Raw genomic sequence first — 57,671 nt, forward strand, 5'->3', positions numbered from 1 at the left:
GCGGCGCATCAGGTCGCGGACGTCGCGGTTCACCGATGCGACCGAGCCGATCTGCTCGGCGTTCAGGACCGTTGCCGGGCCCTGGCTGACGTTGCGCGCGCGGGGCAGCGACGACGCGGTGATGACGATGTCCGCACCACCAGATTCGGCGGCGGCCAGCTCGATCGGCAGTTCATAGGTCTGCGCGACGGTGGTCTGGATGTCGGTGATCGACGTTTCGGGATAGCCCGCCGCGGTGACCGTGACGGTGAACGGACCACCCACGCGCAGGCCGCCGGCATTGAAGCTGCCCGAGGCGTCGGTCGTCTGCGTCGAGCGCGAACCCGACGGCACGTTCAGGATCACCACCGTCGCGCCGGCTACGGGCGCGCCATTGGCTGTAACAGTGCCGCGGATCGAGGAGGTCGTCTCCTGCGCGGACGCGGCCATCGGCGCGATCAGCGCAATCGCCGCCGCACCCAGGAAAAGGTTGTTACGCATTTGAAATGTCCCCTTTGAGCTTATGCTCGAGATCCGCGACTTGATCGTTCGGTCAGCCGCGCCCCTGCGCTCCAAATATTTCGGTTCCATGACATTGGCGAGTCGCGTGTTGCGCCGGACGCACTCCGTCATATTGCGTTGCAAAAAAGCCACGGCCCGGCATCGATTGGTCCACGACGGAACCAATCTCGATCAAGTGCGTGGCACGCTGCGCGTTCAGCTCGCCGCGACGATCGCCGCCCATTCCGCCTCGGTGATCACGCGAATCCCCAGGTCGGTCGCCTTCTTCAGCTTCGACCCCGCGCCGGGGCCGGCGATGACGAGGTCGGTCTTGGCCGAAACCGACGCCGCGACGCGAGCGCCGAGCAGCTCGGCCTGCGCCTTGGCCTCATCGCGGCTGAGCGTCTCGAGGCTGCCGGTGAAGACCAGCGTCTGGCCGCTAACGTCCGAATCGCGGGTTTCATGGACGACGTCCGCGGGCGTCACCTCGCGCAGCAGGTCGAACACGACCGCGCGATTGTGCGGTTCGGCGCAGAAGCCGATCAGCGCGTTGGCGACTTCGGGGCCGACGCCCGCGGTCTCGATCACCCCGACCAGCAGCTTGTCGCGGCGCAGGACATATTTGCGCTCGGGCTCGCCGATCACCGGCGTGATGCTGTGGTACAGGAACACCGCGCGGCGCAGCATGCTGCCGAGCGCCTTTGCCGAGCGATAGCGGCGAGCGAGGTCGCGTGCGGTGATCTCGCCGACATGGCGGATGCCGAGCGAGAAGAGGAACCGGTCGAGCGCGATCTGGCGGCGCGCGTCGATCGCGGCGATCAGCTTGGCCGCCCAGACGCGGCCGTCCTTCTTGCGCGCGACCAGCTGCTCCTCGGTCAGGCGGAAGATGTCGGCGGGCGACTCGATCAGCCCGTCGCGGAAGAACGCCTCGACCAGGGTCTGGCCGAGCCCGCCAATGTCGAAGGCGTGGCGCGAGGTGAAATGGATGAGCCGCTCGACGCGCTGCGCGGGGCAGATCAGCCCGCCGGTGCAGCGATAGACGACCTCGCCCTCCTCGCGCTCGGCGGCCGACCCGCACTCGGGACAGAGCCGGTCGAAGACATAGGCGGGGCGATCCTCGGCGGCGGTCAGGCTCTCGACGATCTGCGGGATGACGTCGCCCGCGCGCTGGACGAGGACGCGGTCGCCGACGCGGACGCCGAGCCGCTCGATCTCGTCGAAATTGTGGAGCGTCGCGTTGGTGACGACGACGCCGCCGACGGTGACGGGATCAAGCCGCGCGACCGGGGTCAGCGCGCCGGTGCGCCCGACCTGGATGTCGATCGCGTTGAGCGTGGTCTGCGCGCGCTCGGCAGGGAATTTGTGTGCGATCGCCCAGCGTGGCGCGCGCGCGACCTGGCCGAGTCGCGCCTGCCAGTCGAGCCGGTCGACCTTGTACACGACACCGTCGATATCGAAGGGGAGCTCGGCCCGGCCGGCCTCGATCGCGCGGTAGATTCCGAGCGCGCCCTGTTCGTCCTCGACGCGCGCGAAGGCGTCGGCGACCGCGAAGCCCCAGGCGCGGAACTGGTCGACGATCGCGGACTGCGTCTCCGCGGGGACGGTGCTCGCCTCGCCCCAGCCATGCGCGAGGAAACGCAGCGTGCGCTCGGCGGTGATGCTCGCGTCCTTCTGGCGGAGCGAGCCAGCGGCGGCATTGCGCGGGTTGGCGAACTGGCGCGCCTCCTTGCTGGCCTGCTCGGCTTCCGCGAGCAGGCGGGCGTTGAGCGCGGCAAAGTCGGCCTTCGCCATATACACCTCGCCGCGGATCTCGAAGACCGCAGGGTAGGGGGGCTCGCCCGCCAGTTGCTGCGGAATGTCGGCGATCGTGCGGACATTGGCGGTGACGTCCTCGCCGACCTGGCCGTCGCCGCGGGTGAGCGCCTGGACCAGCCGGCCGTCCTCGTAGCGCAGCGAGCAGGACAGGCCATCGATCTTGGGCTCCGCGGTGAGCGCAACGGGGGCGTCGTCGGCGAGCTTGAGGAAGCGGCGGACCCGGCCGACAAACTCCTCGACCTCCTCGTCCGAAAACGCGTTGTCGAGGCTCATCATCGGTTTGGCATGCGCGACCTTCGAAAGATGCCCGGCGGGTGCGGCGCCGACACTGCGGCTCGGCGAATCGGCGCGGACGCTGGCGGGGAAGGCGGCCTCGATCGCGCTGTTGCGGCGAACCAGCGCGTCATAGTCCGCGTCGCTGATCTCGGGCGCGTCGTCGGTGTGATAGCGCGCATTGTGATAGGCGATGCGCTCGGCGAGCGTCGTCAGCTCGGCGGCGGCCTCCGCTTCGGTGGCGGGAAGGGCGGACGTGGGCAGCGCGGTCATGATCGCGGGGTTAGGCAGCTGCCCCGCGCGCGGCAAGAGTGTCAGGCGGTTTCGAGCAGTCGTTCGGCCTGCGCGCGCGCCTCGTCGGTGATCGTCGCGCCCGAGAGCATCCGGGCGATCTCCTCGCGACGTTCGGCCTCGTCGAGCGCGCGGACGCCGGTGCGCGTGACGGTGCCGTCATTGCTCTTGGCGATCAGCAGATGCTTGGCGCCGCGCGCCGCGACCTGCGGGCTGTGCGTGACGACGAGCAGCTGCGTGCTCTGCGCGAGCCGTGCGAGTCGCTCGCCGATCGCGCTGGCGACCGCACCGCCGACGCCGCGGTCGATCTCGTCGAACACCATCGTCGTCGCGCCGCCTTCCTCCGCGAGCGCGACCTTCAAGGCGAGGATGAAACGCGACAATTCGCCGCCGCTGGCGATCTTGGTGAGGCCGGCGAAGGGCGCGCCGGGGTTGGTCGAGATCTCGAATTCGACACGGTCCTTGCCTGCGCCCGACCAGCCGTCCTCTCCGAGCGGGGCGCAGATGGTGCGGAAGCGGGCGGCGTCGAGCTTGAGCGGCGCAAGTTCGCCCGCGACCGCGGTGTCGAGTCGCAGCGCAGCCTTGGCACGGCGGGCCGAGAGCGCGTCCGCAGCCTTGTCGTAGGCGGCACGCGCCTTGGCGAGCGTCGCCTCGAGCACCGCGATCCCGCCTTCGCCCGCGTCGAGTCGTTCGAGCCGGGCGCGCATCTCGTCGGTCAGCGCGGCGAGGTCGTCGGGCTGGACGCGGTGTTTACGTGCCATCGCGCGAAGTTCGAACAGCCGCGCCTCGTCGTCCTCGAGGCTGCGCGGGTCATAGGCGAGGTCGATCCGCGCATCGCGCATCCGTTCCTCGGCGACCGATCCCTCGATCACCGCGCGGTCGACCGCGGCAAGCGCGTCGGCGAGCGCGACATGATCGCCCGAAATCCGTTCGAGCACGCGCGCGGCTTGGCGCAGCTTGGCAAGCCCGCCGTCCGAGCCTTCGAGATAGTCGTCGATCGCCGACAGGTCGTCCGCGATCTTCTCCGCGCGCTGCATCGAGCGGCGGGTGTCGGCGAGCGTCTCCTCTTCCCCGGGTTCGGCGCCGAGCGCGGTCAGTTCGGCGACGGTGTGTTCGAGCCAGTCGCGGTCGCGGGCGGCGCTTTCGATATCGGCGCGGGCAGTGGCGAGCGCGTCCTCGGCCTCGCGCAGTGCGGTCCAGGCGCGGGTCGTCGCGGCGGGTTCGGTACGGCCGAAAATGTCGAGCAGCGCGCGGTGGCCGCGCGGGTTGAGCAGGCCGCGCTCGTCATGCTGGCCGTGAATCTCTACAAGCGTCGGCGCCATTTCGCGCAGCAGGCCAGCGGAGGCCGGCTGGTCGTTGACGAAGCCGCGGCTGCCGCCATCGGCCTTGACGATGCGGCGGATGATGAGCGGTTCGCCCGCCTCGATCGTCAGCCCGTTCTCGTCGAGCAGCGCCATCAGCGGCGTGCCGGGGGCGGGCGGATCGAAGGTCGCGGTGACCACCGCCTGCGCAGCACCATGCCGGACCAGTCCGCTGTCGCCACGGCCGCCGAGCGCGAGCCCGAGCGCATCGAGCAGGATCGACTTGCCCGCACCGGTCTCGCCGGTCAGCACGCCGAGCCCCGGGCCGAAGCCGAGGTCGAGCGCCTCGATCAATACCACGTCGCGGATGGAGAGTTCTGTCAGCATCGGTTCGTCCCTTAGACGATCCGGATGCGAAAATGATCCCCCAATGTTCTGGTTCGTCAGCGGGGCTAGGGGCCGTTCGTCATTTCGAAGCGCGCGACGCCAATCGTCATCCTGACGAACGTCAGGACCCAGGGTAACGAGCGTGCCGTTAATGGCTCTGGGTCCTGACTTTCGTCAGGATGACGTTGCTCGGGGGACGGGGCCGAGCCTCTAGGGCCTCAGTTGCCTGGCGTGGTGCGCGTGGTGCCGGCGGGGCCGACCGGGCCCGACCCGCCTGCCGCAGCGGAACCAGAGCCGCCATTGCCGGGCGAGCCCGGGATTGCCGGGGTCTCGCCGAGGCCAGCGGCGGGGAGCGCGCCGGGGGTGCCGGCGGGGACGATCTGCGCGCCCGTCGCGATCGGCGCCAGCGGCTTGACCGGATGCTCCTGCATGAGCTTGTACGCGCGTTGATACCAGGGCGTGCCCGGATAGTTGCGACCCAGCACCGCCGCGGCCTTCTCGGCCTCGATCGGGACGCCAAGCGCGAGATAGGTCTCGGTCAGACGCATCAGCGCCTCGGGGGTGTGCGTGGTCTGCTGATACTGGTCGATCACGGTGCGGAACCGCCCGTTCGCCGCGAGCCATTGGCCGCGCGTCTCGTAGAAGCGACCGATCTCCATCTCCTTGCCGCCAAGGTGATCGTTGACGAGATCGATCTTCAGCCGCGCATCCGACGCATAGCGCGTGTTCGGATACCGCCGCGTCAGCTCGCCCAATGCGTCGAGCGCCTGGCGCGTGATCTTCTGGTCGCGCGTGACGTCGGTGATCTGCTCGTAATAGCCCAGCGCGATCAGGTAATAGGCATAGGGCGCGTCGCGGTTGCCCGGGTGGACCGCGATGAACCGCTGCGCCGACTGGATCGACTTGGTATAATCGGTGTCGAGATAATAGCTGAACGCGCTCATGATCTGCGCGCGGCGGGCCCAGATCGAATAGGGATGCTGGCGCTCGACCTCGTCGAACAGCTGCGCCGATTCCTTGTAGCGCCCCTGGTCGAGCCGCTTCTTCGCCAGCGAGTAGAGCGTGCCCACGTCGCGCGCGACATACGGGATGTCGGTGGAGGTGCGCGAACTCGCGCACCCGGCCATGGGGAGCGCTATGGCGGCGAGGAGCGCGATCGAGAGCGCGCGAGACTGGGGGATACGCATGGACGTCGTCCTTAGCGTAACCGGGGGCACGCGAACAATCCCCCCTAGCGAGGGGGTTTGGAGGCGTCTGAAGCAGCGGCCTTCGGGGCGGTCTATTCAGCCACAATTCACCAGTCGACGGGCGCGATACGCCTGGCGCGATGCCGCGTCGACGACGGGACATTCCCGGCGTCTCGCCAGTTGGGCCCCGGGGCGCTATGTCGCGCCAGTCCGCCAGCCTTGAGAAGGAACGTTTGATGCCCGCCACCCTGCTTCACACCCATCGTGTCGAGAAGCCCTGGGGACGCCACACGCTGTGGCCCGGCTTTGACGATCCCGCCCCCGGTGCACCGGCGATCGGCGAGGTCTGGTTCCAGGAACCCGGCGACACGACCCCCGATCTGCTGATCAAATATCTGTTCACCAGCGAGAAGTTGTCGGTGCAGGTCCATCCCGACGACGACCAGGCGCACGCGCGCGGTCTGCCGCGGGGCAAGGACGAATGCTGGACGGTGCTGGCCGCCGAACCCGATTCGACGATCGCCGTCGGTACCAAGGCGCCGATGTCGCGCGACGACCTGCGCGCGGCCGCGATCGACGGCACGATCGAGGACAAGCTTTACTGGAAGCCGGTCAAGGCGGGCGATTTCATGTACTGCGCCTCCGACACGATCCACGCGATCGGCGGCGGCCTGACGGTGATCGAGGTTCAGCAGAACTCGGAAACTACCTATCGCCTCTACGATTATGGCAGCGACCGCGAACTGCACCTCGACGACGGCATCGCGGTCTCGGATCCGGTGCCTTATCAGCCGATCGTATCACCGGGCGTCGTCTCCGAAGGTCGGACGATCCAGGTCGAAGGCCCCAAATTCGTGCTCGAGCGCTGGACCGGTGGCGAGCATGCGGTGACCCTGCCCGAGGGGCGGACCGCCTGGCTGATCCCGATCACCGGATCGGGCAGCGTCGCGGGCGTCGCGTTCAAGGCGGGCGAATGCGTCACCGTGACCGGGTCCGAGCGGATCGAGGCCAGCGACGACGCCGACCTGCTGTTCGCCTATGCGGGCGACACGCGGATCTGATCGGGCGCTGCGGCGGGGGGCGGTGCGCCTCCCGCCGCCCCATCGATGCGACCGGCCAGATATACGTCGATCCGTGCCGCGGCGTCGGCGGGTACGTGCAGCCCGAGCTTGCTGCGGCGATAGAGGATATCGTCGGCTGACCGCGCCCATTCCTGATCGACGAGATAGTCGATTTCCGTCGCATGAAGCCCCGCGCCGAAATCCTCGCCAAGCTCGGCGGTCGTCCGCGCCGCACCGAGGATCCGGTCCACCCGCGTACCGTAGGCGCGGGCGAGTCGGCGCAACAGTTCAGTCGGCTGGTCGGGGTACGCCCGGATCAGCGCTTCGAGATACCGATCGAAATCGCTCTCGGGCAGATCGCCACCGGGCAGCGCGACCGTCGCGGTCCAGCTTTTCGCCAGATCCGCGTCGCGATCGGGGAAGAAGGGGGCAAGCTGAGTCATCGCGTGCTCGGCGAGCTTGCGATAGGTCGTGATCTTGCCGCCGAAGATGCTCAGCATCGCCGCGCGATCCTCCGCGGCATCGAGATCGAGCACATAGTCGCGGGTCACCGCCGACGCACTGGCCGAGTGATCGTCATAGAGCGGGCGGATCCCCGAATAGCTCCAGACGATGTCAGCGGGGGTGATGCCACGCTGGAAATACCGGTCGATCGTGTCGCACAGATAGGCGGTCTCGGCGGCGTCGATCGTCGCGGGGCCGGGGGCGCCCTGCCAGGCCTCGTCGGTGGTGCCGATCAGCGTGAAGCGACCTTCATAGGGAATTGCGAAGACGACGCGCTTGTCCGGGTTCTGCAACAGTAGAGCGTGATCGCCCGCATAGAGGCGCGGCACGACGATATGGCTGCCCTTGATCAGCCGAACGCCGCGGTCGCGGCGCGAATCGGGGACCTTGCCCAGCACATCGGCGACCCAGGGTCCCGCCGCGTTGACGAGCACGCGGGCGGTGACGGTCCGCTCGCCCTGCGCATCGGCGATCGTCGCGGACCAGCCGCCGTCCCGTCGGGCTGCCGCGACCAGCCGGGTACGCGTCAGGATCGTCGCGCCGCGCTCTGCCGCGTCGCGCGCGTTGAGCACGACCAGCCGGCTGTCCTCCACCCAGCAATCCGAATAGACGAAGGCGCGCGTCGCGCCGGGTTTCAGCCCGTCGCCCAGCGGATCGCGGTCGAGATGCACGGTCCGCGTCGCGGGCAGGATCCTGCGGCCGCCGAGATGGTCGTAGAGGAACAGCCCGAGCCGGACCATCCAGGCGGGGCGCGGCGAATGCGTTTGCGGCAGGACGAACTGCAGCGGCCAGATGATGTGCGGCGCGATCGCCAGCAGCCGCTCGCGTTCGATCAGCGCCTCGCGCACCAGCCGGAGCTCGCCATATTCGAGATAGCGCAGCCCGCCATGGATCAGCTTGGTGCTGGCCGACGAGGTATGGCTGGCCAGATCGTCCTGCTCGACCAGCAGGACCGACAGTCCGCGCCCGGCGGCATCGCGCGCGATCCCGGTGCCGTTGATGCCGCCACCGACGATCAACAGGTCGACGTCGAATTTCGCGGGCGTTTTCATCATCGTGTTCCGTCTACCACCGCGGGCCGACTGGTGGCTAGCCTCGACGCGGGGCGGTGGGGCGGCCTAGAGCGGTGGCAAAGGAGAGCCGCATGGGCCAAGCCACGCACGTCCTCGCGATCGATCAGGGTACGACATCGACGCGCAGCATCCTGTTCGATGCGACGGCCAGACCGGTCGCGACGGCGCAGCGCGAATTCGCGCAGCATTATCCGCGACTCGGCTGGGTCGAGCATGACCCCGAGGACATCTGGCGCGACACGCTGGCGACCGCGCGCGAGGCGATAGCACGCGGCGGCGTGCCCGCGCGCGACATCGCGGCGATCGGCATAACCAACCAGCGCGAAACCGTCGTCGTCTGGGATCGCGCGACGGGCACGCCGATCTACCCCGCGATCGTCTGGCAGGACCGCCGCACCGCGGATGTGTGTCAGAGCCTGAAGGCCGAGGGCGCGGAACAGATGGTCCGCGACAAGACCGGCTTGCTGCTCGATCCCTATTTCTCCGCAACCAAGATCGCGTGGATCCTCGACACCGTGCCGGGTGCGCGTGCGGGCGCGGACAAGGGGGAGCTCGCCTTCGGCACGATCGACTGTTTCCTGCTGTGGCGGCTCACCGGCGGCGTGGTGCATGCGACCGACGTGACCAATGCCGGGCGCACGCTCCTCTATGACATTCGCCGACAGGACTGGGACGATGCGCTGTGCCGGCTGCTGCGCGTGCCACCGGCGATGCTGCCCGAGGTGCACGACAACAGCCATGTGTTCGGCACGACCGCGCCGGGGTTGTTCGACGTCCCGATCCCGATCGCGGGGATGGCGGGGGATCAGCAGGCGGCGTTGTTCGGCCAGGCCTGTTTCGCGCGCGGCATGGTCAAGTCGACCTATGGAACGGGATGTTTCATGCTGCTCAACACCGGCGACACGGCGATCGCGTCCGACCACCGGTTGCTGACCACGCCCGCCTATCGGCTGAACGGGCAGATGACCTATGCGCTGGAGGGATCGATCTTCGTCGCCGGGGCCGCGGTCAAATGGCTGCGCGACGGGCTCGGCGTGATCACCAGCGCGCACCAGACGCACGACATGGCGACCGAGGTTCCCGACAGCCACGGCGTCTACATGGTTCCCGCCTTTGTCGGGTTGGGCGCGCCGCACTGGGATCCCGACGCGCGCGGGCTCATTACCGGGCTGACGCTGGGCGCGACGGGAGCGCATCTCGCACGCGCCGCTCTCGAGGCGGTCGGGTATCAGACGCTCGACCTGGCGCAGGCGATGGTCGCGGATGGTGGCGCGGCGCCCGCAACGCTCAGGATCGACGGCGGCATGGCGGCGAACGACTGGCTGTGTCAGTTTCTCGCGGACATGCTCGAGACACCGGTTGAACGGCCGACGCATCTCGAGACGACCGCGCTGGGCGCGGCGTTCCATGCGGGGCTGGCGACCGGCGTCTGGCCCGATCTCGATGCGTTGTCGCAGACGTGGCGGCGGGGGGCGTGTTTCGAGCCGCGCATGGGAGCGAGCGACCGCGCCGCGCTGATCGCCGGCTGGCACTCCGCGTTACGCAAGGCGCTCAGTACGGCCTGACGATCGGCCGGGCTGGCTCAGGATGCGACGCGCAGGCCCGTCACGCGCTGGACCAGGACTTCGATCTGGCCGCGGTGGAAGCCTGCGGCGAGGAACCGCTCGATCTCGGCGACCGGCAGCGCGAAGCCGTGGCGCCACGCATGGACCGCGAGCCGACGCAGCGCCTCGAGCCGCGGGTCGGCCAGCGGCGATCGCTCGGACAGGCCGAAGATCGTCCGCAGTGCGCGGTCCAGCCGTCCCGGCACCGCCAGGCTGCGCAGGCCGTCTTGCTTGGCAAGCATGATGACGTGCCATTCCAGCTGCGTGAACCCGGCCCGGCCTTCGGTCTGTGCGGCGCTGATCGTCGGCCGGCTGGCAACGGGGGCGGCGAACAGGTTGTCGAGGTCGAGATAGGCCATGGTCGGGTCTCTTCGGATGGACAAAGGGGCACGCGGCGAGGGTGCCGCGTGGGAAACAGGTCGAATTGTGGTGCAGCGCTTCGGGACCGCAGCAAAATCATCGGTAGGTGAAGACCGGAGCAGGATCCCTGGACCCCGATCGTCTTCGATACCGCTCGGTATAGTAAGCGCGGGCGGGCGTCAATCGCCTTTTGTACCGACGGGTAGGGTTTCGACAGGGCCTGAAAACCGTAACGTCACCCGCCGCGGGTGCGGCGGGTGACGTCAGTCGTGCAGTCTGGATAGGCGGGCAGCTGGTAAGCCGGCCCGCCGGTCGGCTCAGCCCTCGTTGGCGCGCTTCGCCAGTTCCTTGTTCACGCCAAGCGCGATCAGCGTGCAGACCGCACCCGAGAACAGATAGGCACCGCTGGCCGCGAGGCCGAGCCTACTCGACAGGAGCAGTGCGGCGAGCGGGGCGAAGCCCGCACCGAACAGCCAGGCCAGATCGGTCGTCAGCGCCGACCCGGTATAGCGGTGCGTCTTGCCGAGGCTGGTCGCGAGCGAGCCCGAGGACTGGCCGAACGACAGGCCGAACAGCGCGAAGCCGACGATCATGAACACCCACTCACCGGTTGCGCCGCCATCGAGCAGCATCGGCGCGCCGATTGCGAACAGCGCGATTAGCACCGCGGTGCTGCCGAGCAGCGTGCGGCGACCGATGCGATCGGCGAGCAGCCCGGAAACGAGCGTCGCGCACAGGCCGATCGCTGCGCCGATCACCTCGATCGTCAGGAACCGGCCCGGCGTCTCGCGGGTGAACAGCACGATCCACGACAGCGGGAACACCGTCACCATGTGGAACAGCGCGAAGCTGGCGAGCGGGGCGAAGGCGCCGAGCACGATGGTGCGGCCTTCCGCGCGAATCGTGTCGAGCACGGGCGCCGGCTGCAGCGCACGTGATTCGAACAGCGTCGTGAACTCAGGGGTAACGACGAGGCGGAGACGGGCGAAGAGCGCGACGACGTTGATCGCGAAGGCCACGAAGAACGGATAGCGCCAGCCCCAGTCGATGAAGTCGGCGGCAGGCAGCGTCGCGACGAAGAAAGCGAACAGGCCGCTGGCCACCAGCAGGCCGAACGGCGCGCCAAGCTGTGGCAGCATCGCGTACCAGCCGCGGCGACCCTCGGGCGCGTTGAGCGAGAGCAGCGAGGCGAGACCGTCCCAGGCGCCCGCCAGCGCAATGCCCTGCGCGATACGCAGGATCGACAGCAGCACGACCGACCAGTTGCCGACCTGCGCATAGCCGGGGAGGAAGCCCATCGCCACAGTCGCCGTGCCGAGCAGGAACAGCGCGATCGTCAGCTTGGCGCTGCGGCCATAGAGCCGGTCGACCGCGATGAAGATCACCGACCCGAGCGGGCGTGCGATGAAGGCGAGCGCGAAGACCGCGAACGAGTAGATCGTCCCCTGCAGCCGGTCTACATAGGGGAAGACCAGCGTCGGGAAGACGATTACCGAGGCGATCGCATAGACGAAAAAGTCGAAAAATTCGGACGTGCGTCCGATGACGACGCCGATCGCGATCTCGCCCGGCGACACCTTTTTCCCGTGATCGTGAAGATCGCGGGCATCGTCTTCGAAAGACGTCGATGCGGCGTGTGCACTCATTCTCAAACTCGCTTCCGTGAGGCGGCTCGCCGCCCAATGGCCTTTTCGGACGGCGCACCGATCATACGCCTTTTCGTCGACTGCGGGCAGGGCCTTTCGGAGTCACACCGAGAGACCTATCTCTGTCGCATCATGAGCGCCATGCCTTTGCTGCAGTGCGGCGCCCATTGGACAAATTGTCCACTATGGAATGATCTAACAGCGGCGTAGGGGCGAGTACATGACCGCCGAGCTATCGAATTCCAGGCCCCGATCCTGGCTCTTACGCGCAGCAGCCCTGCTGCCCGCGCTGTTGATCAGTGGATGCAACTGGGTCGTGATGTCGCCATCTGGCGATATTGCGGTGCAGCAGCGTGACCTGGTCCTCATCTCCACCGGGCTGATGCTCATCATCATCGTCCCGGTGATCGCGCTGACGCTGTTCTTCGCCTATCATTACCGGCAGGCGAACAAGAGCGCCAAGTACGAGCCGACCTGGGATCACTCGGTCGGGCTTGAGCTGCTGATCTGGGGCGTGCCGCTGCTGATCATCATCGCGCTCGGCGCACTGACCTGGACCAGCACGCATCTGCTCGATCCCTATCGTCCGCTCGGCCGCATCTCGGCACAGAGTGGCGATATCGGCGAGAACACGCCGGTGGGGCAGCTCGCGGGCAACCAGCAGACGATCACGGGCGGCAAGCCGCTCGACGTCCAGGTGGTCGCGCTCGACTGGAAATGGCTGTTCATCTATCCCGAATACGGCATCGCGACGGTCAACGAACTGGCCGCGCCGGTCGATCGCCCGCTGCGGTTCAAGATGACCTCGTCCTCGGTCATGAACGCCTTCTACATCCCCGCGCTCGCCGGCATGATCTACACCATGCCCGGGATGGAGACGACGCTGCACGCGGTGATCAACAAGCCCGGCAATTACGAAGGCTTCTCGTCCAACTATAGCGGCGCAGGCTTTTCGGGCATGCGCTTCCGCTTCCACGGCGTGTCCGACGCGGGCTTCGATGCCTGGGTCGCGAAGGTCCGCAACGGCGGCGGCGGTCTGAACCGTGCGAATTACATGCAGCTCGAAAAGCCGAGCGAGAAGGTCCCGGTCCGCTATTTCGGCGGTGTCGAGAGTTCGCTGTTCAAGGCGATCGTCGAGCAGTGCGTGAAGCCCGGCAAGCCATGCATGTCGGACATGATGGGCAAGAACCCGCATGACGGCATGGCGATGCCCGGCGTCAATGGCGGCAGCGGGCCGCAGGATGCCGGCCCCCGACCCGAGGGCGGCTTGATGAAGGACGGCGACGAAAAGGGGAGCGGGAAACACTGGTCTGCGCCAGCCGACATAAAACGCGACGGCGCCAACGCCGCGCCCGGCTCGCCTGCCAACCGCAATCACACCATGCTGACCCCCTCAACCATGCCGGGCTCGCGCCCCGTCGCGAACGGCTAGAGAAAAGCTCATGTCAGACTCCATATTGAAGACGATCTTCGGCCGACTGACGCTGGAATCGCTGCCGCTGCATGAACCGATCGTCGTTGCGACGTTCGGCATGGTGGCGATCGGCGGTGCCGCGCTGCTGGCCGCGCTCACCTATTTCAAGGTTTGGGGCTATCTGTGGAACCAGTGGTTCACCAGCGTCGACCACAAGAAGATCGGGATCATGTACATGATCCTCGCGATCGTCATGCTGCTGCGCGGCTTCTCCGATGCGATCATGATGCGCCTGCAGCAGGCGATGGCGTTCGGGGGTAGCGAAGGCTATCTCAACGCGCATCACTATGACCAGGTCTTCACCGCACACGGCGTGATCATGATCTTCTTCGTGGCGATGCCGATGGTCACGGGTCTGATGAACTATGTCGTCCCGCTCCAGATCGGTGCGCGCGACGTGTCGTTCCCGTTCCTCAACAATTTCAGCTTCTGGATGACCGCGGCGGGTGCCGTGATCGTCATGATGTCGCTGTTCATCGGCGAGTTCGCGCGGACCGGGTGGCTCGCGATGCCGCCGCTGTCGGGGATTGCCTATTCGCCCGATGTCGGGGTCGATTATTATATCTGGGCGCTCCAGATCGCGGGCATCGGAACCTTGTTGTCCGGCGTCAATCTGGTCGCGACCATCGTCAAGATGCGTGCGCCCGGCATGGGCATGATGAAGATGCCGATCTTCACCTGGACCGCACTGTGCACCAACATCTTGATCGTCGCCGCCTTCCCGGTGCTGACCGCGGTGCTCGCGATGCTGTCGCTCGACCGGTACATCGGTACCGCGTTCTTCACGAACGACGCGGGCGGCAACCCGATGATGTACGTCAACCTGATCTGGATCTGGGGTCATCCCGAGGTCTACATCCTGGTCCTGCCGGCATTCGGCATCTTCTCGGAGGTCACCTCGACCTTCTCGGGCAAGCGCCTCTTTGGCTACAGCTCGATGGTCTATGCGACGCTCGTCATCACGATCCTGTCGTATCTCGTCTGGCTGCACCACTTCTTCACCATGGGGTCGGGGGCGAGCGTCAACTCGTTCTTCGGCATCACCACGATGATCATCTCGATCCCGACCGGGGCCAAGATCTTCAACTGGCTGTTCACCATGTACAAGGGGCGGATCCGGTTCGAACTGCCGATGATGTGGACGATCGCCTTCATGGTGACCTTCACGATCGGCGGCATGACCGGCGTCCTGCTCGCGGTGCCGCCTGCCGACTTCGTGCTGCACAACTCGCTGTTCCTGGTCGCGCATTTCCATAACGTAATCATCGGCGGCACGCTGTTCGGCATGTTCGCAGGGATCAACTACTGGTTCCCGAAGGCGTTCGGCTTCAAGCTGGACGAGAAGTGGGGCAAGGTCTCGTTCTGGTGCTGGGTGTCGGGCTTCTACTTCGCCTTCATGCCGCTCTATGTGCTCGGCCTGATGGGCGTGACCCGCCGCATGCGCTATTTCGACGATCCGAACCTGCAGATCTGGTTCGTCATCGCCGCCTTCGGTGCAGCACTGGTCGCGGTCGGCATCGCCGCCTTCCTGATCCAGATCTTCGTCAGCATCCGCAACCGAGAGGCGCTCGCCGATCACACCGGCGACCCCTGGGGTGGCCGGACGCTCGAATGGGCAACCTCGTCGCCGCCGCCCGACTATAACTTCGCATTCACGCCCGTCGTCCATGACCTGGATGCCTGGTACGACATGAAGGACCGCAAGCATCAGCGGCCGGTCAGCGGCTTCCGCGCGATCCACATGCCGAGCAACACCGGTACCGGCGTCGTGTTGGGCGTGCTCAGCATCGCCTTCGGCTTCGCGATGATCTGGTACATGTGGTGGCTGGCGGGTCTGACGCTGGTCGGGATCTTCGCCACGACGATCTTCCACACCTTCAACTACAAGCGCGACTTCTACATCCCGGTCGAGGACGTGATCGCCAGCGAGGACGCGCGCACCCGCATGCTCGCGACCCAGGGAGCCTGACGCGATGTCTTCGGTATCATTGAAGAAGGACGGTCTGGACGAGAAGGGTGAGCCCCTCTCGTTCTACCAGCTCGAAGAGCATCACCATCCCGAGGGCAGCAGCACGATGCTGGGCTTCTGGATGTACCTGATGAGCGATTGCCTCATCTTCGCGGTGCTGTTCGCGGCTTACGGCGTGCTCGGCACCAGCTATGCAGGCGGACCGACGCCCAAGGAGATCTTCGAGCTGCCGCTCGTCGCGGTGAACACTGCGATGCTGCTGTTCTCGTCGATCACCTATGGTTTCGCGATGCTGTCGATGGAGGAAGGACGTCAGCGCATCATGCAGATGTGGCTGGCCTTTACCGGGCTGTTCGGCCTCGCCTTCCTGTCGATCGAAATGTACGAGTTCGCCACCCTCATCCATGAGGGCGCGGGTCCGACCCGCAGCGCGTTCCTGTCGTCCTTCTTCACGCTGGTCGGCACGCACGGCCTGCACGTGACGATGGGCTTCATCTGGCTCGTCACGCTGATGGTGCAGGTGCAGAAGCACGGCCTGATTGCCGCGAACAAGCGCCGCCTGATGTGCCTCAGCATGTTCTGGCACTTCCTCGACGTCATCTGGATCGGCGTCTTCACCTTCGTCTATCTGATGGGTTCGCTGCGATGACCGACCGCCCCGCCACCGCGCACGACGCGCATGCCGACCATGCCCATGACGATCATGGGCATGGCGACGATCACGCATCGCACGGGACGCGCAAGAGCTACCTGAAGGGGTTCTTCCTCTCGGTCATCCTGACCGCGATCCCGTTCTGGGCCGTGATGACCGGTGCGTTCAAGGATCCGTCGACCGCCGCGCTGGTGATCATGCTGTTCGCGGTGATCCAGATCGTCGTCCACATGATCTACTTCCTGCACATGAACGGGAAGTCCGAGAATGGCTGGACGATGATGGCGCTGATCTTCACGATCATCCTCGTCGTGATCACGCTCAGCGGCTCGATCTGGGTCATGTATCACCTCAACACCAACATGATGCCGATGCAGGCCGCGGTAGATATGTGATGACAGGGCATGCCCGGCCGCGGCCGGCGATCTGGGTGGCGGGCTTCATCGCGCTGCTGCTGTTCGCCGGGTTCTGCGCGTTGGGTGTGTGGCAGGTCGAGCGTCGTGTCTGGAAGCTCGACCTGATCCGGCAGGTGGCCGCGCGGTCGCAGGCCGCACCGGTCGCGCCACCTGGCCCGGCGTACTGGCCGGCGATCACGGCGAGCAGCGATGCGTATCGCCGGATCCGGGTGAGCGGCGTCTTCGCGCATGACCGCACGACGCTGGTCCGCGCCGCGACCGCGCTCGGCAGCGGATACTGGGTGATGACGCCGCTGCGGACCGCACAGGGCTTCGATGTCCTGGTCAACCGCGGCTATGTCTCGCCCGAACAGCGCAGCGCCTATGCGCGGCCGACCGGCCCGGTCGCCGTGACGGGTTATCTGCGGATCACCGAACCCGGCGGCGGCTTCCTGCGCAAGAATGATCCCGCGACCGACAACTGGTATTCGCGCGACGTCGCTGCGATCGCGAGCACGCGCGGCCTTGGCCGCACGGCGCCCTATTTCATCGACGCGGACAAGGTCGGGGACGGCGCACCGGTCGGCGGCCAGACCGTCATCGCGTTTCCGAACAATCATCTCGTCTACATGCTGACATGGTTCGGCCTCGCCGCGATGACGGTGATCGGCTTCGTCGTATTCGTGCGCCACGATCGTCGTCGTGATAAGCGCTGACCGGCGACGTCGCGCGTTGAGTGCGTTGCAGGAGAGATGGACCGCGTGACGGCGCACGACACGATGAGATTGGCGATGGACTCCTCGCGGTGGCAGGCCTGGGTCAGCCGTGCGCGCGCGGATACCGATGCCGCGGGCAATGCAAACATGCGGCAGCTGGTCACGCTGCGCTGGATCGCGGTGGCGGGACAGCTGGTCACCGTGTTGACGGTCCGCTTCCTGCTGGGGATCGACCTGCCGCTGGTGCCGATGTTGATGGCGATGGCGGCGTCGGTCGCGCTCAACCTGGCGAGCATGCGGCTCTATGGCTGGCAGCGCGGGGCGAATGCGCAGCTGCTGCTCGCGATGCTGCTCGACGTCGGGTTGCTGACCGTCCAGCTCTACCTCAGTGGCGGCGCGACCAACCCATTCATCGCGCTGTATCTGTTGCAGGTCGTGCTGGGCGCGGTGCTGCTCGATCGCTGGTCGAGCTGGGCGATCGTCGGGGTGACGGGCGGGTGTTTCGCGCTGCTGACGATCCGGTATCGTCCGCTTGCCCTGCCAACCGATTATGCGGGCGAGTATTTCGCGCTCTACACGGTCGGGTCGCTGCTCAATTTCCTGCTCGTCGCGACGCTGCTGGTACTCTTCATGACACGGATCACGGGCAATCTGCGCGCCCGCGACGAGCATCTGGCGGATCTGCGCCAGCAGGCGGCGGAGGAGGATCATATCGTCCGCATGGGCCTGCTCGCCTCGGGCGCCGCGCACGAACTCGGCACGCCGCTCGCGTCGCTGGCGGTCATCCTCAACGACTGGAAGCGGATGCCCGCGCTCGCCACCGATGCGGGGATGCTCGAGGAGATCGGCGAGATGCAGGCCGAGGTCCAGCGGTGCAAGACGATCGTCACCAACATCCTCCTGGCGGCGGGCGAGGCGCGCGGCGAGGCACCCGAGGTCGTGCCGCTGCATGTCTTCCTCGACGCGATCGTCGAGGACTGGCGCGCGCTGCACGCCGGTGTCGAGTTCGACTATACCAGCCGGCTCGGCGATGATCCGCTGATCGTATCGGATCCTGCGCTCAAGCAGGTGATCGCCAACGTGCTCGACAATGCCGCCGAAGCATCGCCCGCCTGGGTCGGGTTTTCGGGTGAGCGGTCGGGCGATCATCTGGCGCTGATCGTCCGCGATCACGGACCGGGATTCACCCGCGACAAGCTGGCGAGCTTCGGCAAGCCCTATCAGTCGAGCAAGCGCGATCCCGGCCATGGCCTGGGCCTGTTCCTCGCGGTCAACGCGATGCGCAAGCTGGGGGGCAGCGTGGCGGTCGCCAACCGCGAGACGGGTGGCGCGGAAGTGACGTTGATGCTGCCGCTGGCGGCGATCGCCCTGGAGCGTGACGAATGAGCGAGCCCGATATCCCCCCGGTCAAGCGCCTCGTGATCGTCGAGGACGACGAGACGTTTGCGCGCACGCTGAAACGCTCGTTCGAGCGGCGCGGCTATGCGGTCCGGCTTGCGGCGAGCCATGAGGATCTGGTCGTGCTGCTCGCCGACGACGTGCCGCAATATGCGGTGGTCGACCTGAAGCTCGGCGGTGCGTCGGGGCTGGTCTGCGTCCAGACGCTGCACGCGCATGATCCCGATATACTCGTCGTCGTGCTGACCGGCTTTGCGAGCATCGCGACCGCGGTCGAGGCGATCAAGCTCGGCGCCTCGCATTATCTGGTCAAACCGTCGAACACCGACGACATCGAGGCGGCGTTCGACCGGACCGAGGGCAAGGTCGACACCGCGGTGACCGAACGTCGCGCGACGATCAAGACGCTCGAATGGGAGCGGATCCACGCGACGCTGGCGGAAACCGGGTTCAACATATCGGAGACCGCGCGGCAGCTCGGGATGCACCGGCGGACGCTCGCGCGCAAACTCGAGAAGCGGCCGGTCAAATAGCCGCAACGCTTGGCGTGGGGCGGGCGTTATGGTGCGATGGTGTCGCCCTCTTCCTCCCGCCTCTGGGTGCCGCGGCGCCTCCTCGCGACGCCGTCGTCGCTCCTCTGGGACCATGGCGAACATATCGTCACGCGCGCACATGCGCTGGACGTGGCGGTGACGACGCTGCCCAGCGATCGTCTCCGCCTCGACCTGCCCGACGATCCCCGGCAGCAATATGCGCAGGCGAAGGCGACGCTGGCGCTGGTCGTCGCCCCGCCGTCGAAACGCCGGTTGCAGCCGATCGCACCGAGTGCCGACTGGCGGATCGATCTTGCTGAGGGATGCCCCGCACATTGCGGCTATTGCTATCTCGCGGGGTCTCTGAAGGGGCCGCCGATCACGCGGGTCTATGCGAACCTGCCGGAGATCCTGGCCGAGCTTCCCGCGCATCTCGGGCAGGGGACGGTCACCTCGCGCTCCGCCACGCGCGCGCAGGAGGGCACGACGTTCGAGGCGTCCTGTTATACCGATCCGCTCGCGATCGATCACATCACCGGGTCGCTGTCCGCGCTGATCGCGCATTTCGGTGCGTGGGAGGCGGACGTGCAGCTGCGCTTCACGACGAAGTTCGACGCGGTCGAGCCGCTGCTCGCGCTCGATCACGCGGGGCGGACGCGGATGCGCGCCTCGATCAACCCCGCCGGCTATGCGCGGTTCGAGGGTGGGACGAGCCCGGTCGCGGCCCGGCTGGTCGCGCTGCGCCGGATGGCGGATGCCGGGTACAAGGTCGGGCTGACGATCGCGCCGATCATCGCCGCGGAGGGATGGCGCGACGCCTATGCCGAGCTGATCGCGCAGGCGGGGCAGGTGCTCGGCGATATCCCGGACCTCACGATCGAGCTGATCACGCATCGCTACACACCCGGGTCCAAGGCGGTGCTGCAGACTTGGTATCCCGGCTCGTCGCTCGATCTCGGCATGGCGAACCGCACCGAGAAGCGCACCAAGTTCGGCTCGGTCAAATATGTCTATGACGCGGACACGATGCGGGCGTTGCGCGCCTTCTTCGCCGACGAGATCGCGGCGCGCCTGCCCGAGGCGCGGATCCTCTACTGGACGTGATCGCCGTCCATCCGGTCAACACAGCGTTGCCGACCCTGCGCTGGTGGGCGCCGGTGCCGTCGCCTATCTGGATACCAAGATCTTGCCCGCCGCCGTCGCCCGGCGCTCGCGCGTGACAACAGGAGATTTCTGCATGCCCGTCCTTCTCGGTATTTCCGGCAGCCTGCGCCGCCAGTCGTTCAACGCCGCGATCCTCAATTCGCTCGCCGATGCGCTGGGGGACAAGGCGCCACTGCGGATCTTCCCGCTCAACGCGATCCCGATGTACGATCAGGATGCCGATACCGACACGCCACCCGAGGCGGTCGCCGCACTGCGCGCCGCGATTGGCGAGGCGGACGGGATCGTGATTGCGTCGCCCGAATATAATCACGGCATGCCCGGCGTGCTGAAGAACGCGCTCGACTGGGCGTCGCGGCCTTATGGCAAGGCAACCCTGACGGGGAAGCCGGTGTTCACACTGACCTCGTCGCCGGGCGCGGTCGGCGGTGCGCGTGCGCAGGCGCAGCTGAACGAGACACTGGCGTCGATCGGCGCGCGCACGCTGCTGCGGCCGCAATCGGTGATCGGTGCGGTGCACGAGAAGATCGCCGACGGGCGGCTGAGCGACACGTCGACGCTCGACTTCCTGTTGAGCGGTATCGACGCCCTGCTGAAGGAGATCGCGCGGCCCGCCTCGGCCGTGCGCGAGGCGAACTGAGATGCGGCGCGTGCTGCGGACCTATCCCGCCCAGCGTGACGATATCGCCGATCTCGTCACGCGGCGCCCGCTGCCGGGGCCGCAGCTGCCGCAGGTCGATCCGTTCCTGTTCCTCAACCATCATGGGCCGCAGACCTATCGGCCCGGCAATAACGGCCTGCCGTTCGGGCCGCATCCGCATCGCGGGTTCGAGACGGTCAGCTTCATCCTGAGCGGCGAAATGGCGCATCTCGACAGCGGTGGGCACGAAAGCGTGATGCAGGCGGGCGGGGTGCAGTGGATGACCGCGGGGTCGGGGCTGATCCATGCGGAGGTCTCGCCCGCGTCGTTCAAGCGCGACGGCGGGCCGCTCGAGATCCTGCAGCTGTGGGTCAACCTGCCGGGGCGGCTGAAGATGACCAAGCCTGCCTATACCGGGCTTCAGCGTGAGGATATTCCGGCGGTCGCCGTCGAGGGCGGTGTCGTGAATGTCATCGCGGGGACGTTTGAAGGGCAGGCGGGGCCGGTTGAGTCGCTGACGGGAGTCGCGATGATGACGGTCGAGCTGGCGGCCGGGGGCAAAGTGACACTGCCTGCGCCGCGCGGTCGCAGCGTATTCTTCTATGTGATCGAGGGGCGGCCCGAGGTTGGCGGTACGGTCGTCGAGCCGTGGCATCTCGTCACGTTCGGTGAGGACGGTGATACGGTCGAGGTCGCGGCGTCAGGTCCGGTGCGGCTGGTGTTCGGCCATGCGGATCCGATCGACGAGCCGGTCGTGGCGCACGGGCCGTTCGTGATGACGACGCGCGAGGAGATCGGCGAGGCGATCCGCGATTACCAGGCGGGGCTGTTCGGGCCTGCGCCGGTTATCGCCTAGGCCCTTACCCGTCATCCCCGCGAAGGCGGGGATCCAGACTGGCTGGCCTCAGTAACAAAGCCTTGAGGTCAGCCAGTCTGGGTTCCCGCCTTCGCGGGAATGACGGTGGTGGGGCGGGGGGCTTACTTCGCCAGCACGGCCGACTGGTCGACCGCGACCACCGGCAGCCACACCGCGCTGGCCGTCGCGCCGCCGCGTTCGATCGTTACCGTCGCCTTCTTGTAGTCCGCCTTCTTCGCGAGGAAGATGTTGGGGACGAAGGTCTGCGGGTTGCGGTCGTAGAGCGGGAACAGGCTCGACTGGACCTGCACCATGATCCGGTGACCCGGCTGGAACACGTGGTTCACGGTCGGCAGGCGGAACTTGTAGCGCTGCGTCTTGCCGGCAGGAATCGCACTCGGCTTGGCGAAACTGTCGCGGTAGCGGCCGCGGAAGATGTCGAGGCTGATCGGCAGTTCATAGCCGCCCATCTTCGGATCGCTCGCGACCTCGTCGGGATAGACGTCGATCACCTTGACGACGAAGTCGGCATCGGTGCCGGTCGTCTTGGCATAGATGTCCGCGATCGGTGCGCCCGACACGCGCACCGGGGTCGTCAGCACCTCGGTCGTGTAGGTCATCACGTCGGTGCGACCATCGACGCCGCGCTGGTCGCTGACCAGCCAGTCGCCCCAGCGGCCGTCGCCGAAATTGACCGGCCTCGGCAGATGCGGGACGGGCTTGGCGGGGTCGGAGACATAGCTGTCGCCGCCGCTCGCCGCCTTGGTGAAGCCCAGCCCGCCCTCTGCGCCGAGGTAGATCGGCTTAAGCGGCGCGGCACAGCCGCTCTCGCAGGCGAGTGGCCAGGTCGAGAGCTTGTCCCAGTGATTCTCGCCGGTGTTGTAGATCGCGGCGGCGGGCAGCGTGACCGCGGGGCCGTCCTTCAGATACTGGTCGAACATCGGCAGCACCATCTGTTCGCGGAACTGCTGCGCCGTGTCGCCGTCCCACTGGAACGGGCCGAGGCTGCGGCCGTCGCGATTGACCTGGCTGTGCCGCCACGGACCCATAACGAGATGGTTGTTACCCATCTTGCCCTTCGCCTTCAGCGCCTCCCACGCGGTGATCGCGCCGTACATGTCCTCCTGATCCCATAGCCCCTGTTCCCAGAGCGTCGGCACGTTCGAAGGGTTGGCGGCGAGCAACTTGTCGAGCGCCTGGCCCTGCCAGAATGCGTCATAGGCGGGATGTGCGACCATGCGCTGCCAATAGGGAAGCTGGTCGTAGCCCGACGCCTTGGCCCAGTCGCCCGCCGAGCCGATGCGACGGAAATTCTCGTAATCGTCATAGCCGCCCGTCGGCGGCGCCTTGCCCGCGCCCTTGTAGCCGGTCTGGCCGCCGAGCCAGGCGATGTTGGCGAGGCGGAACGCGCCGTAATGGAACCAGTCGTCGCCCATCCAGCCGTCGATCATCGGGCTTTCTGGCACCGCGGCCTTGAGCGCAGGGTGCGGGTTGAGCAGCGCCATGACGACGGTGAAGCCCTCATAGGACGAGCCGATCATGCCGACGCGGCCGTTCGATTCGGGCAGGTTCGCCTTGTTCACCAGCCAGTCGATCGTGTCATAGGCGTCGGTGACATGATCGACCTTGGTCGGGTTGAGCGGGCCGATCACCGGGCGCGTGACGACATACTCGCCCTCCGAGCCATATTTGCCGCGGACGTCCTGATAGACGCGGATATACCCGCCCTTGACGAACATCTCGTCGGCAAGCGGCAGCGTCGAGAGGATGCTCGGGCTGTCCATCCGCGTCGCGCGCGACTTCGCGTCATACGGCGTGCGCGTCAGCACGATCGGCGCATTGGTCAGACCCTTGGGATAGACGATGACGGTGTAGAGCTTCGTCCCGTCGCGCATCGGGACCATCACCTCGCGCTTGACGTAGTCGCGGTTGGCGGTGGCGGGGACGAATTTCGCGGGAACATCGCCGCCGGCGGGAGCAGTCTGGGGCACCTGCGCCGACGAAACGGTGGCGAGCGCGATCGAGGCAAGAAGGACGAGCTTGAGGGTCATGAAACGCTCCGGAAGAGGATGCGGCCAAGCTAGGCGCAATTGTCGCGCGGGGGCAATCGGGTTCGTGATCGATCAGCCGCGTGCGTACCGCTTGAAATGTCGGCCACTTGCTGGATGATGCGCCGAAACAACCGGGGGGTATCATGGCGCGCAGGGCAAAGGGATCGTGGCGGCCGTTCATCCAGGCGTTGCCGATCCTGATCGTCGGCTATGTCTCGACCATCCTGATCTGCGCGGTGCTGTTTGCGACGTTCGAGGGCAAGCCGGTCGATGTCGGCATCTGGTGGTCGTTCGTGACCGCGATGACGATCGGCTATGGCGACGTGTTTCCCGTGACGATGGGGGGCAAGATCGTCGCGGTCGCACTGATGCATGCGGTGCCGCTGTTCCTCGTGCCGCTGCTGACCGCGAAGATGGCGGCCAAGATGATCGTCGACAGCGACGCCTTCACGCATGCCGAGCAGGAGGAGATCAAGCTGGCGCTCGCGCGGATCGAGGCGATCCTTTCGCGCGAGCCGCGTCAGCCCTAGTCGGCGACCAGCACCGCGCGCTCGCGGCCGACGAGTGCGACGAGCCAGTCGGTAAAAGCGCGGATCGCGTCGAAACGGCCGGTGTCCTGGTGCGTGACCAGCCAGAAGGCGCGGCTGATGCGGATGTCGGGGAGGATCGCGACAAGCCCGGGATAGGCCTCGCCGATGAAGCAAGGGAGCACGCCGATGCCGGCGCCGGCCGCGATCATGTGCGCCTGCGCGTTGATGCTCGACGAACGCAGCACGGGGTCGCGGACGCCCGGGATCTCGTCGAGATAGCGCAGCTCGGGCGCATAGACGAAGTCGGGGACATAGCCGATCATCCGCCGGTCGCGCAGGTCGGCGATGCCGTGCACCGGACCGTGCGCCGCGAGATGCTCCGCCGATGCGTAGAGCCGCAGCGTATAGTCGGTGAGCTTGCGCGTCCGCAGTGGACCGCGGCGCGGGCGTGCGAGCAGGACCGCGACGTCGGTCTCGCGCCGCGTCGGGTTGAGGAAGCCGCTGGTCGCGACGAGATCGACCGCGAGCTTGGGATGCGCCTGCGCGAGCGTGCCGAGATGTCGGCTGACGAACCAGGTGCCGAACCCTTCGGCGACGCTGACGCGGATCGTGCCGTCGACCTCGGTCCGGCCCGCAGGCGGGGTACGGATGTCCGACGCGATCGCCGCCATCGCGGTCGCGCGCGCGAGCAGGTCTTCGCCCGCGCTGGTCAGGATCTGGCCGTCGGGGCCCTGCTCGAACAGCCGCTGGCCGACCGCGGTCTCGAGCCGGCGGAGTCGGCGGCCGACCGTCGTCGCATCGACGCCGAGACTCGCCGCGGCACGGCCAAGCTGCTGCGCGCGGGCGACTTCAAGGAAGATCGGCAGGTCGCTCCAGTCCATGCCGACTGCAAATATGCAGCTCAGGGCTGCAAGTCTATCGCTTGTGTCGCAGGCGAGGCAGTGGTGTAGAGGCCGCAAAACAAGGAGAGGCGCCATGACCGTTCGCACCATCGAGCATCTGATCGCAGGCGGCACCGCGGGTGGACCGTCCTCCGGCGGCGGCCGTAGCGGCGACGTGTTCGATCCCAATAGCGGCGAAATCCAGGCGCGCGTGACGCTCGGCACGCAGGCCGATCTCGACCGGGCAGTCGCCGCCGCGCACAAGGCGCAGCCGGGCTGGGCGGCGACCAACCCGCAGCGCCGCGCGCGCGTGATGTTCGAGTTCAAGCGGCTCGTCGAGGAGAACATGGACGAACTCGCGCGTCTGCTGTCGTCCGAGCACGGCAAGGTGATCGCGGATTCGAAGGGCGATATACAGCGCGGGCTCGAGGTGATCGAGTTCTGCTGCGGCATCCCGCACATTCTCAAGGGCGAGTACACGCAGGGCGCGGGGCCTGGGATCGACGTCTATTCGATGCGCCAGCCGCTCGGCATCGGCGCCGGCATCACCCCGTTCAACTTCCCCGCGATGATCCCGCTGTGGATGAGCGGCGTCGCGATCGCGACGGGCAACGCGTTCATCCTGAAGCCGAGCGAGCGCGATCCGTCGGTGCCGGTGCGGCTGGGCGAATTGTTCCTCGAGGCGGGGCTGCCCGAGGGGATCTTCCAGGTCGTCCACGGCGACAAGGAGATGGTCGACGCGATCCTCGATCATCCGGCGATCAGTGCGGTCAGCTTCGTCGGCTCGTCCGACATCGCGCATTACGTGTACCGCCGCGGCGTCGAGGCGGGCAAGCGCGTCCAGGCGATGGGCGGGGCGAAGAACCACGGCATCGTGATGCCCGACGCGGATCTCGACCAGGTCGTCGCCGATCTGTCGGGCGCGGCGTTCGGGAGCGCCGGCGAGCGGTGCATGGCGCTGCCGGTGGTTGTGCCAGTCGGCGAGAAGACCGCGATTGCGCTGCGCGAGAAGCTGATCCCGGCGATCGCTGCACTGCGCGTGGGTGTTTCGACCGACAATGACGCGCATTACGGGCCGGTGGTGAACGCAGCGCATCGCAGCCGGATCGAGAACTGGATCCAGACGGGTGTCGACGAGGGCGCAGAGCTGGTCGTCGATGGGCGCGGGTTCGAGCTGCAGGGGCATGAGAAGGGGTTCTTCATCGGGCCGTCGCTGTTCGATCACGTCACCACGGAGATGTCGGCGTACAAGGAGGAGATCTTCGGGCCGGTCCTCCAGATCGTCCGCGCCAAGGATTTCGAGGAGGCGGTGCGCCTGCCGAGCGAGCATCAATATGGCAACGGCGTCGCGATCTTCACGCGCAACGGCCACGCCGCGCGCGAATTTGCCGCACGGGTGAACGTCGGGATGGTCGGTATCAACGTGCCGATCCCGGTGCCGGTCGCGTATCACACGTTTGGCGGGTGGAAGCGTTCGGCGTTCGGCGACACCAACCAGCACGGCATGGAGGGCGTGAAGTTCTGGACCAAGGTCAAGACGATCACGCAACGCTGGCCCGATGGCGGGGTTGGCGACGCGGCGAATGCGTTCGTCATTCCGACGATGGGGTGATCGGGTGCGGCGTTTCCTCCCCGTCATCCTGGACTTGATCCAGGATCCAGATCCATCGAGCGCAACGCCCGTGGCTCTGGATCCTGACTTTCGTCAGGATGACGGGGTGGGGAGGGGGTCGAAGCCCCAGTCCTCGGCCAGATCGCGCCAGGTTGGGTTGTCCGTCTCGATCAGCGTGGTCTTCCACGACCGCTTCCAGACCTCCAGCTGCTTCTCGCGTGTGATCGCCGCGTCCATTGTGTCGGCCATCGCAAACCAGACCAGCCGATTCACGCCGTATCGCTTTGAGAACCCCTCTAACATGCCGTCGCGGTGCTGAACGATCCGCGCCATCAGGTCGGACGTCACGCCGATGTAGAACGTTCCGTTGCGCCCGCTCGCCATGATATAGACCGCGGGTTGCCTAGCCATATCCTTCCCCCACCCCGTCATCCTGACGAAAGTCAGGATCCAGAGCCACAGGCGCCAGCATTCGCCGCTCTGGATACTGGGTCGAGCCCAGTATGACGACACAGGAAAGCCCGATGACCAACCAGTTCGACCTCACCGACGACCAGCGCGAGATCCAGGAGCTCGCGCGCCGCTTCACCGCCGACCGGATCACCCCGCATGCGGCTGAGTGGGACGAGAAGCACATCTTCCCGCGCGACACGATCAAGGCGGCGGCCGAGCTCGGTTTCGCGGCGATCTATGTCAGCGAGGAGAGCGGCGGGATCGCGCTCGGGCGCCTCGAAGCCGCGCTGATCATGGAGGCGATGTCGTATGGCTGCCCGTCGACGAGCGCGTTCATCAGCATCCACAACATGGCGGCGTGGATGATCGACCGGTTCGGCTCGGCCGCGGTGAAGGACAAGTATCTGCCCGATCTCGTCACGATGGACCGGCTGGCGAGCTATTGCCTGACCGAGCCGGGCTCTGGCTCGGACGCCGCGGCGCTCAAGACGCGCGCGGTGCGGGACGGTGACGACTGGATCGTGACGGGCTCGAAGCAGTTCATCTCGGGCGCAGGCGAGAACGAGGTGTACGTCACCATGGTCCGCACCGGGGAGGACGGGCCGAAGGGCATCTCCTGCCTGGTGATCGAGAAGGACATGCCCGGCGTGTCGTTCGGCGCGAACGAGAAGAAGCTCGGCTGGCATTCGCAGCCGACGCGGCAGGTGATCTTCGACGGCGTCCGTGTGCCGGGCGCCAACATGGTCGGCGGCGAGGGCGAGGGCTTCCGGATCGCGATGATGGGGCTCGACGGCGGGCGGCTGAACATCGGTGCGTGCTCGCTCGGCGGCGCGCAGCGGTGTCTCGACGAGGCGATCGCCTATACGCGCGACCGCAAGCAGTTCGGCAAGCCGATCGCGGACTTCCAGAACACGCAGTTCATGCTGGCGGACATGGCGACCGAACTCGAGGCGGCGCGTGCGCTGCTCTACATGGCGGCGGCCAAGGTCACGGCGAACGCGCCCGACAAGACCAAGTTCGCGGCGATGGCGAAGCGGCTGGCGACCGACACCGGCTCGTCGGTGGTCGACCGCGCATTGCAGCTGCACGGCGGCTACGGGTATCTGCAGGATTACCCGATCGAACGCTTCTGGCGCGACCTGCGCGTGCATTCGATCCTCGAGGGCACCAACCAGGTGATGCGCATGATCGTCGGTCGCGAGCTGACCCGGCAATGATGACTATGGCCACCGACTGCCGAATAGCAGCCACCCCGGCGGAGGCCGGGGTCCAGGTGGGGGACGCGAATCGGCTTGGTGACATCCTCTGTTACATCGACCTTTCCAACTGGACCCCGGCCTTCGCCGGGGAGGTAATTTATGAATGACCTGATCACGACCGTCGAAGGCCCGATCGGGCGTATTCGGCTGAACCGGGCCAAGGCGTTGCACGCGCTCAATCTGGCGATGTGCGAAGGCGTGCTGGAGGCGCTCGAGGCGTGGCGCGGGGATGCGTCAGTTGAGGCGATCATCGTGGATCATGCCGAGGGGCGCGGGTTCTGCGCCGGGGGCGATATCCGGATGCTCGCCGCGTCGGGAGCCGGCGACGGCGCCGAAGCGCGCGCGTTCTTTCACGCCGAGTATCGGATGAACCACCGGCTGTTCGTCTATGCCAAGCCGATCGTCGCGTTCATGGACGGGATCACGATGGGCGGCGGCGTCGGGCTCGCCTTGCCGTGCACGTACCGGGTGGCGACCGAGAACACGAAGTTCGCGATGCCCGAGACGGGGATCGGGCTGTTCCCCGATGTCGGCGGTGGCTGGTATCTGTCGCGGCTGCCCGGGCGGATCGGGCAGTATCTCGCGCTGACCGGGCATCGGCTCGATGGCGCGGAGTGCGCAGCGCTGGGGCTGGCGACGCATTATCTACCGAGCGAGACGCTCGACACCGCCAAGGCGCGGATCGCGGAAGCACCGCAGGATATTGCTGGCGTTCTGAACGCGCTGTCGACCGAGGCACCCGAAGCGGCGATACTTGCGCGCAAGGACGATATCGACCGGCTGTTCGCGTCCGATGTGCTCGAGGAAATCTATGCCGCGCTCGACGCCGATGGTGGCGAGTGGGCCGCCAAGACGCTCGCGACGCTCAGGACAAAGTCGCCGCAGACGATGAAGGTGTCGCTCCGGCTGCTCCGCGAAGGCGCGGCGATGGCGAGTTTCGCGGATGAAATGAAACAGGAATATGCGGTCGGCGCGCATGTCGTGCAGCGGCACGATTTCATCGAGGGCGTGCGCGCGGTGATCGTCGACAAGGACAATGCGCCGCGCTGGGATCCGGCGACGCCCGAGGGTGTGAGCGATCACGTGATCGACCAGATCTTCGCGCCGTTGCCTGAGGCCGAGGCGTGGACGCCGGGCTAATCCGTCATCCTGACGAAAGTCGGGATTCAGGATGACGATGCTTATTGGAGACTGAGATGGCCGATTACGAAACGATCCTCGTCGAGCAGCGCGGTGCGGTGACGCTCGTCACGCTCAACCGGCCGCAGGCGCTCAACGCGCTCAACTCGCAGGTGCTTGCCGACCTGATCGCCGCGTTCGCCGCGTTCGATGCTGATCCGTCGCAGGGCTGCGCGGTGCTGACCGGTTCGGCCAAGGCGTTCGCGGCGGGGGCGGACATCAAGGAGATGCAGAGCCAGGGCTTTGCCGACATGTATGCGAGCAACTTCTTCGCCGGCTGGGAGCAGGTGACGCGGACGCGCAAGCCGATCATCGCCGCGGTCGCGGGCTATGCGCTGGGCGGCGGTTGCGAGGTCGCGATGATGTGCGACTTCATCCTCGCCGCCGACACCGCCAAGTTCGGCCAGCCCGAGATCAAGCTCGCCGTCTCCCCCGGCATGGGCGGGTCGCAGCGGCTGACGCATGCGGTCGGCAAGGCCAAGGCGATGGAGATGGTGCTGACCGGGCGGATGATGGATGCGGTCGAGGCCGAGCGCGCAGGGCTGGTCTCGCGGATCATCCCCGCCGACGAGCTGGTCGAGGAAGCGGTAAGGACCGCCGCGACGATCGCCGCGATGGCGCCGCTCGCGGTGCTGGCGAACAAGGAGATGGTCAACGCGGCGTTCGAGACGGGGCTCGCCATGGGTGTCCAGTTCGAGCGGCGGCTGTTCCACGGGCTGTTCGGCACCGCGGACCAGAGCGAAGGCATGGCCGCATTCGTCGAGAAGCGCGCGGGGGCCTGGACGGGCAAGTAGCGCGGCCACCCGTCATCCTGACGAACGTCAGGACCCAGGGTTACGGGCGCCGGCGGTGTTTGGCTCTGGGTCCTGACTTTCGTCAGGATGACGAGGTTGGAGCACCGCGGCAGATTTAGGAGAGAGAACATGGCACGCATCGGATTCATCGGGCTCGGCAACATGGGCGGCGGGATGGCCGCGAACCTCGCGAAGAACGGCCATGACGTCCACGCATTCGACCTGAGCGCCGACGCGCTGGCCAGGGCGAAGGTCGCGGGTTGCCTGCCCGTCGCCTCCGCCGCCGAGGCCGCGGACGGAGCGGAGGCGATCGTGACGATGCTGCCGGCGGGCAAGCACGTCGCCGACGTGTATGACGCGCTGTTCGGCATTGCGGCGCCGACCGCGATCCTGATCGACTGTTCGACGATCGACGTCGCGACCGCGAAACAGGTCGCCGACGCCGCGCAGGCCAAGGGGCTCGCCGCGGTCGATGCGCCGGTCTCCGGCGGGATTGGTGCTGCCAATGCGGGCACGCTCACCTTCATGGTCGGCGGTTCGGCGGCGGCGTTCGAGCGCGCCGAACCGATCCTAGCGGCGATGGGCAAGGCGGTAATCCATGCCGGCGCGAACGGCGCGGGGCAGGCGGCGAAGATCTGCAACAACATGATTCTGGGCGCGACGATGATCGCGACCTGCGAGGCGTTCGTGCTCGCGGACAAGCTCGGGCTCGACGCGCAGGCCTTTTACGACATTGCGAGCGTGTCGTCGGGGCAGAGCTGGTCGATGACGAGCTATGCGCCGCTGCCGGGGATCGGCCCCGACACCCCCGCCGACCACGACTATCAGGGCGGGTTCGCGGCGGCCCTGATGCTGAAGGACCTGCGGCTTGCGATGGCGGCGGCGCAGGATGTCGGCGCCGACACGCCGATGGGCGCGAAGGCGGCGGAGCGCTACGAGGCGTTCGCCGAGGCCGGGCAGGGCGGGCTCGACTTCTCCGCGATCATCCGCACGCTGCGCAGCGACGCCTAGCCCGGCGTGCGGCGGACCGGCGGGAGCGCGTTGCAGATATCCGCACCGCCCGCCGGCACCGTGAAGAACGGCGGCGTCCGATTCTCACGCCCCGCGATCCAGGCGGTGAAGCGCGGGTTCGCCGTTGCGCGGTACTGGAAGTGCGGGCGGGTGGCGGCGGGAAGGTCGCTCGCCAGCCGCGCCGAGACGATCGGGCTGCGCTCGGCAGGCGTGGCGTAGAAGCCGAGCTCGCCCGTCCCGCGCGGCAGCGACGACAGCCACTCGATCCCGTCGACCACCCGCCCGACGACCGCGATGTTGCGGTCGAGCGCCCGCGGCGCATGGCCGATCACGGTGTAGAGCTCGGCGCCGCTGCCGACGCTAGGCGCCAGATCACGCGCAACGCCGACCATCCCGTAGCAATGCGGCAGCCATTGCCGATCGCCCGACCCGGCAAGCGGCCAGCCATCCGCGCTGTAGCCCGCCCATTCGGCATAGGGATCGCGCTTGGCGAGCCGCACGATCGCGGTCGGCCCGGGCATGTCATATTCGGCGGCGATCCCGTCCGCGACGCCGGGGACGAGCGGCTTCTTCTCGGTCGCATCACCCCATTGCGCGACGTAATTGTCCTGCACGCGGTACACGCTCGTCGCGCTGTCCCACCAGCGCGCGCGGGCGAGCGCGCGGATGTTGGCGACGTGCGCGGGCGCATAGGCGGGCGCGAGGCGAAGCGTGAAGCTATGCCCGTTCGCCAGCGTGGAGACGAGAATCTCGTCATCGGGCACCGCGACCCAGTCCGCCGCGACCGGATCGGACGGCAGCGGTGTCGGCACCGGCGTGGCTTGGGCGAGGGCGGCGGCGAGTAGGGCGGTGATCATCGCCGTGAGACTGCCCGAGTGCCGCGCATCACGCAATCGCTTGCGCCGCAGCCAAACCCGCTCTAGCAGGCGCGTTCCAGAGCAATGCGGAGCGGTGGCCGAGTGGTCGAAGGCGCTCGCCTGGAAAGTGAGTATACGTCAAAAGCGTATCGAGGGTTCGAATCCCTCCCGCTCCGCCACCACCCTTTGGATCTAAGCCCAAAGTTGCGATCAAGTCGTCGGGTTCCCATAACCGCTCCCCAAAAGCGCGCGTGCTTGAAGCCGAACGTCGCTGCACGATTTCCGCGGGTATCGCTGGCCGTGGTTTATGTCGCGTTAGGCCGCGCCCCTGTATTGCGTACGGCCTATGCTCAGAGTTGACCGGTAAAAGCGGTCGTAAGCCGCCCCTCCGCTTTCGGGCGGCGATTGCCATGAACAGCCGTTCGTCCATACGATGGGCTACGGGTTTAGTCGCCTGACCCTTCCCGAGATCGGACGCCTTTCAGATGTAGTAAATACGGCATCAATCAATAGCTTACCGTAATTGTAATCGTATCATTATAGGCTCCGGGGCGTGGCGAGAGATTGGCGGGAATTCTTCCGTAAATCTGGTAGGTCGAACTTCCGCCAAGCAACGGGATGATATCGAAGGACCGCACGGTGGAGCTCCCGCCCGACCCGTCGCCCCAGATCTGCGTTCGCGCCGGATCCGCATAAAGCTGATAGGGCAAGGTCGCCGTTCCAGAGATCATGCGTCGCGCCGTATAGCTGCCGTCTCGTCCCGGGCTGAGCGCGATCGTGTACCCGCCGAGACCGGAGAGTATGAAGCAGTTGATCGTGATCGTGCCCGTCGCGTCGTCCGCCGACGTGGCGGACCCGTCATAGTTCCCGAACGCGACCCCGCTTGCCGATACCGAGCATCCCGCATCCGCGACAGCGGGTATCGCGAGGCAAAAGAGCGTGAACAGCACGCGGGCGATCACGGGGCCGTCTCGACACAGGAAAACGGGCCAAGCCGCGCGAGACCCCGGTCCCGCGCAGCGACGGACAGTCCGACACGGCAGCGCGTGCCGTCAGGGCGCGCGACGTTCAGGACGGTGTGCTGGTCGAGCCCCTCGACGAAGGTCTCCCCGTCGAAACCCAAGGGATACGTCGCCCCGGACGCTTCCAGCGTGACGGTGCTTCCCGGTGGAAGTGGTCTACCGCTTGCGTCGACCAGGATCAGCACCGCGCCATTTGGTCGTTTGATCGGAAACCTGAGCACGACGCCTGCCCGATCCTGTGGCCGGACATCGCGTTCCCCGGTTGCGATCACGGCATCGGGCGGCAGATCGGTCGGCTCGATGGCGAGGTGATTGACCTGGAACGACCGCAGGTCGGTAACCATCAGCTTGCCCGACCGGCCGGTTCGGCCGGCGACCCTGTTTTCGTGCAGCACCCGAACACCTGCCAAACCCTGCGTGTCGACAATCGCGAAACTGTCGTTGATCGTATTCGACAGGAATACCGAGCCATCGATTGCGGACACGGACCCGCGCGCCTGGGCACGGATCGTCGTTGCACCGTTGGTCCGATCGATTCCGGCGGCCAGCCATCCGATGCGGGACCGATGTTGTACTTCGACAAACTGGCTGTCGATCGCGCCGCGTCCGATCGCCGCCTGATAGCCCCAGGAATCGGCCTCGCTCGTGCCGCGCGCCGCCTGCAGCTGGCTTTGCCAGCGGCCGCCTTGCATCTGCCGATCAACACTCGCCTGACTGCGGCGTCCGAAGGGAAGCGACACGCCGAACATGATGCTGCGGCCGCCGCGTGCGGTGGTGTCGTGCGAGCCGTTCGCGTAGATCGATACCGGTCCCCGCTGCACGCTGTAGGTGACGGACGCCAGACGGACCGCGGAACCGCGGCCAAACATCGCCGGCGCGCCCTTCAGCCTTTCCCAGGCGACGTCGCCTGCCTGATCGAGGGCGGTATAGCCGAGGGACATCGTACCGGCCGGACCCATTGCAAGCGCAATGCTGGCGTCGGTCTGCTGGCGAATGGCAGGATAGCCATCGCTTGCCGCGATGTCGCGAAAGTCCTTCGTTGCAAATCCGTGGGACAGCCGGAGCGACACCAGTGAGTCGCGGTGTTCGATTTGCGCGACGCAGCGCACACCGTTCCCGTCCCGCCCGCTGCTGGCCGCACAGTCACCCGTGGCGATTGCCAAATTGGCCAGGTTTACCGACACGCCCGACCCGACGAGCGCCGCGCTGCGGGTTGCTTCGGCATAGAACGCCGCCGTCAGCCGTGGCGATACGCCCCAGCGGTAACTGCCGCTCGCCGCGAACTGTCCGTAGGCGTTGCTCTGGCTCCCGAATTGATGCCGGATAACGCCAGCCTGGACAGCGAACGTGTGCAACCCGGGTGCCAGCAGAGCATTGCTCGCATAATAGGCCACCGTCGTCCTGACGGATTGTCCCAGGGAATTCTGGAGGTTCAGCGAGACTTTGCCGCTGCCCGTCTGCACCGGCACGTTGCGGATCTCGAAGGGACCAGCGCCGATAGGCAGGGATATCGCGGATGTGTCGTTCACAAGGATGTCGGCGATGGTGGGAACGACCGCGTTTCCACGAAAATCGGGCAGCGGCATCGTGATCAGGTCGGGGCGCAGCGCGAAGTCCGAACCGAATTGGATGCCGCCGAGCCGGATCGCCCGTTGCGAGTCCGCGCCCGACGTGATGAAGTCGCCCAACCTGAGCCGCAGCAGGCGGTCGGGCAGCGAAACGGTGTAGTTGAAATCAAGCCTGGTCGCGCGATAGGTCGTCGTCGTCCCCGAACGGAATGCGGTCATCAAGGCCTGACCAGCCGCAACTCCATGGCCTGAAAAGACGCGGGCATCGAGGTACGCGGAAAAGGCCTGGCGACGAGCATCGCCGGTCACTGTCGTGTCGTAGTTCAGCGTGGAGCCGGTCCCGCTCTCCACCGCTCCGGCCATGGCAGGAGCGGCAGCCGCCGAGATCGTCGTTCTCACCAAACGCACCTCGGAGGCGGTCACGTAGAGTCGGCCCGTAGCCTGGTCGACGTGCCAGCGAAAATCACGGTCGGCGACGATGTCCGCAAGTTCATCGCCGGGCGTGGTGCGCGGGGAAAGGCCGAGTTCGGCGAGTTCCTTGGGGGTCGCCGCCAGTCCGTCGCCGCGCAGAACAAACTCGCCGATTTTCCCGGTCGGGCGCCCATTGATCCAGACCTCCAGCAGCGTGGGTGCAGGAGCGGCCCCGGCATGGTCAGCGAGGCAGATCATCAGGAGAAATCGACAGGTCGATCGGAGGGCTTTGGCGCGCATCGCACGGTCCCGTCCCCGCTACCGCGCGAGGGCAACGGTGATGGGGCCCTTTCCGCCCTCCATCGTCAGTCGATAGCGGCCATCCACGGCGGGTTGGACGGGCATGTCCTGGACCGGAAGTTCCCGCGTCGCGCCAGCCAGCAGATAGGGTGAGCCACCGTTCTTGATGGCGATCGGCGCGCCGTTCGTGTCGCGCAGCATAACGTTGCGCAGCGTCTCATGGCGCGCTCCCGGATTTTCGAGCACGAGCACCGTGTCACCGTCCCGGCGCGCCAGCCGAAATCGAACGCCGGGGTTCGCCGGAGCGACGGGCTCGACGAAGATCGGCATGGAAATGCGCAGGACCATACGCACGGCACCGGGTTCGGACGCGCGCGGGATCTGATCGAGGATCAATCGGTACGTCAGTTCCTTGGACGTCGGCTTATGCCGCACGAGGACACGGAAGACCTGGTTCGAATGGGGTGGGATCGTCACGATGCGGGGACTGACGACGACATCGTCGGCCGGTGTGAGGACATCGTCGGGCTGTTGCGTCCAGGCGAAGGGCCGGATCTGGACCACCGTTTCCTCAGCGCCATCGTTTCGGACCGTCAGGCTCGTCGCCTGCTGCGAGGCGGCAAGATTGAACGTGACCGGGCTCACCGACAGGGATTGTGCGTGAAGCGGGGCGATGCCCGTTGCCAGGACGACCCCGTATCCGCCCGCCATCGACCAGCGACGAAGCCTCTCGACGCGAATAGCACTTCCCCGGGCCATCAGTAGGTGATCGTTGCGGTCAGAGTATCCGAATAGGCTCCGGGGACGGGCAATTGACCCGCTGAAAGGCGCCCATAAACGGTAATGGCCTGAGCGCCGCCGTTGCCGGTGCCCGAGACCGTGTCCGTACCGATCGTCGTGCCCCAGCTATTGGTACGCGCACTGTCGCGATAGACGGCATAGGCGAGCACATCGACGCTGGGGCCGTTCATGTACCGGTTCGTTACGGTCGCCCCCGTGCCCAAGCCTGCGCTGACGCCGATGGTGTAGGCGGTGGTATCCGTGCAGGTCGCGGTGATCGTCGAGGTCGCGTCGGTTTGGGCCCCGGTATAGGTTCCGAACGTCAGCGCGGTCGCCGAAATCTGGCAACTCGACACGACATTGGCCGTCACAGTGAACGTCGTGTTCGCCGTCGATGCGCTTGCCGAGCCATTCGCCACAACCATGCAGAGGGGAATGCTCAGAACGCGAGCCTGCGTTTTGAAAAAGGCTGTAACGGTGTGAAGCGACGGCCGACCTATGCGCAGTAACGCAATATGCCGGGCCAAGTTCTGCGTAATCATAAGACGGCGACCTTTCTCAGGCAATTATAGAATGCCGGCCAAAGGAAGGGCGTCAGCCTCAGGAAAACGTCACCATTTATATGCGGGGATCCATCACCGGTGGCCCTAACCAACTGCAGATTATTGCGAATTAGGGCGTTCTCTAGAGTCCGCATGGATTGAGGAGTCTGGGCGGTAATTCTAAACCTAATCGTACTGAAGGGTTTGGCCGCTCAAAAAGAGCGGCTGAGATTTACCGAGCATTTGTGTGAATACGTGCACGCCGCGATCAACCCGAAAGGCGCCGATTATCATTCTCGCAGCCGTTTGAACCGGCGGCTGCCTCCTACCGACTGCCCTAAATCGGACGTCCCGCTTTCTTCTCGATCACGGCGTCCATGAGGAAATATCCGCCGCCAAAAGCCGCCAGCGCGAACAGGGAAATGCTTGAAATCGGGGAGCGGGGGAGGTGGCAGCAATGGCCGGATTTGGGTCGAGTGTGTCAGTGTAGTGCAAGCAATGGATCAGACGCGCACCGTCCGCAGGTCTCAAACTTGACTTATGCGACCTTGCCGAACCCTTCACTGAAGCGCCACGTGCTTCGCCCCCTCCGCTTCGCGTCGTAAAGCGCAACGTCCGCGGATTTCAGGACTGTTTGTATGCTGTCGCCGTCGCCGGGATAAAGCGCGATGCCGATGCTGAAACTTAGGTACATCTGTCCTCCGTTGAAGTCGACAGCAGGCTGGACGCCATCGACGATGCGACCGCATGCCGCATCGATATCGGCGGTGCTGCCGATGTCGGGTAAGAGTATGGCAAACTCGTCACCGCCGAGCCGCGCGACATGGCTCAACTCTCCAACGGCTGCGCGCAGACGCTCTCCTGCCGCGACGAGGAGCGCATCGCCAGCATCGTGGCCAAATGTGTCGTTGACGACCTTGAAATGGTCAAGATCGATCAGGAGCAAGGCAAACCGGGACTTTTGACGATCGGACAGTTCGATGAGATTGCGCATGTGTCGTGTGAACTGTCGACGATTGGCGAGGGAGGTAAGTCCGTCGAAATAGGCCAGATATTGGAGTTCGTCATGAGCTTTGCGTAGCGCCGCATCGCTCCGCCAGTTTGCCCGCACGCTTGCGAAGATATAACTGATGCAAAGACCCGACGCGATTGTCGACGTGAGAGTGGTGAAATAGCTTGCTGGTTCGACCAGCCAAGGCAGCGCGAGCATTGCGCTGGCGGGAACACCAACCTTGAACGCCACGATCGACGGGGCGCGGAAGGCAAAGGCTTGAGCGTGGATCAGCTGCGAGATCAGCATGACGATAACCGCTGAACCTATATCAGGTACCCTGCTCCACCACAGCAAAACCGGCAAGCTCGTCCACGCGATCGTCGTCATGAGTGCGGAGGCAATATAATTGAGCCGCAGCGGCAGGCGCCCGCCATCCGGTCGCGCCAGCATGATACTGCATTGCCTGCACCACAGCTCCGCAAAGCCGACAAAGCTGATCCAGAGTATCGCAGCGCGAGAACCCAGATGGGTGAGCAACAGCAAACTCGCCAGAGCGGCGATCACCAATCGCGGCAACAGCGTTTTCAGGCCGTCCAGCGCCGCCCCATCGAGCCGATGGTCTCCCAGCCGTTCCAGCCAACCGGGCGATATCAGACCGCGGAGCATGATAACGTGTTCCCTGATGCCAGCACAGCCAGGACTGGGCGAATCCGGTCGCAGGGGCAGTGCGTAGTCCTGTGCCGCCGATCGTGATGGTAGGGAAAAGCGCCGACATGCATGCGCGCATTATAGGACAGCGTGAATCAATCGAGATAACGACACCGAAAAGTTCAGCGATCGGACCTTGCCATCCAGGATGCAGAAATCACCGGTTTTTGCATTGATCCAAGAACGGCATGAAACCTAGGGTTCCTCCGATGCAAAAGGCTGATGCAGCTGTGGCGCCCATGCAGTGGCTGGTTTTCCGGGGTGCAGCCCTAAAAGTGGAAAGTTCGCTTCCCTCTCCATTCCCGACATTTACAAAAAATCTGACACCAAAAGCGGTCAATCGCGGCGCATGAATATCCAGTAGCCGCCCGTACTGGCAGACTGGATACGCACCGTCAGTTCCCGGTCGCGGTCCTCGAAATCGCCGACGTGGCTGAACTCCAAATCGAGCACGCCCGATACCCGGGCACGCTCGACGCGACCGCGAAAGTCGGGATTGTCCATACAGGGGGCGATCCGGCTGAAGAAGTCCAGGCCGAGGCGGTCATGATTGCCGGAACCCGACAGGCGCCGCTCTGCCGCACTATAATATGCGACCGTGCCATCGTCGCCGATCCGGATTGCGCCATAGGGCAAGGCGTCGACCGTTTCGCTTGGTAGCGCCTCTATCGCTATCGCCAGCTGGGGCTCGTTGAAATCGGGTAGCTCACGGGCGTCAACCATCATCGTTCCCCCACCGCTTCACGTTCGATGACAACTGCACCGACGATATGATCGACGACGATCCCGTCCGACGAGAAGGGCAGCAACAGCCGCTCGAATGTTTCCCTATACCCGTCACCAAGATTGATACGGGCATATTCATGCGATGGCTTGCCGGTCAGCGCGCAGCGGCGATAGGCCGCCTCGCGCGCCGCGAGGCTATCGTTGCCACTGACCGGCATCTCGGTGGCGGCGATGCTGTGCGGTACAGCGTTGCGCAAGGTGTCGCCGACCAGCGTGAAGGTGAAATGGATCGGCACCTTCCCCAAGTCGATCTGCGCAACCACGATCCGGTGCGGCTCGCTGCATGCATTGATCGTGAACGTCTCGAACAACGGGATGACTTGGCCTGCGCGGATGGCGCGCCAGTGGTCGAGCAATGACCGGGTGCAATCGGACTTCAGGCGCAGCGTCAGCCGATCGAGCCGCTCGGCATCGGACGCACGCTGGTCCCGTGCAATCAGGATGCGGCGCAGCGCATAGTGCAATACGGCGGGGTTGAAGGGCTTCTGCATGACCGTCTCGCCATCGAGAGCGGCTTCGTTGGCGATCCCCGTCATGAACAGGCAGGGAATGTCCGATCCCGACGCGCGCACCTGCGCGACCAGGTCGTTACCGGACATGTCCGGCATGTGGACGTCGGTCACGAGCGCGTCGATCGCCCGCGTCCGTAACTCGAGCAGCGCCGCCTGTGCGTCCGGCGCGACGATGACTTCGAAGCCGTGGTCAGACAATCCTTCGGCGATCATGGCGCACAATTCGGCGTCATCATCGACCAGCAGGATCGTTTCGAAAGCGCGCCCGGTCGCGTTGAAACCGGTCTCGTCGCTGCGGGGTACAGGGTCGGAAGCGCCAGGATCAACGGCACGCAGCAGGAAGATCGAGAATGTGGTTCCGTGGCCGGGGCGGCTTTCGATACGCAGGGCACCGCCCGACTGCTCCACGAAGCGCTGCACCATCGCGAGGCCCAGCCCGGTCCCCTTGCCGCGCGCCTTGGTGGTGAAGAACGGCTCGGTAATCCGCTGCAAGGTATCGCTGTCCATGCCGGGACCGTTGTCGGCCACAACAATCCTGATCGCGTCCTGGCCGTCCAGTTCCAGCGGAAGATCCGCTGAAGTCCGGGCGCAATTGCTGACGGCGATATGCAGGTGGCCGCCGCCATTCATCGCATCGCTGGCATTGGTGGCAAGGTTGAGCAGCGCCGATTGCAATTGTGTCGGGTCTGCCAGCACAGGCCAGAGATCGTCATCGCAGTCGATCGCGAGCGCGACGTTGCCGCGCATGCCGTGCCGGACGAGGTCGGAAATCTCGCCAATCGCGCCGGCTAGGTCGACACGCTGCGCAACCACATCCTCCTGGCGCGCAAAGGCGAGCAGCTGTCGTACAAGCGCAGCACCCCGCTCGGCCGCGCGCTGACCCATCGTCGCAATCTGCTCGATGCGCGGGTCGTCATTGCGGTTCTGGATAATTGTGAGCCCGCCGATCACCGCGCCGAGAATGTTATTGAAGTCGTGCGCTATGCCCGACACGAGCTGACCAACCGCTTCGAGCTTTTGGCTTTGCAGTTGCGCAGCCTGTACCGCTTCGCGCCGCTCGATCTCGGCTGTGAGGCGTGCATTGGCCTGGTTCAGTGCCGCAGTGCGAGCACGGACACGACGCTCCAGGTCAATATTCAGGTCCCGCAATTCGGCCTCGCGGCGACCCAAGGCCCGCGTCCCGTACTCCCTGTCGATGAGATCATGGAAATAGCAGACGATGCCGTAGCATTCGTCCGGCAGTGTCACACGCTCGATCCGCCAGCCATATGCCTCGCGTGCCTCGATATTCGCGCGCTGTTCCGGCGTCGCTGCCGCGTCATACGCCATGCCGGTGTCAAGCGTCTGCCGGAAGCGGGCGATCGCTTCGCTGGCAAAGGGCTCGGGCCAGAGAGCGCGAAGAATGTCGGCGAAATCGCGGCCGAGCAGCGGCTGGATATTTTCGAATACCGTCTGGGCGCCGCGGCTGACTACGCGCAGCCTGAAATCCGCATCGACCAGGCAGATTTCAAGAGGGTTGTTCGCGATCAGCGCTTCGAATGTCTCGATCTGGCGGCGAAGCCGGCCTTTCTGGACCTTGTCATGCGTGATGTCGCGCATGACCGATACGAAGCCGGTGATTTCGCCGCGCTCATCGCGCGTCGCGAATGTCGAGCGCTGGACGTCGATGATGTCGTCGGTCTTCAGATTGACGAGCTGCATCTCGCCTTCCCACACGCCGTCCCGCCTCGCCGTCGGCACGACGACCTCGTCGACGAGGTGGCGTTGTTCCGGAACGACGTAGTCGGTCAGCCGCATCGGGAAAATGTCGGCCGCCTCGACTCCGATCAGGCGTCGGCCGGCCGGATTGAGATAGGCGAGTCGACCGCCGGCATCGCAAAGGCCGATCAGGTCGCCGGTGTATTCCGCCATCTGGATCAGCGCGGCGCTTCCATGTGGAACCGCCTTGAGAAAGTCGGCGCGGCGCCGCTTGGCGAGAGGCTCTACGCTTTGACCGTCCTCGTTTGCGTCTTCCATAAAGGGCTCCCTGCCAGCGGGATCGATCCGGATGCGAAACATTAACCCTATTTCGAGGATGGCACCATATCGGTTGTGGTTCTTGCTAAAATCTGTTGTATTTTGGGAGTCGCACTCGGCCAGCTAGATCCAGCCCGACGGGCCGCGCGCGTCTCAGCGCACAAAGCGTCGCATGAGATTGCCAGCCTATCGAAATGGCACTCGGCGCTATCGCTGCTGGAATAGGGCGGGCCTCGGCTAACACCTGAATGCACGGCTGAGACTGTCGATCCTGCTCCCAGTCCCGGACGCTCAGCCGCGGTTTCGCGCGCGCCGGTACCGGACATCTGTTTATGTCGGCTTCGTGCCGACCCCTGAGAGAAGCACGAATCCCGGGTGACGATCTTAAGCCCAGCAGAAAAACGGCTTTTTGTATTGGTTTAGCTACCGTTTCGTCAGGCCTTCGCACTCGCTGTGGCGGAGAGAGGCCTGCCTCTGTGACGTAGACCGCGAGAGAGACGCGGCCATTCGTAGTCGGCAGCGCATCTGCTTGCGAGAGAAGTGTTGCGGCAGCGCCGTACGAGCGGGGACGCCGCGGTTAAGGCGCAGGCTCATCAACGTCGACGTTTATTCACGTCGCCATTTACACGTTGAAAACTTCGCGTTCTTATCTTGAGCTTGCGTCACCATTGAAAGTGCCCAACAATGATCTTGGTCGTCGAGGACGAGACCGACGTCCGGGAGGAGTTGGTTGAAATGTTAGAATTGCGCTCGTTCGCGGTTAGCGGCGCAGCGTGTGTGGCCTTTGCGCTGGAGAGATTGAAGCAAGGTTCCAGCCACGTAACCCTGTTGACGGACCTCCGCTTGCGAGACGGCAGTGGCCTTGACCTGGTCCGCGCAATCCGAGCCGACCCTGACCTGCGGGCAAAGGTGAACACCATAATCCTGATGACAGGCCACACCGATCTGACTGAACAGATAGAGCATGAAACCAGGAAGAAGGATCTTCATGTCCTTTTCAAGCCAGTCGACTTAGAATTGCTCCTGTCACTGCTTACACAAGACGGGCGGGGTTGATGAATGACATCGTCAACCGCTTACGGCACGGCGGCGAGTTTCAGCTAGCCGCAGAGCCGCTACGGCAAATGACCGTCCAGGGATGGGCTCTGACGATCGTCCTTTTGGCCGTGGCCATCGGCGCGAGTTCCTTCCGCATTATTCTTGCGCCCGGGTTCGAAATGTATCTCGGCCCCCTTTTCTACCTTCTCGCATACAGGTTGGGCGGGCTGCGGCTAGCCATTCCCATGGTATTGCTAACGATGGCATCATCCTGGTTCTGGTGGGGCCATATCTTTACCATTGCGCTGGCGCTGGGACATGTAGTCTTCATCAATTGGACCCGCTTCGCTGGCTCTTCACTTGCCATCGCCACCGCCGTCTTTTTGCTTACCATCGGGACGGCGGCGGGGTTTCTATTCCTGCGCATCAACTACGATGCGTCGCTGACGATTTTCGCGCTGACGATGATCCGCAAGCTTCTCAACGATGTGTTGATGGCAGCGCTGGTCGATCTAGCGCTGTCACTCTTCGTCGTGAACCTTCCAGCCGGTCGGGTCTCGCTGCGCCGCACGATCAGCCTCGCCCAGCTCCTGCCGGCATCCATTACACTCATCGTGCTCGCGTGCGCGCTCGTCATGTTTGTCAGCAGTGTCCGGCGCTTTCCGGAAGAATTCAAATCCTTCATGGCCGAAACCGCGCTTCTGGCTGAGGTGCGGATCGGTCGCGGGCTTGTGACCGGAAATGGGTTCTTGGGCGTGGCAGAAGCGAACAATAGTGGAAGGCACGCCCAAAGACTGCTTATCTCGGACAACGAAGGCAGCCTGCGAACCGCACAAGCGATGCAGCTTTTCGGCTGCACCCGGATCGATGATGGATTGAACGTGACGGGGCCGAACGACCGCAATACGTTCGCCTACTGGGTTACCGCGTGTCAGCTCGGCCGTTACACTCTTCCCGACCGCAAATATTTCTATCTCTACTCAACCCGACCAGCCGCCGAGAGTGCCTATCGCGTTGTGCTTCTAGAGATGCTCGGCCTGGGCGTCATTCTCGTCGTGTCGATCTTGCTGCAGCTGCTCATCACGCGCGCCCTGCGTCGCTCGCTGCAGGCTTGGAAGGAAGTCGCGGAAGGGTTCGGCCAACCTGGCCTTTCGCTGCCTCAAAAGCTGACATTCAACGAATTCGACCGCCCGATCGCAGCTATCGTCACCGCGAACAACAGCTTTGCCGATTTGGTGCAAGAGCGCTTGCGAATTGCCCGGGCATTCATCGAACTCAAGAAGGAAATGGACCTGAGCCTTGCGGCGGATATCCGCTTCGACGCTGCCACGGGCACCCTCGCTTTTCTGGACATGAACATCGAACGGGTTGCACAGGAACGGTCCGAAGCGATCCATACCAATGATTGCCTAGCTTTTGCGGACATCTGCGATGATGCCGAGGCGTTTGTCGAGTTTCGGCTTGCAGACCAGGAATCGAGTGATTGGTATCTATTCGTCGGTCGCGACCTCCTGGCTCCCGGCCATTGGCGTTCGGGGTGGTTGGTGCGCCTCCGACAGTCGAAGCTGGCGCAGAATCGGATGCTTCAGCAGGCGCGTCTCGTCGAGCTCGGGGGCATGGCCTCAGCCCTGAGTCATGAACTCAAACAACCTCTCTTCACCATCTCGCTTTCTGCCGAGAATGGCCGATTGTTGCTCGATCAGGCGAGTCCCGATGGTGCGGCGCGTGCTCGCGATAAGTTTGATCGGATCAGCGAACAGGTAAACCGCGCACGCGATATCATTGCGCGTATTTCGCGCTACGCTCGGATCGAGAATGACAGCCCCGAACCGCTTGATCTGGGCGACGTCGTCAGCACAACCTTGTCCTTCATGCGGCCGTTGCTGATCCAGCACGATGTTGGCGTGAAAATGACGTTGCCAGATGGGCCGCCGGTTCTGCTCCTTGCTCCGCGCGTCGGCCTCGAGCAGGTGCTCGTCAACGCCATTCAGAACGCGGTCGACTCCATCGCAACGCGCCGCGAAGCCGAGGACGCTAGTCTGACCGGTGCCGTCGAACTGGAGGTAACTGTCTCAGAGAGCGGCGTTCGGATTAGGATTGTGGACAATGGCGCCGGGCTGTCTTTGAGTCATCCGGACCGGGCATTCGATGCCTTCATGACCACCAAGAAGACGGATCGCGGGACAGGTCTTGGCCTCTATATCTCCCGGCAGATCGTCATGGAAATCGGCGGAAAGATCAGCATCAGATCGCGCGAAGCTCCGGAGCGAGGCGCGATCCTGACCATCGATTTTCCCGATTTTGTAGCTATTTAGCCTATCAGGCTTTCATTGGAGACGGTGGATCGAACCTGGCCGCCGCGCTGCTGACGCTGAGCCTGACCAAATGGCCGTTCTTCTCTCATAGCGTACGTTCCGCGGCTGTTAGTTGCGGTAGAATCGCACGGCAGAACGCGATTTCGCGTTCGCGGAGGCGGGTTGCGCGCCACCGCAATTCTCGGCGAGCGTCCGAAACTGCCCATTTCCGTCGAGACGGGCCTACTTTTGATGCAGTCTCAGCGTTCGGCTCCCACAACTCTATCTTGGTCCCGTCCGGATCAACGATCCACGCAAATTTCCCGATTGCGTCGGTGTCATCCCTTTTAAGTATCGCGACGCCCTTGGCTCTCAGACGATCAACGAACGCGTCCAAGTCATCTACCGCGAAGTTCAGCATGAACTCGCGCTTTGAGGGTTCCATATAGTTGGATCCCTCCTTAAATATATTCAGAGTGAGTACTGGCGGGTGCTCTGGCGCGTCATAGGGCAGCACGACTCCGCCCCACGCCTCAACTTTGATGCCGAGAACATCGCGATACCACGCCATGAGGGCTTTCGGCGCTTTGCTCTTAAAGAAGATGCCACCGATACCGGTAATTCGACCGATCGGCTCTGCGGAGATAGTCATGGGCGTCAACGCAGCCAAGACGGCAACGACTGATAGTAGCCTGCGAATAGTCGGCACAGCATTGGCTCCCCCGATCGTTGCTGGTACGATGTTATCGGCGAGCGGATCGCTTGGCAATTTTATTCCTGATCGACGATTCTCTTTGCAGAAAGCGGCAGTCTCGCAATATCGGTTATTGCCACGGGCCTTCCCGAAATCGGACGGCCAGCAATCCTTCCCATCATGACGTTCATGGTCGAACACCGGACAACGAAAGCGGTCAGCGCGGAGATGAACGAATGACTGAAGCTGGGGAGCGGGGAAGTCCGCGCGAATGACCGAATTTGGGTCTGGCTAATCGGGCGCTCGGCGAGGCCGGTATCGGCCCGAGCCGGTCATTCCAATCAGCCTCGGTAAACGTCCGATAGTGACAGAAGCTGCCGGTCAGGCTGCGCCGAGCGCCCGGCCGGCAGTGCGCCCGCTATCGCCGCTTCCATGATGTATTTGCAGTCCCAGAATCTGTCGTCGTAAACGTGCTCAGGGCTTCAGGAGATCGTCCGCTCAATCGGCTTTGGTCTTCTATGTCATCGGTCTAAGAGCGTCACGGGGGACACGCATGTGCGGATCGCGATTGTCGATGAAAGTGCCGCGCGCGCGGCGGTGATCGAGGAAGGGCTGCGCGATGCGGGCCTGAGCGATGTCACGATCTTCGTCGATCGGCGCGGGATCGCCGCGCGGCTCGAGGCGCTGTCGCCCGATGTCGTGCTGATCAACCTCGCCAATCCGCACCGCGACGAGTTGGAAGAACTGTTCGCCTTGTCCAAGGCGATGGCGCGGCCGGTCGCGATGTTCGTCGACCAGAGCGACGTGGCGGGGATCGAGGCGGCGATCGACGCGGGCGTTTCCGCCTATGTCGTCGACGGGCTCAAGAAGGAGCGGATCCGGCCGATCCTCGAACTCGCGATCCGCCGGTTTCGCGCCTATTCGCGGCTGCGCACCGAACTCGACGAAGCGCGCAGCGCGCTCGCCGAGCGCAAGGCGATCGACGAGGCCAAGGCGCTGCTGATGAAGAAGCGCGGGATCGACGAGCCAGCAGCGTACGCCGCGCTGCGCAAGGCGGCGATGGATAGCGGGCGGCGGATCGGCGACGTCGCCGACGCGATCGTCACCGCCAACCGGCTGATGGGGGATTTATGACGACCACGCCGTTCCGCATCGGTTTTTTGCCATTGGTCGACGCCGCGTTGCCGATCCTTGCACGCGAACTCGGGTTTGCCGAGGCCGAGGGCATCTCGCTCGAGCTGATCCGCGACATCAGCTGGGCCACGGTCAACGACCGGCTGCTCTATGGCCATAGCGATGCCGCGCATCTGCTCGCGCCGCTCGCGATCGCGACGACGCTGGGGCTGGGGCGGCCGGCGACGCCGCTGTCGGTACCGTTCGTGCTCGGGCTCAACGGCAACGCGATCACGCTGCGGCCCGATCTCGCCGCGCAGGTCACAGCCGTGGGCGTGCCGGGCGATGTCGCGGCGATCGGGGCGCGGCTTGCGATCGTCGCGCAGGCGGCGCGCGAGCGCGGCACGCCGTTGCGTTTCGGCGTGGTGCATCGCTATTCGAGCCACAATTATATGCTGCGCTACTGGCTGATCGGCTGCGGGATTGATCCCGACGCCGATGTCGCGATCGTCACGGTCGCACCGCCCTTCGCCGCCGACGCGCTTGCCGCGGGCGAGATTGACGGGATCTGCGTCGGCGAGCCGTGGAACAGCGTCGCGGTCGATCGCGGCGTCGGCGTGATCGTCGCGGTGACGTCGCAGATCTGGCTGCGCGGTGTCGAGAAGGTGCTGGCGATGCGGAGCGCGCGGATGGAGGAGGATCCCGACCTTACGCACCGCCTGCTGCGCGCGCTGTACCGCGCGGGCGTCGCGTTCGTCGACCCGGCACGGCGCGAGGACATCGCCGCGATCCTCGCGGGTCCGGCCTATCTCGACGGGTCGGCGACGCTGATCGGCCACGCGATCTCGGACCGCATCGTGTTTGCGCAAGGAGCGGCGCCGATCGACGTGCCCGACTTCATGTTCCAGCACCGCGAGGCGGCCAATTTTCCGTGGGTCAGCCAGGCGGCGTGGCTCTATGCGCAGATGACGATCGCGGGCCATGTCCCGGCAAATGCCACCAGCTATGACGCCGCGCAGCGCGTCTTTCGCCCCGACGTCTATCGCGCCGCGCTGCGGCCGTTGGGCGTCCCGCTGCCGGGGGCGAGCTCGAAGCTCGAGGGCGGGATCGTCGAAGCGCTGGGCGTGGGCACCACACAGGGTCGGCTGATCCTCGGCGCAGACCGATTCTTCGATGCGCGCAGCTTCGATCCCGCCGATCTGGCCGGCTATCTGGGTGGATTCTGAGCTTTAAGCACCGCGTTGCAGAAAATTGTTGCGTTGCGGCGCGAATCGATGCAGCTTTCGGTCATCGTCGAGACGCTGCAACGGGGTAGCGTCTTCGGCATCACCAACAATCTGGCAAAGTCGCCGTCGCGTCTCGCATGATCGAGCGCCGCGGCGGCTTTTTTGCGTTTGCTCGAGGGGGAATCGGGACGATGACGCAGCTGCAGACAGGGTTTGACGCGGGGCTGGCGGGGACCGGCACGCGTGCGAAGGCGAAGCCGACCGCGCCGGGTGCCACCGGCTTCTGGCAGAGTGGGCATCGCCCGACGCTGATCGCCGCATTTCTCTATTTCGATCTCGCCTTCATGGTGTGGGTGCTGCTCGGCCCGCTCGCGCCGATCATCGCCAAGGAGCTGGCGCTGTCGCCCGCCGAGAAGGGGCTGATGGTGGCCGTGCCGACGCTCGCCGGCGCGGTGCTACGGCTCGTCAACGGGCTGCTCGTCGACAAGATCGGGCCGAAAAAGACCGGGGCGATCGGGCAGATCATCGTCATCGCCGGCCTGTCGATCGGCTGGCTGTTCGGGGTGCACAGCTTCGAGGGTACGCTCGCACTCGGTGTCGTGCTGGGCTTTGCCGGGGCGAGCTTCGCGGTCGCCCTACCCCTGGCCTCGCGCTGGTATCCGGCCGAGCATCAGGGCAAGGCGATGGGGATCGCGGGCATGGGCAATTCGGGCACTGTGCTCGCCTCGCTGTTCGCGCCGCTGCTCGCCAAGGCGTTCGGGTGGAACGCGGTGCTGGGGCTGGCGGTGATCCCGCTGGTGATCGTGTTCGTGCTCTACATGGTAATGGCGAAGGACTCGCCGAGCCAGCCCGCGCCCAAGCCGTTCGCTGCCTATCTGTCGGTGCTCAAGGAAGCCGACACCTGGTGGTTCATGCTGTTCTACGGCGTCACCTTTGGCGGCTTTGTCGGGCTCGCCGCCAGCCTGCCGGTTTATTTCACCGACCGTTTCGCACTGACCCCGGTGATGGCAGGCTATTGCACCGCGGCGTGTGTCTTCACCGGATCGCTGGTGCGGCCGATCGGCGGCGCGGTGGCGGACAGGATCGGCGGGATCAGCGCATTGACCGCGGTCTATCTGCTCGCGGCGATCACGCTGGTCGCGATCAGCACCGCACCTGCCTCGCTGCTCGTCTCGCTCGGCCTGTTCCTGCTGGTGATGGCGACGCTCGGCTTTGGCAATGGTGCTGTGTTCCAGCTCGTGCCGCAGCGCTTCCGCAGCGAGATCGGCGTTATGACCGGGCTGGTCGGCTTCGGCGGCGGAATCGGCGGCTTCTACCTCGCGTCCTCGCTCGGCTTCGCCAAGCAGTGGACCGGCAGCACCTCGCCGGGCTTCCTGATCTTCGCCGGGCTCGCGGTTATCGCCCTGCTCGGAATCCTCAAGGTCAAGCGCCATTGGCGCGGCAGCTGGACCGCGCCAAGCGGAGCGCGGATCTGATGCGCGGGCTGTCGCTCCTCGCATTGGGAGGGCTGGTGGCGACACCGGCGCTTGCCGACCCGCTCACATTCACCCCGCTGGTCGATGCGCGGCTGCGCTACGAGCATGTCGAGCAGGTGCCGCTTGCCAAGGACGCCGACGCGGTCACAGTCAGGGTCCGCAGCGGGTTTGAGGCGAAGTTCAGCGATTTCAGCTTCCTCGCTGAATCCGAGGCGACGCTCGCGATCAACCCGGCGTACAAGACCAGCCCCGGCACGCTGACGGGATTTGCCTATCATTACGGTGACGAGGTCGATGCGCAGATCAGCGTCCGCAAGGGCAGATACACCGCGCTGCTAAAATATGCCGACTATCGCGCCGACCGCTTCGCGACCGACACCAGAAAACTGTGGCTTTCCTTAGACTGGGCTCTGTCATGACCAAACCGCATCTCATCGTCATCGGCAACGGCATGGCGGGCTGCCGCGCGGTCGAGGAAATCCTCGCGCGTGACGCAAACCGCTATCGCATCACGATCTTCGGCGCGGAGCCGCACGTGAACTACAACCGCATCATGCTGTCGCCGCTGCTCGCCGGGGACAAGGCGTTCGACGACATCGTGATCAACGACCTCGCCTGGTATGCCGACAACGCGATCGAGCTCGTCGCGAGCGACCCCGTCGTCGCAATCGACCGCAAGATCCAGACCGTTACCGCGCGGTCGGGCCGGGTCGAGAGCTATGACAAGCTGATCCTCGCGACGGGCTCGGACCCGTTCATCATCCCGGTGCCGGGGCATGACCTGCAGGGCGTCGTCACCTTCCGCGACATGGACGATGTCGGCGCGATGCTCCGCGCAGCCGATGCCGGTGGCGACGCGGTGGTGATCGGCGGCGGGCTGCTCGGGCTCGAGGCGGCGCATGGCCTCAGCTTGCGCGGGATGAAGGTCACGGTGCTTCACATCATGCCGACGCTGATGGAGCGCCAGCTCGACGAGGCGGCAGGGTGGCTGCTCAAGGCCGCGCTCGAGGCGCGGGGGCAGACGATCCTGACCGGCGCAGATACCGCCGAAATCTACGGCAAGGGCAAGGTCGAGGGCGTCCGTCTCAAGGACGGGCGCGACATCCCCGCGGCGCTGGTGGTGATGGCGGTCGGCATCCGCCCCAACGTCAAGCTCGCGCGCGCCGCGGGGTTGGCGATCGGGCGCGGCATCCATGTCGACGATCATCTCGTCACCTCGGACGCCAACGTGCTCGCGGTTGGCGAATGCGTCGAGCATAACGGCCTCGTCTACGGCCTCGTCGCGCCGCTGTGGGAGATGTGCCGCAGCCTTGCCGACGGGCTCGTCGCGACGCCCTCGGGCTATACCGGATCGGTCACCTCGACCAAATTGAAGGTCTCGGGGATCGACGTCTTCTCGGCGGGCGATTTCTCGGGCGGCGAAGGGTGTGAGGACATCGTCATGCGCGATGCGGCGCGGGGCATCTACAAGCGCGTCGTGGTCAAGGACGACCGAGTCATCGGTGCGGTGCTCTACGGCGATACGCAGGACGGAAACTGGTATTTCGATCTGCTCAGGAAACAGCAGGACGTCGCCGAAATCCGCGACGCTTTGATCTTCGGCCAGGCGTTCGTCAGCGGAGGAGCGGCATCGGCAAACCCTAATGCGGCAGTCGCGGCTTTGGCGGACGATGCCGAGATCTGCGGCTGCAACGGCGTCAGCAAGGGCAGGGTGGTCGGCGCGATCGCGGGCGGCGCGTGCACGCTCGACGCGGTCCGCGCGTGCACCAAGGCATCGGCGTCGTGCGGGTCGTGCACGCCACTGGTCGAGGGGTTGCTCGCGATCACGCTGGGCGACGCGTTCGACGGCGAGCGCAGCGCGCCGACGGTGTGCAAATGCACCAGCTTCACGCATGAGGACGTCCGCCGGCTGATCCTCGAGAAAGAGCTCAAGGCGATCCCGCAGGTGATGCAGGCGCTGCACTGGACGACGCCCGACGGCTGTTCGTCGTGCCGCCCCGCGCTCAATTACTATCTGCTCTGCGCCTGGCCGGGCGAGTTCGTCGACGACAACCAGTCGCGCTTCGTCAACGAGCGGATGCACGCCAACATCCAGAAGGACGGTACCTATTCGGTCGTCCCGCGGATGTGGGGCGGGGTCACCAACCCCAAGGAGTTGCGCGCGATCGCCGACGTCGCCGAGAAATATGAGGCGCGGATGGTCAAGGTGACCGGCGGCCAGCGTCTCGACATCTTCGGCATCAAGAAGGAGGATCTGCCCGCGGTGTGGGCCGATCTCAACGCCGCCGGGATGGTCAGCGGCCATGCCTATGCCAAGGCTTTGCGCACCGTGAAGACCTGCGTCGGGTCCGAATGGTGCCGCTTCGGCACGCAGGATTCGACCGGGCTCGGGATCAAGACCGAGCAGATGACCTGGGGCAGCTTCATGCCGCACAAGTTCAAGATCGCGGTGTCGGGCTGCCCGCGCAATTGCGCCGAGGCGACGATCAAGGATTTCGGCGTGATCTGCGTCGACAGCGGCTACGAACTGTCGATCGGCGGCAATGGCGGGATCAAGCTGCGCGGCACCGATTTCCTGTGCAAGGTCGCGACCGAGCAGGAGGCGCTCGATCACTGCGCGGCGTTCATCCAGCTCTACCGCGAGGAAGCGCGCTATCTCGATCGCACCGCGCCGTGGGTCGAGCGCGTCGGGCTCGACTATATCAAGGCGCGGATCGTCGAGGACGTGGAGGGCCGCGAGGCGCTGACCGCGCGCTTCCATTATTCGCAGCGCTTCATGCAGGACGATCCCTGGGCGAAGCGCGCTGCGGGGGAAGATTACAAACTCCACCAGCATCTCGCTGAGATCCGTCCGCTGGCGACGTCTGCGCTGGTGACGGCATGAGCGCGGTCGGCGAATGGCTGGACATCGGTCCGGTCGATCAGCTCCCCGCGCTCGGCGCGCGGACGCTGCCGGTACGCGGCGGGCGCGAGATCGCGATCTTCCACACCGCCAATGGCGAGGTCTATGCGCTCGCCAACCAATGCCCGCACAAACAGGGGCCACTCAGCCAGGGGATCGTCCACGACACCACGGTGACCTGCCCGCTGCACAATTGGCGGATCTCGCTGGTGACGGGCGAGGCGCTGGGTGAGGACAAGGGGTGCGTGCCGGTGATCCCGGTCAAGATTGATGGCGGGCGGATCCTGATCGGCCGGGCTGAAGCGCTTGCGGGGGTAGCGGCATGATAAGCCCCTCCTCTTCAGGGGAGGGGTTGGGGGTGGGGCCTCTCCGCGAATCCGACGGCGTGTTGGAGGCACGGCCCCACCCCAACCCCTCCCCTGAAGGGGAGGGGCTGAGTGTAAGGACCACCTGCGCCTATTGCGGCGTCGGCTGCGGCGTGATTGCCACGCCGACCGGCGACCGAACCGCGACGATCGCCGGCGACCCCGACCACCCCGCCAACTTTGGCAAGCTCTGCTCCAAGGGCACCCATCTCAGCGAGACGATCGGCCTCGAGGGCCGGTTGCTCCACCCGATGATCGGCACCCGCCAGGCCAGCTGGGACGATGCGCTCGACCATGTCGCGCAGCGCTTCGCCGCGACGATCGCCGAATACGGCCCCGACAGCGTCGCCTTCTACGCCTCGGGCCAGATGCTGACCGAGGATTATTACGTCGCCAACAAGCTGATGAAGGGCTTTATCGGCACCGCCAATATCGACACCAATTCGCGGCTCTGCATGGCGAGTGCGGTGGCGGCGCATGTCCGTGCGTTCGGCGAGGATGTCGTGCCGTGCAGCTATGACGATCTCGATGCCGCCGACCTGATCGTGCTGGTCGGATCGAACACCGCCTGGTGCCATCCGGTGATCTGGCAGCGGATCGAGGCGGCGCGGGCGGCGCGCGGGACCAAACTCGTGGTGATCGACCCGCGCCGCACCGAGACTGCCGAGCGCGCCGATCTCCATCTCGCGATCGCGCCCGACAGCGACGTCGCTTTGTTCACCGGACTGCTCGCGCATATGCGCGATAGCTGGCGGCTCGACGGCAAGGCGCTCGCCGAGCGCGTGAGCGTCCCCGACGGCTTCTGGAAGACCCTGCCGAACCCCGACGTCGCGCGCATCTGCGACATCGCGAGCGCCGAGCTGCAGGCGTTCTACGATCTGTTCGCGGATCACCCGCGCACGATCACGCTGTTCAGCCAAGGCGTGAACCAGTCGACCAGCGGCACCGACAAGGCCAACGCGATCATCAATCTCCACCTCGCCACCGGCCGGATCGGCATGCCCGGCGCGGGGCCGTTCAGCATCACCGGCCAGCCCAATGCGATGGGCGGTCGCGAGGTCGGCGGGCTTGCCTCGACGCTTGCCGTGCACATGGGGTTTTCGGATGACGAGCGCGACCGCGCGCAGCGTTTCTGGCAGTCGCCGACGATCTGTGCGGGGCCGGGGCTGAAGGCGGTCGACATGTTCGACGCGATGGCCAAGGGCAGGATCAAGGCGGTGTGGATCATGGCGACCAACCCCGCCGTGTCGATGCCCGACGCCCGCATGGCCCGCGTCGCGCTCGCCAATTGCCCGTTCGTCGTCGTGTCCGACTGCATCGCCGAGACCGATACGCTGCGGTTTGCGCAGGTGAAGCTGCCCGCACTCGGTTGGGGCGAGAAGGACGGCACGGTCACCAATTCCGAACGCCGCGTGTCGCGCCAGCGCGGCTTCTTGCCGCCGCCGGGCGAGGCGCGCGCCGACTGGTGGGCGATTGCCGAGGTCGCACAGTGCATGGGGTTCGCCGGCTTCGACTATTCCAGCGCCGCGAGCGTGTTCCGCGAGTTCGCCGCGCAGACCGGGTTCGAGAATGGCGGCACGCGGCTGCTCGATATTTCCGGCCAGGCAATGATCTCCGACGCCGACTACGCCGCGATGGCGCCGTTCCAATGGGGCGGCACCTCGCCGTTCGCCGAACGTGCCTTTTCGACGCCCGACGGCAAGGCGCGGCTCGTGCCCGTCGTCCACGCGCCGCGCGACGACGCCAGCCGCGCTTACCCGTTGCGGCTCAACACCGGGCGCTACCGCGACCAGTGGCACACGATGACGCGCACCGGCCTGTCGCCCAAGCTGTCGCAGCACCGCCGCGAGCCGCTGGTCGAGGTCCATCCCGATACTGCGAAGCGGCTCGGCCTCGCCGACGGGGCGCTCGCCCGGGTCGAGACGCCGCACGGCGCGAGTATCTTCCGCGTCGCGATCACCCCCGACCAGCGCCGCCGCGAGCTGTTCGTGCCGATCCACTGGACCGACCAGACCAGCGCCGGCGGCCGCACCGGATTGCTCCCCGGCAAGGATCGCGACCCCGTCTCGGGCCAGCCCGGCTTCAAGAACACCCCCGCGCGCGCCGGGTCGTACAAGCCCGGCTGGACCGGCTTCGTCGTGTCGCGCGAGCGGCCGACCGCGCCCGATTGCGCCTATTGGACGCGGATCCGCACCGCGCATGGCTGGCTGATCGAACTGGCGGGCGAGGGCGATCCCGCCGCGCTCACGGCGCTGTTACCAGCCGGCGAGCGCGCCGAAATGATCGACGCGCGGCGCGGCGTGGTGCGCGCGGCGGTGGTCGCGGACGGCCAGCTCGAGGCAGCCTTGTTCGTCTCGCGGGGCGCCGGCCTGCCGTGGCGCGACTGGCTGCTCGATCAGCTTGGCGTGCCCGACGCGTCATCGTTCGAGGTGCTCGCCGGCCGCCCGGCCACGCCCGCGCCCGATCGCGGGCCGATCGTCTGCGTGTGCTTCGACGTCGGGCTCAACACTTTGCTTGCCGCGATCACCGGCCAGCGGCTCGTCACCGTCGAAGCGGTCGGTGCCGCGCTTCATGCCGGCACCAATTGCGGGTCGTGCCGCCCCGCCATCGCCAAATTGCTGCCCGTCCAGGAGAGTGTCCGTGTCTGAGCTCATCGCACCCGGCGACGTGTGGCTGGTCGGCGCGGGGCCCGGCGACCCTGATCTGCTGACGCGCAAGGCCGAGAAGCTGATCGGCGCTGCGAGCATCGTCTTCTACGATGCGCTGGTCGGGCCGGGGGTGCTGGACCTGATTCCTCCCCATGTGCGGCGCGTCTCGGTCGGCAAGCGATCCGGGCGGCATTCGAAGACACAGCCTGCGATCGACGCACTGCTTGTCGCGGCGGCGCGCGCCGGGGAGCGGGTCGTGCGGCTGAAGGGCGGCGATCCGTCGATCTTCGGCCGCTCGACCGAGGAGATCGACGCGCTGACCACACACGGCTTCCGTGTCCGCATCTGCCCCGGCATCACCGCCGCCAGTGCCGCCGCCGCCAGCGCGTGCCTGTCGCTGACGCTGCGCGGCTCGGCCCGCCAGGTGCGGTTCGTCACCGCGCACGCGCGCGCTGGCGAGACGCTGGATCTCGACTGGGCTACGCTGTCGGAAGGCTCGACGACAATTGCCTTCTACATGGGACGAGGGGCTGCAACCGTCATCGCGAGCCAGCTGATCGCGAACGGCCTCGACCCGGCGACTCCGGTGCTGATCGCGAGCGACGTCAGCCTTCCGTCGGAACGTCTCGTCCATACCCGGCTCGATCTGCTTGCGCTCGTGATCGACCGCGCTTCGGGTGCCGGCCCTGCATTGATCTTGGTCGGAGAGGCAATGCGTGCGCAACGCGCGTCTCGACTTACCCAGTTTGCATACGAGATTAGCGGCAGCGGCGCACTCGGCGTGGGCATGCTCGCGGTGCCTTCAGGAGCGATTTGACCGGTCGCCGGCTCGCTGTCAGATCTTTTCGTTCGAAGCTACAGGTCGCATGGAGCTTTGATGTCCGGTTTCGCCTGAAGCAACCGTTCGCGGGGCAAGCAGCGAACGGCTTCAAAGTCCCACTTCTTGCCATTCTGCGATCGCCCTTCGCGAGGTACGGCGGACATTAACGGGTGTGTGAAACTGTGGAACACGCAACCCCGGCTGAATGTCGTCTTGTGGGTCGTGTACCTAATCGGCCCATCAAGTCTTGACCTTGGACATGGCCCGGTCATCCGGGCTGCGTAAGATGCCATCTTTCAGCATTTTCGCGACGACCTTCGCGATCTCATCTGGTGTCTCGTCTTCACTCCAGACGCCGTAGCGAAGCCCCAGGAACACGTTCATTCCCATGATCGCCCAGCCATGGACCTCGCTGACGTCGCCCTTGACCTCGCCGCGGTCCGCGGCCTTTCGCAGGCGACGCGTGATCCGGTCCGCCGTGGTCGCATAATGGAGGCGAAAGCTCTCTGGATCGACGAATTCGGACTCGTCGATGATCCGGTAGATTTCCTTGTGGTCACGGACGAAGCTGATGAATTCGCGAAGCCCCGCCTGCTCGGCCGCGATCTGATCGGGTGCGGACAGGATCGCCGGGGCGACATGATCGCGAACCTGGTCCGACATGTCGCGGACGAGCGCGCGGAACACCGCGTCCTTTGAGTCGAAATAGGTGTAGAAGCTGCCGAGCGCGACTCCGGCGCGGCGCGTGATGTCGCTGATCGAGGCCTGGTGGAATCCGTTGTCACCGAACTCGATCGCGGCGGCGTCCAGGATCGCACGCATCGTCCGGCGGCCACGCTCGGTCCGCGGTGCCTTGCTGTCGCCGATGACCGCCGGGTCTGACGGCGTCGTCTCCTGCGCCTTCGCCATTCTGTCTGCCTCGATACACAAGTTGAATACTGGTTCAGGTTTCAGTATAGACTGGAACCAAGGCGCACAACCCGGATCATACCGGGCGCATCAAGCGGGCGCCGCAGGAGGGGATGACACCGTGGCACAGCCGAAATCCGTC

48 protein-coding genes and 1 tRNA gene (1 of these 49 cut by a window edge) are annotated in these 57,671 nt (G+C 65.6%); 28 read left to right on the forward strand and 21 right to left on the reverse strand.

Annotated elements, in window-relative coordinates; translation table 11 throughout:
* The 4 genes from J3A66_RS13965 to J3A66_RS13980 all read right to left on the reverse strand — a co-directional run.
* Positions 1 to 480, reverse strand: the 5' end (the start) of a protein-coding gene (locus tag J3A66_RS13965) for a carboxypeptidase regulatory-like domain-containing protein (protein ID WP_209569513.1). It extends 2,874 nt beyond the left edge of the window; the window shows 480 of its 3,354 coding nt (coding positions 1-480); the start codon lies at positions 478 to 480; its stop codon lies beyond the left edge, outside the window.
* 216 nt (positions 481 to 696) lie between these two features.
* Entirely contained in the window at positions 697 to 2,841 is a 2,145-nt protein-coding gene (ligA, locus tag J3A66_RS13970) for an NAD-dependent DNA ligase LigA (RefSeq protein ID WP_209569515.1), read from the reverse strand.
* 41 nt (positions 2,842 to 2,882) lie between these two features.
* A complete protein-coding gene (recN, locus tag J3A66_RS13975) occupies positions 2,883 to 4,547 on the reverse strand; it encodes a DNA repair protein RecN (protein ID WP_209569517.1) in 1,665 nt (554 codons plus the stop codon).
* Between the two features lie 218 nt (positions 4,548 to 4,765).
* The gene (locus tag J3A66_RS13980) at positions 4,766 to 5,734 is read right to left on the reverse strand and encodes an outer membrane protein assembly factor BamD (protein WP_056407265.1); all 969 of its coding nucleotides are present in this window, start codon (positions 5,732 to 5,734) and stop codon (positions 4,766 to 4,768) included.
* Between the two features lie 236 nt (positions 5,735 to 5,970).
* Here J3A66_RS13980 and J3A66_RS13985 point away from each other — a divergent pair, with 236 nt between their 5' ends.
* Positions 5,971 to 6,795 carry a class I mannose-6-phosphate isomerase gene (locus J3A66_RS13985; protein WP_209569519.1) on the forward strand — a complete coding sequence of 275 codons (825 nt, stop codon included), beginning with the start codon at positions 5,971 to 5,973 and terminating at the stop codon, positions 6,793 to 6,795.
* On the opposite strand, the gene J3A66_RS13990 is transcribed toward J3A66_RS13985, so the two are convergent.
* On the reverse strand, positions 6,771 to 8,351 hold the full coding sequence (locus tag J3A66_RS13990; RefSeq protein WP_245336825.1) for a glycerol-3-phosphate dehydrogenase: 1,581 nt from the start codon (positions 8,349 to 8,351) through the stop codon (positions 6,771 to 6,773). The genes J3A66_RS13985 and J3A66_RS13990 overlap by 25 nt on opposite strands.
* A gap of 92 nt (positions 8,352 to 8,443) precedes the next feature.
* Here J3A66_RS13990 and glpK point away from each other — a divergent pair, with 92 nt between their 5' ends.
* Complete coding sequence (gene glpK, locus J3A66_RS13995; protein WP_209569530.1) at positions 8,444 to 9,937, forward strand: glycerol kinase GlpK; 1,494 nt, start codon at positions 8,444 to 8,446, stop codon at positions 9,935 to 9,937.
* Positions 9,938 to 9,954: 17 nt separating this feature from the next.
* Here glpK and J3A66_RS14000 read toward each other — a convergent pair whose 3' ends face one another.
* Together J3A66_RS14000 and J3A66_RS14005 are read right to left on the reverse strand one after the other, a co-directional pair.
* A complete protein-coding gene (locus J3A66_RS14000) occupies positions 9,955 to 10,335 on the reverse strand; it encodes a hypothetical protein (RefSeq protein ID WP_192070777.1) in 381 nt (126 codons plus the stop codon).
* Between the two features lie 318 nt (positions 10,336 to 10,653).
* Positions 10,654 to 11,982: an MFS transporter gene (locus J3A66_RS14005; protein WP_209569532.1), complete on the reverse strand. Its 1,329-nt coding sequence runs from the start codon at positions 11,980 to 11,982 to the stop codon at positions 10,654 to 10,656.
* Between the two features lie 220 nt (positions 11,983 to 12,202).
* Here J3A66_RS14005 and J3A66_RS14010 point away from each other — a divergent pair, with 220 nt between their 5' ends.
* From J3A66_RS14010 to J3A66_RS14055, 10 genes are all read left to right on the forward strand, one after another.
* Positions 12,203 to 13,414 carry a ubiquinol oxidase subunit II gene (locus tag J3A66_RS14010; RefSeq protein ID WP_042467556.1) on the forward strand — a complete coding sequence of 404 codons (1,212 nt, stop codon included), beginning with the start codon at positions 12,203 to 12,205 and terminating at the stop codon, positions 13,412 to 13,414.
* A gap of 10 nt (positions 13,415 to 13,424) precedes the next feature.
* Positions 13,425 to 15,425: a cytochrome o ubiquinol oxidase subunit I gene (gene cyoB, locus J3A66_RS14015; protein WP_031395866.1), complete on the forward strand. Its 2,001-nt coding sequence runs from the start codon at positions 13,425 to 13,427 to the stop codon at positions 15,423 to 15,425.
* 4 nt (positions 15,426 to 15,429) lie between these two features.
* A complete protein-coding gene (gene cyoC, locus J3A66_RS14020; protein WP_042467557.1) occupies positions 15,430 to 16,074 on the forward strand; it encodes a cytochrome o ubiquinol oxidase subunit III in 645 nt (214 codons plus the stop codon).
* The gene (cyoD, locus tag J3A66_RS14025) at positions 16,071 to 16,472 is read left to right on the forward strand and encodes a cytochrome o ubiquinol oxidase subunit IV (RefSeq protein WP_031395868.1); all 402 of its coding nucleotides are present in this window, start codon (positions 16,071 to 16,073) and stop codon (positions 16,470 to 16,472) included. The genes cyoC and cyoD overlap by 4 nt, the downstream gene beginning before the upstream one ends.
* Complete coding sequence (locus J3A66_RS14030) at positions 16,472 to 17,188, forward strand: SURF1 family protein (protein ID WP_209569534.1); 717 nt, start codon at positions 16,472 to 16,474, stop codon at positions 17,186 to 17,188. The genes cyoD and J3A66_RS14030 overlap by 1 nt, the downstream gene beginning before the upstream one ends.
* A gap of 75 nt (positions 17,189 to 17,263) precedes the next feature.
* Positions 17,264 to 18,574 (forward strand): ATP-binding protein, encoded by a 1,311-nt coding sequence (locus tag J3A66_RS14035; protein WP_042467562.1) that lies wholly within the window; start codon positions 17,264 to 17,266, stop codon positions 18,572 to 18,574.
* Positions 18,575 to 18,585: 11 nt separating this feature from the next.
* Complete coding sequence (locus tag J3A66_RS14040; protein ID WP_031395871.1) at positions 18,586 to 19,119, forward strand: response regulator transcription factor; 534 nt, start codon at positions 18,586 to 18,588, stop codon at positions 19,117 to 19,119.
* Between the two features lie 66 nt (positions 19,120 to 19,185).
* Positions 19,186 to 20,223 (forward strand): spore photoproduct lyase family protein, encoded by a 1,038-nt coding sequence (locus J3A66_RS14045; RefSeq protein ID WP_348634055.1) that lies wholly within the window; start codon positions 19,186 to 19,188, stop codon positions 20,221 to 20,223.
* Positions 20,224 to 20,356: 133 nt separating this feature from the next.
* A complete protein-coding gene (locus tag J3A66_RS14050) occupies positions 20,357 to 20,923 on the forward strand; it encodes an NAD(P)H-dependent oxidoreductase (protein ID WP_209569538.1) in 567 nt (188 codons plus the stop codon).
* A gap of 1 nt (position 20,924) precedes the next feature.
* Positions 20,925 to 21,779, forward strand: a complete 855-nt coding sequence (locus tag J3A66_RS14055; RefSeq protein ID WP_209569540.1) for a pirin family protein — start codon at positions 20,925 to 20,927, stop codon at positions 21,777 to 21,779.
* Positions 21,780 to 21,901: 122 nt separating this feature from the next.
* Here J3A66_RS14055 and J3A66_RS14060 read toward each other — a convergent pair whose 3' ends face one another.
* Positions 21,902 to 23,830, reverse strand: a complete 1,929-nt coding sequence (locus tag J3A66_RS14060) for a CocE/NonD family hydrolase (RefSeq protein ID WP_209569542.1) — start codon at positions 23,828 to 23,830, stop codon at positions 21,902 to 21,904.
* A 143-nt stretch (positions 23,831 to 23,973) separates the two neighbouring features.
* Here J3A66_RS14060 and J3A66_RS14065 point away from each other — a divergent pair, with 143 nt between their 5' ends.
* Positions 23,974 to 24,360 (forward strand): potassium channel family protein, encoded by a 387-nt coding sequence (locus J3A66_RS14065; protein WP_051916390.1) that lies wholly within the window; start codon positions 23,974 to 23,976, stop codon positions 24,358 to 24,360.
* Here the strand turns inward: J3A66_RS14065 and J3A66_RS14070 are convergent.
* Positions 24,357 to 25,241: a LysR family transcriptional regulator gene (locus tag J3A66_RS14070; RefSeq protein WP_209569543.1), complete on the reverse strand. Its 885-nt coding sequence runs from the start codon at positions 25,239 to 25,241 to the stop codon at positions 24,357 to 24,359. The two genes, J3A66_RS14065 and J3A66_RS14070, sit on opposite strands and share 4 nt — an antisense overlap.
* Before the next feature lie 94 nt (positions 25,242 to 25,335).
* On the opposite strand from J3A66_RS14070, the gene J3A66_RS14075 reads away from it, so the two are divergent.
* Positions 25,336 to 26,853, forward strand: a complete 1,518-nt coding sequence (locus tag J3A66_RS14075) for a CoA-acylating methylmalonate-semialdehyde dehydrogenase (protein ID WP_209569545.1) — start codon at positions 25,336 to 25,338, stop codon at positions 26,851 to 26,853.
* A gap of 93 nt (positions 26,854 to 26,946) precedes the next feature.
* On the opposite strand, the gene J3A66_RS14080 is transcribed toward J3A66_RS14075, so the two are convergent.
* Positions 26,947 to 27,264, reverse strand: coding sequence for a GIY-YIG nuclease family protein (locus J3A66_RS14080; RefSeq protein WP_209569547.1), 318 nt, complete (start codon positions 27,262 to 27,264; stop codon positions 26,947 to 26,949).
* Between the two features lie 113 nt (positions 27,265 to 27,377).
* Here J3A66_RS14080 and J3A66_RS14085 point away from each other — a divergent pair, with 113 nt between their 5' ends.
* The 4 genes from J3A66_RS14085 (at position 27,378) to mmsB (ending at position 31,549) form a co-directional block, all read left to right on the forward strand.
* The gene (locus J3A66_RS14085) at positions 27,378 to 28,523 is read left to right on the forward strand and encodes an acyl-CoA dehydrogenase family protein (RefSeq protein ID WP_209569549.1); all 1,146 of its coding nucleotides are present in this window, start codon (positions 27,378 to 27,380) and stop codon (positions 28,521 to 28,523) included.
* Between the two features lie 141 nt (positions 28,524 to 28,664).
* A complete protein-coding gene (locus tag J3A66_RS14090; protein ID WP_209569551.1) occupies positions 28,665 to 29,705 on the forward strand; it encodes an enoyl-CoA hydratase/isomerase family protein in 1,041 nt (346 codons plus the stop codon).
* 56 nt (positions 29,706 to 29,761) lie between these two features.
* Positions 29,762 to 30,538, forward strand: a complete 777-nt coding sequence (locus J3A66_RS14095; RefSeq protein ID WP_209569553.1) for an enoyl-CoA hydratase — start codon at positions 29,762 to 29,764, stop codon at positions 30,536 to 30,538.
* A 129-nt stretch (positions 30,539 to 30,667) separates the two neighbouring features.
* Positions 30,668 to 31,549: a 3-hydroxyisobutyrate dehydrogenase gene (gene mmsB / locus J3A66_RS14100; RefSeq protein ID WP_209569555.1), complete on the forward strand. Its 882-nt coding sequence runs from the start codon at positions 30,668 to 30,670 to the stop codon at positions 31,547 to 31,549.
* Here mmsB and J3A66_RS14105 read toward each other — a convergent pair.
* Positions 31,546 to 32,406, reverse strand: coding sequence for a peptidylprolyl isomerase (locus tag J3A66_RS14105; protein WP_209569557.1), 861 nt, complete (start codon positions 32,404 to 32,406; stop codon positions 31,546 to 31,548). The two genes, mmsB and J3A66_RS14105, sit on opposite strands and share 4 nt — an antisense overlap.
* Before the next feature lie 88 nt (positions 32,407 to 32,494).
* Between J3A66_RS14105 and J3A66_RS14110 the strand changes: the two genes are divergently transcribed.
* Positions 32,495 to 32,585: transfer RNA gene (locus tag J3A66_RS14110), tRNA-Ser, on the forward strand.
* A 327-nt stretch (positions 32,586 to 32,912) separates the two neighbouring features.
* On the opposite strand, the gene J3A66_RS14115 is transcribed toward J3A66_RS14110, so the two are convergent.
* From J3A66_RS14115 to J3A66_RS19315, 8 genes are all read right to left on the reverse strand, one after another.
* Positions 32,913 to 33,368 carry a spore coat U domain-containing protein gene (locus J3A66_RS14115; RefSeq protein WP_192098491.1) on the reverse strand — a complete coding sequence of 152 codons (456 nt, stop codon included), beginning with the start codon at positions 33,366 to 33,368 and terminating at the stop codon, positions 32,913 to 32,915.
* Positions 33,365 to 35,707 carry a fimbria/pilus outer membrane usher protein gene (locus tag J3A66_RS14120; protein WP_209569559.1) on the reverse strand — a complete coding sequence of 781 codons (2,343 nt, stop codon included), beginning with the start codon at positions 35,705 to 35,707 and terminating at the stop codon, positions 33,365 to 33,367. The genes J3A66_RS14115 and J3A66_RS14120 overlap by 4 nt, the downstream gene beginning before the upstream one ends.
* Positions 35,708 to 35,725: 18 nt before the next feature.
* The gene (locus J3A66_RS14125; RefSeq protein ID WP_209569561.1) at positions 35,726 to 36,418 is read right to left on the reverse strand and encodes a fimbria/pilus periplasmic chaperone; all 693 of its coding nucleotides are present in this window, start codon (positions 36,416 to 36,418) and stop codon (positions 35,726 to 35,728) included.
* 47 nt (positions 36,419 to 36,465) lie between these two features.
* Entirely contained in the window at positions 36,466 to 36,912 is a 447-nt protein-coding gene (locus J3A66_RS14130; RefSeq protein WP_209569563.1) for a spore coat protein U domain-containing protein, read from the reverse strand.
* Between the two features lie 655 nt (positions 36,913 to 37,567).
* Complete coding sequence (locus tag J3A66_RS14135; protein ID WP_209569565.1) at positions 37,568 to 38,689, reverse strand: GGDEF domain-containing protein; 1,122 nt, start codon at positions 38,687 to 38,689, stop codon at positions 37,568 to 37,570.
* Positions 38,690 to 39,067: 378 nt separating this feature from the next.
* Positions 39,068 to 39,457 carry a hypothetical protein gene (locus J3A66_RS14140; protein WP_209569567.1) on the reverse strand — a complete coding sequence of 130 codons (390 nt, stop codon included), beginning with the start codon at positions 39,455 to 39,457 and terminating at the stop codon, positions 39,068 to 39,070.
* Entirely contained in the window at positions 39,454 to 42,045 is a 2,592-nt protein-coding gene (locus J3A66_RS14145) for an ATP-binding protein (RefSeq protein ID WP_209569568.1), read from the reverse strand. The genes J3A66_RS14140 and J3A66_RS14145 overlap by 4 nt, the downstream gene beginning before the upstream one ends.
* Positions 42,046 to 42,783: 738 nt before the next feature.
* Entirely contained in the window at positions 42,784 to 43,035 is a 252-nt protein-coding gene (locus J3A66_RS19315; protein ID WP_245336826.1) for a hypothetical protein, read from the reverse strand.
* A 65-nt stretch (positions 43,036 to 43,100) separates the two neighbouring features.
* Here J3A66_RS19315 and J3A66_RS14155 point away from each other — a divergent pair, with 65 nt between their 5' ends.
* The gene (locus J3A66_RS14155; protein WP_209569572.1) at positions 43,101 to 45,398 is read left to right on the forward strand and encodes an ATP-binding protein; all 2,298 of its coding nucleotides are present in this window, start codon (positions 43,101 to 43,103) and stop codon (positions 45,396 to 45,398) included.
* An 85-nt stretch (positions 45,399 to 45,483) separates the two neighbouring features.
* On the opposite strand, the gene J3A66_RS14160 is transcribed toward J3A66_RS14155, so the two are convergent.
* The gene (locus J3A66_RS14160; protein ID WP_245336827.1) at positions 45,484 to 46,146 is read right to left on the reverse strand and encodes a VOC family protein; all 663 of its coding nucleotides are present in this window, start codon (positions 46,144 to 46,146) and stop codon (positions 45,484 to 45,486) included.
* A 480-nt stretch (positions 46,147 to 46,626) separates the two neighbouring features.
* Between J3A66_RS14160 and J3A66_RS14165 the strand changes: the two genes are divergently transcribed.
* From J3A66_RS14165 to cobA, 8 genes are all read left to right on the forward strand, one after another.
* Complete coding sequence (locus J3A66_RS14165) at positions 46,627 to 47,205, forward strand: ANTAR domain-containing protein (RefSeq protein WP_031441254.1); 579 nt, start codon at positions 46,627 to 46,629, stop codon at positions 47,203 to 47,205.
* Complete coding sequence (locus J3A66_RS14170; RefSeq protein ID WP_209569574.1) at positions 47,202 to 48,410, forward strand: CmpA/NrtA family ABC transporter substrate-binding protein; 1,209 nt, start codon at positions 47,202 to 47,204, stop codon at positions 48,408 to 48,410. Before J3A66_RS14165 ends, J3A66_RS14170 begins: the two co-directional genes overlap by 4 nt.
* 191 nt (positions 48,411 to 48,601) lie before the next feature.
* A complete protein-coding gene (locus J3A66_RS14175) occupies positions 48,602 to 49,885 on the forward strand; it encodes a nitrate/nitrite transporter (protein WP_209569576.1) in 1,284 nt (427 codons plus the stop codon).
* On the forward strand, positions 49,843 to 50,304 hold the full coding sequence (locus tag J3A66_RS14180) for a hypothetical protein (protein ID WP_209569578.1): 462 nt from the start codon (positions 49,843 to 49,845) through the stop codon (positions 50,302 to 50,304). Before J3A66_RS14175 ends, J3A66_RS14180 begins: the two co-directional genes overlap by 43 nt.
* Positions 50,301 to 52,769 carry a nitrite reductase large subunit NirB gene (nirB, locus tag J3A66_RS14185; RefSeq protein WP_209569579.1) on the forward strand — a complete coding sequence of 823 codons (2,469 nt, stop codon included), beginning with the start codon at positions 50,301 to 50,303 and terminating at the stop codon, positions 52,767 to 52,769. Before J3A66_RS14180 ends, nirB begins: the two co-directional genes overlap by 4 nt.
* Positions 52,766 to 53,113, forward strand: coding sequence for a nitrite reductase small subunit NirD (nirD, locus tag J3A66_RS14190; RefSeq protein ID WP_031441259.1), 348 nt, complete (start codon positions 52,766 to 52,768; stop codon positions 53,111 to 53,113). The genes nirB and nirD overlap by 4 nt, the downstream gene beginning before the upstream one ends.
* 152 nt (positions 53,114 to 53,265) lie before the next feature.
* Entirely contained in the window at positions 53,266 to 55,800 is a 2,535-nt protein-coding gene (locus J3A66_RS14195) for a molybdopterin-dependent oxidoreductase (protein ID WP_348634056.1), read from the forward strand.
* Positions 55,787 to 56,617 carry a uroporphyrinogen-III C-methyltransferase gene (gene cobA, locus J3A66_RS14200; RefSeq protein ID WP_209569584.1) on the forward strand — a complete coding sequence of 277 codons (831 nt, stop codon included), beginning with the start codon at positions 55,787 to 55,789 and terminating at the stop codon, positions 56,615 to 56,617. Before J3A66_RS14195 ends, cobA begins: the two co-directional genes overlap by 14 nt.
* Before the next feature lie 243 nt (positions 56,618 to 56,860).
* On the opposite strand, the gene J3A66_RS14205 is transcribed toward cobA, so the two are convergent.
* Positions 56,861 to 57,529: a TetR/AcrR family transcriptional regulator gene (locus tag J3A66_RS14205; RefSeq protein ID WP_209569586.1), complete on the reverse strand. Its 669-nt coding sequence runs from the start codon at positions 57,527 to 57,529 to the stop codon at positions 56,861 to 56,863.
* Positions 57,530 to 57,671 lie beyond the last annotated feature (142 nt).

Origin of the sequence: Sphingomonas sp. PvP018 (genome assembly GCF_017876865.1) — a bacterium.
GTDB lineage: Bacteria > Pseudomonadota > Alphaproteobacteria > Sphingomonadales > Sphingomonadaceae > Sphingomonas > Sphingomonas aerolata.

Coding starts and splice junctions, on each gene's coding strand:
- ligA (WP_209569515.1), bottom strand. CDS start 2,841: ATGACCGCGCTGCCCACGTCCGCCCTTCCCGCCACCGAAGCGGAGGCC.
- recN (WP_209569517.1), bottom strand. CDS start 4,547: ATGCTGACAGAACTCTCCATCCGCGACGTGGTATTGATCGAGGCGCTC.
- J3A66_RS13980 (WP_056407265.1), bottom strand. CDS start 5,734: ATGCGTATCCCCCAGTCTCGCGCGCTCTCGATCGCGCTCCTCGCCGCC.
- J3A66_RS13985 (WP_209569519.1), top strand. CDS start 5,971: ATGCCCGCCACCCTGCTTCACACCCATCGTGTCGAGAAGCCCTGGGGA.
- J3A66_RS13990 (WP_245336825.1), bottom strand. CDS start 8,351: ATGAAAACGCCCGCGAAATTCGACGTCGACCTGTTGATCGTCGGTGGC.
- glpK (WP_209569530.1), top strand. CDS start 8,444: ATGGGCCAAGCCACGCACGTCCTCGCGATCGATCAGGGTACGACATCG.
- J3A66_RS14000 (WP_192070777.1), bottom strand. CDS start 10,335: ATGGCCTATCTCGACCTCGACAACCTGTTCGCCGCCCCCGTTGCCAGC.
- J3A66_RS14005 (WP_209569532.1), bottom strand. CDS start 11,982: ATGAGTGCACACGCCGCATCGACGTCTTTCGAAGACGATGCCCGCGAT.
- J3A66_RS14010 (WP_042467556.1), top strand. CDS start 12,203: ATGACCGCCGAGCTATCGAATTCCAGGCCCCGATCCTGGCTCTTACGC.
- cyoB (WP_031395866.1), top strand. CDS start 13,425: ATGTCAGACTCCATATTGAAGACGATCTTCGGCCGACTGACGCTGGAA.
- cyoC (WP_042467557.1), top strand. CDS start 15,430: ATGTCTTCGGTATCATTGAAGAAGGACGGTCTGGACGAGAAGGGTGAG.
- cyoD (WP_031395868.1), top strand. CDS start 16,071: ATGACCGACCGCCCCGCCACCGCGCACGACGCGCATGCCGACCATGCC.
- J3A66_RS14030 (WP_209569534.1), top strand. CDS start 16,472: ATGACAGGGCATGCCCGGCCGCGGCCGGCGATCTGGGTGGCGGGCTTC.
- J3A66_RS14035 (WP_042467562.1), top strand. CDS start 17,264: ATGGACTCCTCGCGGTGGCAGGCCTGGGTCAGCCGTGCGCGCGCGGAT.
- J3A66_RS14050 (WP_209569538.1), top strand. CDS start 20,357: ATGCCCGTCCTTCTCGGTATTTCCGGCAGCCTGCGCCGCCAGTCGTTC.
- J3A66_RS14055 (WP_209569540.1), top strand. CDS start 20,925: ATGCGGCGCGTGCTGCGGACCTATCCCGCCCAGCGTGACGATATCGCC.
- J3A66_RS14060 (WP_209569542.1), bottom strand. CDS start 23,830: ATGACCCTCAAGCTCGTCCTTCTTGCCTCGATCGCGCTCGCCACCGTT.
- J3A66_RS14065 (WP_051916390.1), top strand. CDS start 23,974: ATGGCGCGCAGGGCAAAGGGATCGTGGCGGCCGTTCATCCAGGCGTTG.
- J3A66_RS14070 (WP_209569543.1), bottom strand. CDS start 25,241: ATGGACTGGAGCGACCTGCCGATCTTCCTTGAAGTCGCCCGCGCGCAG.
- J3A66_RS14075 (WP_209569545.1), top strand. CDS start 25,336: ATGACCGTTCGCACCATCGAGCATCTGATCGCAGGCGGCACCGCGGGT.
- J3A66_RS14080 (WP_209569547.1), bottom strand. CDS start 27,264: ATGGCTAGGCAACCCGCGGTCTATATCATGGCGAGCGGGCGCAACGGA.
- J3A66_RS14085 (WP_209569549.1), top strand. CDS start 27,378: ATGACCAACCAGTTCGACCTCACCGACGACCAGCGCGAGATCCAGGAG.
- J3A66_RS14090 (WP_209569551.1), top strand. CDS start 28,665: ATGAATGACCTGATCACGACCGTCGAAGGCCCGATCGGGCGTATTCGG.
- J3A66_RS14095 (WP_209569553.1), top strand. CDS start 29,762: ATGGCCGATTACGAAACGATCCTCGTCGAGCAGCGCGGTGCGGTGACG.
- mmsB (WP_209569555.1), top strand. CDS start 30,668: ATGGCACGCATCGGATTCATCGGGCTCGGCAACATGGGCGGCGGGATG.
- J3A66_RS14105 (WP_209569557.1), bottom strand. CDS start 32,406: ATGATCACCGCCCTACTCGCCGCCGCCCTCGCCCAAGCCACGCCGGTG.
- J3A66_RS14120 (WP_209569559.1), bottom strand. CDS start 35,707: ATGCGCGCCAAAGCCCTCCGATCGACCTGTCGATTTCTCCTGATGATC.
- J3A66_RS14125 (WP_209569561.1), bottom strand. CDS start 36,418: ATGGCGGGCGGATACGGGGTCGTCCTGGCAACGGGCATCGCCCCGCTT.
- J3A66_RS14130 (WP_209569563.1), bottom strand. CDS start 36,912: ATGGTTGTGGCGAATGGCTCGGCAAGCGCATCGACGGCGAACACGACG.
- J3A66_RS14135 (WP_209569565.1), bottom strand. CDS start 38,689: ATGCTCCGCGGTCTGATATCGCCCGGTTGGCTGGAACGGCTGGGAGAC.
- J3A66_RS14140 (WP_209569567.1), bottom strand. CDS start 39,457: ATGATGGTTGACGCCCGTGAGCTACCCGATTTCAACGAGCCCCAGCTG.
- J3A66_RS14145 (WP_209569568.1), bottom strand. CDS start 42,045: ATGGAAGACGCAAACGAGGACGGTCAAAGCGTAGAGCCTCTCGCCAAG.
- J3A66_RS19315 (WP_245336826.1), bottom strand. CDS start 43,035: ATGAAGATCCTTCTTCCTGGTTTCATGCTCTATCTGTTCAGTCAGATC.
- J3A66_RS14155 (WP_209569572.1), top strand. CDS start 43,101: ATGAATGACATCGTCAACCGCTTACGGCACGGCGGCGAGTTTCAGCTA.
- J3A66_RS14170 (WP_209569574.1), top strand. CDS start 47,202: ATGACGACCACGCCGTTCCGCATCGGTTTTTTGCCATTGGTCGACGCC.
- J3A66_RS14175 (WP_209569576.1), top strand. CDS start 48,602: ATGACGCAGCTGCAGACAGGGTTTGACGCGGGGCTGGCGGGGACCGGC.
- nirB (WP_209569579.1), top strand. CDS start 50,301: ATGACCAAACCGCATCTCATCGTCATCGGCAACGGCATGGCGGGCTGC.
- nirD (WP_031441259.1), top strand. CDS start 52,766: ATGAGCGCGGTCGGCGAATGGCTGGACATCGGTCCGGTCGATCAGCTC.
- J3A66_RS14205 (WP_209569586.1), bottom strand. CDS start 57,529: ATGGCGAAGGCGCAGGAGACGACGCCGTCAGACCCGGCGGTCATCGGC.